At 63.0% G+C, this 57,460-nt stretch carries 52 protein-coding genes and 1 pseudogene (1 of these 53 cut by a window edge); 23 read left to right on the forward strand and 30 right to left on the reverse strand.

Annotation, left to right across the window (positions count from 1 at the left end):
- Positions 1–70: 70 nt before the first annotated feature.
- The 5 genes from EI28_RS00800 to EI28_RS00820 form a co-directional block, all read right to left on the reverse strand.
- Positions 71–1,267 (reverse strand): magnesium transporter, encoded by a 1,197-nt coding sequence (locus EI28_RS00800; protein WP_048111887.1) that lies wholly within the window; start codon positions 1,265–1,267, stop codon positions 71–73.
- Positions 1,268–1,288: 21 nt separating this feature from the next.
- Complete coding sequence (locus EI28_RS00805) at positions 1,289–2,242, reverse strand: ribonuclease Z (protein WP_082223038.1); 954 nt, start codon at positions 2,240–2,242, stop codon at positions 1,289–1,291.
- Positions 2,230–3,003, reverse strand: a complete 774-nt coding sequence (locus tag EI28_RS00810) for a sugar phosphate isomerase/epimerase family protein (protein ID WP_048111889.1) — start codon at positions 3,001–3,003, stop codon at positions 2,230–2,232. The genes EI28_RS00805 and EI28_RS00810 overlap by 13 nt, the downstream gene beginning before the upstream one ends.
- A complete protein-coding gene (locus tag EI28_RS00815; protein WP_048111890.1) occupies positions 3,000–3,551 on the reverse strand; it encodes a dephospho-CoA kinase in 552 nt (183 codons plus the stop codon). Before EI28_RS00815 ends, EI28_RS00810 begins: the two co-directional genes overlap by 4 nt.
- A gap of 145 nt (positions 3,552–3,696) precedes the next feature.
- Positions 3,697–4,395 (reverse strand): anaerobic ribonucleoside-triphosphate reductase activating protein, encoded by a 699-nt coding sequence (locus tag EI28_RS00820; protein ID WP_048111892.1) that lies wholly within the window; start codon positions 4,393–4,395, stop codon positions 3,697–3,699.
- Positions 4,396–4,570: 175 nt separating this feature from the next.
- Here EI28_RS00820 and thiC point away from each other — a divergent pair, with 175 nt between their 5' ends.
- The 8 genes from thiC (at position 4,571) to EI28_RS00860 (ending at position 12,840) form a co-directional block, all read left to right on the forward strand.
- Positions 4,571–5,845 carry a phosphomethylpyrimidine synthase ThiC gene (thiC, locus tag EI28_RS00825; RefSeq protein WP_048111895.1) on the forward strand — a complete coding sequence of 425 codons (1,275 nt, stop codon included), beginning with the start codon at positions 4,571–4,573 and terminating at the stop codon, positions 5,843–5,845.
- Between the two features lie 463 nt (positions 5,846–6,308).
- The gene (locus EI28_RS00830; protein WP_048111897.1) at positions 6,309–6,725 is read left to right on the forward strand and encodes a carboxymuconolactone decarboxylase family protein; all 417 of its coding nucleotides are present in this window, start codon (positions 6,309–6,311) and stop codon (positions 6,723–6,725) included.
- Positions 6,726–6,784: 59 nt separating this feature from the next.
- Positions 6,785–7,360: a 5-formyltetrahydrofolate cyclo-ligase gene (locus tag EI28_RS00835; protein WP_048111899.1), complete on the forward strand. Its 576-nt coding sequence runs from the start codon at positions 6,785–6,787 to the stop codon at positions 7,358–7,360.
- Between the two features lie 63 nt (positions 7,361–7,423).
- Entirely contained in the window at positions 7,424–9,850 is a 2,427-nt protein-coding gene (locus tag EI28_RS00840; protein WP_048111901.1) for a CDC48 family AAA ATPase, read from the forward strand.
- An 82-nt stretch (positions 9,851–9,932) separates the two neighbouring features.
- Complete coding sequence (locus EI28_RS00845; RefSeq protein ID WP_048112033.1) at positions 9,933–10,385, forward strand: Hsp20/alpha crystallin family protein; 453 nt, start codon at positions 9,933–9,935, stop codon at positions 10,383–10,385.
- Between the two features lie 448 nt (positions 10,386–10,833).
- Positions 10,834–11,931, forward strand: a complete 1,098-nt coding sequence (gene fbp / locus EI28_RS00850; RefSeq protein WP_048111902.1) for a fructose-1,6-bisphosphate aldolase/phosphatase — start codon at positions 10,834–10,836, stop codon at positions 11,929–11,931.
- A gap of 325 nt (positions 11,932–12,256) precedes the next feature.
- A complete protein-coding gene (locus EI28_RS00855) occupies positions 12,257–12,493 on the forward strand; it encodes an LSM domain-containing protein (RefSeq protein WP_048111904.1) in 237 nt (78 codons plus the stop codon).
- 5 nt (positions 12,494–12,498) lie between these two features.
- Entirely contained in the window at positions 12,499–12,840 is a 342-nt protein-coding gene (locus EI28_RS00860; protein ID WP_048111906.1) for an AsnC family transcriptional regulator, read from the forward strand.
- Between the two features lie 87 nt (positions 12,841–12,927).
- On the opposite strand, the gene EI28_RS00865 is transcribed toward EI28_RS00860, so the two are convergent.
- The 4 genes and pseudogenes from EI28_RS00865 to EI28_RS00880 all read right to left on the reverse strand — a co-directional run bounded on the left by EI28_RS00865 (position 12,928) and on the right by EI28_RS00880 (position 16,156).
- A complete protein-coding gene (locus tag EI28_RS00865; protein ID WP_231476509.1) occupies positions 12,928–13,347 on the reverse strand; it encodes a hypothetical protein in 420 nt (139 codons plus the stop codon).
- Positions 13,337–13,960 (reverse strand): ArsR family transcriptional regulator, encoded by a 624-nt coding sequence (locus tag EI28_RS00870; RefSeq protein ID WP_048111908.1) that lies wholly within the window; start codon positions 13,958–13,960, stop codon positions 13,337–13,339. Before EI28_RS00870 ends, EI28_RS00865 begins: the two co-directional genes overlap by 11 nt.
- Positions 13,961–13,997: 37 nt before the next feature.
- Positions 13,998–15,463, reverse strand: a pseudogene (guaB, locus tag EI28_RS00875) (IMP dehydrogenase).
- A 3-nt stretch (positions 15,464–15,466) separates the two neighbouring features.
- On the reverse strand, positions 15,467–16,156 hold the full coding sequence (locus EI28_RS00880) for a (5-formylfuran-3-yl)methyl phosphate synthase (protein ID WP_048111910.1): 690 nt from the start codon (positions 16,154–16,156) through the stop codon (positions 15,467–15,469).
- Positions 16,157–16,200: 44 nt separating this feature from the next.
- Here EI28_RS00880 and EI28_RS00885 point away from each other — a divergent pair, with 44 nt between their 5' ends.
- Positions 16,201–16,881: a HisA/HisF-related TIM barrel protein gene (locus EI28_RS00885; RefSeq protein WP_048111911.1), complete on the forward strand. Its 681-nt coding sequence runs from the start codon at positions 16,201–16,203 to the stop codon at positions 16,879–16,881.
- Positions 16,875–17,492, forward strand: coding sequence for a dTMP kinase (tmk, locus tag EI28_RS00890; protein ID WP_048111913.1), 618 nt, complete (start codon positions 16,875–16,877; stop codon positions 17,490–17,492). The genes EI28_RS00885 and tmk overlap by 7 nt, the downstream gene beginning before the upstream one ends.
- On the opposite strand, the gene EI28_RS00895 is transcribed toward tmk, so the two are convergent.
- On the reverse strand, positions 17,449–20,040 hold the full coding sequence (locus EI28_RS00895) for a valine--tRNA ligase (RefSeq protein ID WP_048111915.1): 2,592 nt from the start codon (positions 20,038–20,040) through the stop codon (positions 17,449–17,451). The two genes, tmk and EI28_RS00895, sit on opposite strands and share 44 nt — an antisense overlap.
- 193 nt (positions 20,041–20,233) lie before the next feature.
- Here EI28_RS00895 and EI28_RS00900 point away from each other — a divergent pair, with 193 nt between their 5' ends.
- Positions 20,234–21,430 carry a DUF92 domain-containing protein gene (locus EI28_RS00900; protein WP_048111917.1) on the forward strand — a complete coding sequence of 399 codons (1,197 nt, stop codon included), beginning with the start codon at positions 20,234–20,236 and terminating at the stop codon, positions 21,428–21,430.
- A gap of 722 nt (positions 21,431–22,152) precedes the next feature.
- On the opposite strand, the gene EI28_RS00905 is transcribed toward EI28_RS00900, so the two are convergent.
- Entirely contained in the window at positions 22,153–22,977 is an 825-nt protein-coding gene (locus EI28_RS00905) for a hypothetical protein (RefSeq protein WP_048111920.1), read from the reverse strand.
- Positions 22,978–22,979: 2 nt separating this feature from the next.
- The gene (locus EI28_RS00910; RefSeq protein WP_048111922.1) at positions 22,980–23,570 is read right to left on the reverse strand and encodes a pyruvate kinase alpha/beta domain-containing protein; all 591 of its coding nucleotides are present in this window, start codon (positions 23,568–23,570) and stop codon (positions 22,980–22,982) included.
- A gap of 152 nt (positions 23,571–23,722) precedes the next feature.
- Here EI28_RS00910 and EI28_RS00915 point away from each other — a divergent pair, with 152 nt between their 5' ends.
- Both EI28_RS00915 and EI28_RS00920 read left to right on the forward strand, forming a co-directional pair.
- Positions 23,723–24,892, forward strand: a complete 1,170-nt coding sequence (locus tag EI28_RS00915; protein ID WP_048111923.1) for a redox-regulated ATPase YchF — start codon at positions 23,723–23,725, stop codon at positions 24,890–24,892.
- A gap of 120 nt (positions 24,893–25,012) precedes the next feature.
- On the forward strand, positions 25,013–25,333 hold the full coding sequence (locus EI28_RS00920) for a hypothetical protein (RefSeq protein ID WP_011844418.1): 321 nt from the start codon (positions 25,013–25,015) through the stop codon (positions 25,331–25,333).
- A 317-nt stretch (positions 25,334–25,650) separates the two neighbouring features.
- On the opposite strand, the gene rbcL is transcribed toward EI28_RS00920, so the two are convergent.
- Positions 25,651–26,973, reverse strand: a complete 1,323-nt coding sequence (gene rbcL / locus EI28_RS00925) for a type III ribulose-bisphosphate carboxylase (protein ID WP_231476510.1) — start codon at positions 26,971–26,973, stop codon at positions 25,651–25,653.
- Positions 26,974–27,113: 140 nt separating this feature from the next.
- On the opposite strand from rbcL, the gene EI28_RS00930 reads away from it, so the two are divergent.
- Entirely contained in the window at positions 27,114–27,950 is an 837-nt protein-coding gene (locus EI28_RS00930) for an alpha/beta hydrolase (protein ID WP_048111924.1), read from the forward strand.
- Positions 27,951–28,128: 178 nt separating this feature from the next.
- Here EI28_RS00930 and EI28_RS00935 read toward each other — a convergent pair whose 3' ends face one another.
- The 3 genes from EI28_RS00935 to EI28_RS00945 form a co-directional block, all read right to left on the reverse strand.
- Positions 28,129–28,470, reverse strand: a complete 342-nt coding sequence (locus EI28_RS00935; RefSeq protein ID WP_048111926.1) for a hypothetical protein — start codon at positions 28,468–28,470, stop codon at positions 28,129–28,131.
- A complete protein-coding gene (locus EI28_RS00940; RefSeq protein WP_048111928.1) occupies positions 28,457–28,780 on the reverse strand; it encodes a winged helix-turn-helix domain-containing protein in 324 nt (107 codons plus the stop codon). Before EI28_RS00940 ends, EI28_RS00935 begins: the two co-directional genes overlap by 14 nt.
- A gap of 633 nt (positions 28,781–29,413) precedes the next feature.
- Complete coding sequence (locus tag EI28_RS00945) at positions 29,414–30,121, reverse strand: PIN domain-containing protein (RefSeq protein ID WP_048111930.1); 708 nt, start codon at positions 30,119–30,121, stop codon at positions 29,414–29,416.
- A 207-nt stretch (positions 30,122–30,328) separates the two neighbouring features.
- On the opposite strand from EI28_RS00945, the gene EI28_RS00950 reads away from it, so the two are divergent.
- The gene (locus tag EI28_RS00950; protein ID WP_231476511.1) at positions 30,329–33,244 is read left to right on the forward strand and encodes a PAS domain S-box protein; all 2,916 of its coding nucleotides are present in this window, start codon (positions 30,329–30,331) and stop codon (positions 33,242–33,244) included.
- Here EI28_RS00950 and EI28_RS00955 read toward each other — a convergent pair.
- Genes EI28_RS00955 through EI28_RS00965 form a run of 3 tightly spaced genes read right to left on the reverse strand, consistent with a single transcriptional unit; the run spans position 33,160 to position 36,587 of the window.
- The gene (locus EI28_RS00955; RefSeq protein ID WP_048111932.1) at positions 33,160–34,578 is read right to left on the reverse strand and encodes an NEW3 domain-containing protein; all 1,419 of its coding nucleotides are present in this window, start codon (positions 34,576–34,578) and stop codon (positions 33,160–33,162) included. The two genes, EI28_RS00950 and EI28_RS00955, sit on opposite strands and share 85 nt — an antisense overlap.
- A gap of 4 nt (positions 34,579–34,582) precedes the next feature.
- On the reverse strand, positions 34,583–35,677 hold the full coding sequence (locus EI28_RS00960) for an ABC transporter permease (protein ID WP_048111933.1): 1,095 nt from the start codon (positions 35,675–35,677) through the stop codon (positions 34,583–34,585).
- 4 nt (positions 35,678–35,681) lie between these two features.
- On the reverse strand, positions 35,682–36,587 hold the full coding sequence (locus tag EI28_RS00965; protein ID WP_048111934.1) for an ABC transporter ATP-binding protein: 906 nt from the start codon (positions 36,585–36,587) through the stop codon (positions 35,682–35,684).
- Between the two features lie 482 nt (positions 36,588–37,069).
- Here EI28_RS00965 and EI28_RS00970 point away from each other — a divergent pair, with 482 nt between their 5' ends.
- Both EI28_RS00970 and EI28_RS00975 read left to right on the forward strand, forming a co-directional pair.
- Positions 37,070–38,059 carry a PGF-CTERM sorting domain-containing protein gene (locus EI28_RS00970; protein WP_048111935.1) on the forward strand — a complete coding sequence of 330 codons (990 nt, stop codon included), beginning with the start codon at positions 37,070–37,072 and terminating at the stop codon, positions 38,057–38,059.
- 2 nt (positions 38,060–38,061) lie between these two features.
- The gene (locus EI28_RS00975) at positions 38,062–38,307 is read left to right on the forward strand and encodes a DUF5671 domain-containing protein (RefSeq protein WP_048111936.1); all 246 of its coding nucleotides are present in this window, start codon (positions 38,062–38,064) and stop codon (positions 38,305–38,307) included.
- 7 nt (positions 38,308–38,314) lie between these two features.
- Here EI28_RS00975 and EI28_RS00980 read toward each other — a convergent pair whose 3' ends face one another.
- The 6 genes from EI28_RS00980 to EI28_RS01000 form a co-directional block, all read right to left on the reverse strand.
- Complete coding sequence (locus EI28_RS00980) at positions 38,315–38,668, reverse strand: hypothetical protein (RefSeq protein ID WP_048111937.1); 354 nt, start codon at positions 38,666–38,668, stop codon at positions 38,315–38,317.
- A complete protein-coding gene (locus EI28_RS00985; protein ID WP_048111939.1) occupies positions 38,665–39,024 on the reverse strand; it encodes a hypothetical protein in 360 nt (119 codons plus the stop codon). Before EI28_RS00985 ends, EI28_RS00980 begins: the two co-directional genes overlap by 4 nt.
- A 71-nt stretch (positions 39,025–39,095) precedes the next feature.
- Positions 39,096–39,551 (reverse strand): hypothetical protein, encoded by a 456-nt coding sequence (locus EI28_RS00990; protein ID WP_048111940.1) that lies wholly within the window; start codon positions 39,549–39,551, stop codon positions 39,096–39,098.
- A 108-nt stretch (positions 39,552–39,659) separates the two neighbouring features.
- On the reverse strand, positions 39,660–40,586 hold the full coding sequence (locus EI28_RS14615) for a HAMP domain-containing sensor histidine kinase (RefSeq protein ID WP_231476522.1): 927 nt from the start codon (positions 40,584–40,586) through the stop codon (positions 39,660–39,662).
- The gene (locus tag EI28_RS14620; protein ID WP_231476512.1) at positions 40,472–41,668 is read right to left on the reverse strand and encodes an MASE3 domain-containing protein; all 1,197 of its coding nucleotides are present in this window, start codon (positions 41,666–41,668) and stop codon (positions 40,472–40,474) included. Before EI28_RS14620 ends, EI28_RS14615 begins: the two co-directional genes overlap by 115 nt.
- A gap of 156 nt (positions 41,669–41,824) precedes the next feature.
- A complete protein-coding gene (locus EI28_RS01000; protein WP_082223040.1) occupies positions 41,825–44,677 on the reverse strand; it encodes a PAS domain S-box protein in 2,853 nt (950 codons plus the stop codon).
- 269 nt (positions 44,678–44,946) lie between these two features.
- Between EI28_RS01000 and EI28_RS01005 the strand changes: the two genes are divergently transcribed.
- Entirely contained in the window at positions 44,947–46,881 is a 1,935-nt protein-coding gene (locus tag EI28_RS01005) for a cation-translocating P-type ATPase (RefSeq protein ID WP_231476513.1), read from the forward strand.
- Between the two features lie 29 nt (positions 46,882–46,910).
- Here EI28_RS01005 and EI28_RS01010 read toward each other — a convergent pair whose 3' ends face one another.
- Together EI28_RS01010 and EI28_RS01015 are read right to left on the reverse strand one after the other, a co-directional pair.
- Positions 46,911–47,774 carry a cupin domain-containing protein gene (locus tag EI28_RS01010; protein WP_048111941.1) on the reverse strand — a complete coding sequence of 288 codons (864 nt, stop codon included), beginning with the start codon at positions 47,772–47,774 and terminating at the stop codon, positions 46,911–46,913.
- 64 nt (positions 47,775–47,838) lie between these two features.
- Positions 47,839–50,229, reverse strand: a complete 2,391-nt coding sequence (locus EI28_RS01015; protein WP_048111942.1) for a PAS domain S-box protein — start codon at positions 50,227–50,229, stop codon at positions 47,839–47,841.
- Positions 50,230–50,596: 367 nt separating this feature from the next.
- On the opposite strand from EI28_RS01015, the gene EI28_RS14625 reads away from it, so the two are divergent.
- The 4 genes from EI28_RS14625 to EI28_RS01030 all read left to right on the forward strand — a co-directional run bounded on the left by EI28_RS14625 (position 50,597) and on the right by EI28_RS01030 (position 54,024).
- Positions 50,597–51,031, forward strand: a complete 435-nt coding sequence (locus EI28_RS14625) for a hypothetical protein (protein ID WP_231476514.1) — start codon at positions 50,597–50,599, stop codon at positions 51,029–51,031.
- Positions 51,031–52,632 carry a heavy metal translocating P-type ATPase gene (locus EI28_RS01020; protein ID WP_231476523.1) on the forward strand — a complete coding sequence of 534 codons (1,602 nt, stop codon included), beginning with the start codon at positions 51,031–51,033 and terminating at the stop codon, positions 52,630–52,632. The genes EI28_RS14625 and EI28_RS01020 overlap by 1 nt, the downstream gene beginning before the upstream one ends.
- Positions 52,633–52,730: 98 nt before the next feature.
- On the forward strand, positions 52,731–53,573 hold the full coding sequence (locus tag EI28_RS01025; RefSeq protein WP_231476515.1) for a PKD domain-containing protein: 843 nt from the start codon (positions 52,731–52,733) through the stop codon (positions 53,571–53,573).
- 94 nt (positions 53,574–53,667) lie between these two features.
- Positions 53,668–54,024, forward strand: a complete 357-nt coding sequence (locus EI28_RS01030) for a type II toxin-antitoxin system PemK/MazF family toxin (protein WP_231476516.1) — start codon at positions 53,668–53,670, stop codon at positions 54,022–54,024.
- A gap of 508 nt (positions 54,025–54,532) precedes the next feature.
- Here EI28_RS01030 and EI28_RS01035 read toward each other — a convergent pair.
- Positions 54,533–55,513 (reverse strand): hypothetical protein, encoded by a 981-nt coding sequence (locus tag EI28_RS01035; protein ID WP_048111945.1) that lies wholly within the window; start codon positions 55,511–55,513, stop codon positions 54,533–54,535.
- A 135-nt stretch (positions 55,514–55,648) separates the two neighbouring features.
- On the reverse strand, positions 55,649–56,281 hold the full coding sequence (locus EI28_RS01040) for a hypothetical protein (protein WP_048111946.1): 633 nt from the start codon (positions 56,279–56,281) through the stop codon (positions 55,649–55,651).
- A 222-nt stretch (positions 56,282–56,503) separates the two neighbouring features.
- Between EI28_RS01040 and EI28_RS01045 the strand changes: the two genes are divergently transcribed.
- A complete protein-coding gene (locus EI28_RS01045) occupies positions 56,504–56,917 on the forward strand; it encodes a hypothetical protein (protein WP_048111947.1) in 414 nt (137 codons plus the stop codon).
- Between the two features lie 21 nt (positions 56,918–56,938).
- Here EI28_RS01045 and EI28_RS01050 read toward each other — a convergent pair whose 3' ends face one another.
- A protein-coding gene (locus EI28_RS01050) for a DNA-directed DNA polymerase (protein WP_048112042.1) crosses the window boundary here: on the reverse strand, positions 56,939–57,460 show its end. The gene runs 1,917 nt beyond the window's last position; 522 of the gene's 2,439 nt are visible here — the last part of the coding sequence; the start codon falls outside the window, past its right edge; its stop codon occupies positions 56,939–56,941.

Genomic DNA, 57,460 nt, shown 5'->3' on the forward strand with positions numbered 1-57,460 from the left:
ATCTTTGAAGCTGATCGGCTGATATTCATGTTCCATCATGGTTTGTTAACCGTCGTTCTCCATTCTTTCACTACAACAGCAGGCCTATCGCCGTCACGAGCGCGGCTGCACCAATCAGGTCGATCAGGCTTGTGATGACAGGGATTCCGAAGTTATCGGGATCGAGACCATACCGGAATGAAAGGCTTGCGGTGGCGTATGCCACGCCGTTCACCAGTGTCATGACGACCAGACCCGCCGCAAGGCTGATGATGACCAGCATCCCGAGACCCGGGCTGTTCAACCCCATGAGCACCGCCGCACCATGCGCGATGAGCGCCAGCAGTGGAAGCAGTATCAACGTATAGAGATAGGAAATAATAAAATGATGCACGACGCCGCGCTCGGGGAGGAACGAGGGGTTGAGCTCGCCGGTGTGCATCCCCGTCGAGAGGCGCGACCCGATGATGCCGCCGATCGACCCGAGACCGCCCGTGAACGGCGGTATCAGGATGAGAAAGGCAGCGATCGTAACCAGGGCGTCGAGGTTGAAGGAGTAGGTCAGGCCGGCCAGCGTGCCGAGGACGCTGAGCGGGATGAGCAGGAAGAGGTTCTCCCGGACGATCGGCGCGATTCCTTCCGGCCGGTGCAGGGTGTAGATGACGGCGGCGACCGCGACCGCGACCGCGATGCCCCCGAGAATCAGGCGCATCGCAGGAGAGAGGAGCATGACGAACGTCGCCGAGAGCACGAGGATAGGGAGCGTTACGATATCTCCGGAGGTGGTGACGGTCGGTGCGCCGATCATGTCGAGGTCGAGGCCGTAGCGGTAGCTTGCAAGGGCGATGAGCAGGGTGATCCCCGTCACCACGGCCCCCGCGACGATGCCGGTGACGACCGAGATCAGCACGAGATCGGTGATGCTGATTACGGGATACTCGAAGATGCGGCTCGCCGCGTAGGAGAAGATACCGATGACGAGCGCAATGAGAATGGTTATCACGAACGACGCGCGGATGTTGTCGCCGAGAACGCTTCCTTCCTCGAAGTCGATGGAGAACTCCCCGAGGTGCATCGCCGAGGAGAGGCGGCAGGCAAAGACACCGGCTATGCTCCCCCGGATGTGGATGATCGACGGCAGGAGCACCATCAGGCCGGGGATCAGCGCGAGGACTTCACGTACGGAACCAAGATAGATCCCCGCAATGCTCGAGATGACGGCACTGACGAGCAGGGCGCCGAGACCGGTAAGTATCAGGCGGCTCCGGCTGGATATGCCCTGTTCCATCGCAATCACCGTCCATCTCGATCAACTCCGATACGGGATCTCCAGCACGGCCAGATCGGCCGGCAGAATCACGTCTCCCTCATACTGTCGCTTTGCATCGCGTATATGGTTTGCTGTGCTTGCATAACGGGAACTTATGTGCATCAGGGCGAGCATACGGGCGCCCAGGGCCGTTGCCGCCTCCCCTGCCTCCCCGGCGGTCGAGTGCAGGACGTCGCGGGCGCGATCGCCCTCCTGGTCGTCGAAGGTGGCGTCGTGGATCAGGAGATCCGCATCGCGGATCATCGCCGCGATGCCGGGCTGGTCCTGGAGCGGGCGGGTGTCGCCGGTATAGGCGATCTTCCTGCCCGGGCGCGGCTCTCCCATCACGTCGGCGGGCCGGACCGCGGTCTCGACGCCGTCGCGAACGACACGGACCGTCTCCCCGCGCTGCAGCCGCCCGAATAGCGGACCCGGCGGGACGCCGAGTTCGATCGCCCGCTCGCGGTTGAACCTTCCCGGCCGCTCGTCCTCCTCCAGCACGTAGCCGAGCCCGGGAATACCGTGGAGCGTCGAAAACGCCCGGACGGTGTAGCCGTTGAACGGCACGACCGAACCGTGCTCGAGGGTGTGGGCGGTGACGGAAAATCCCCTGGTGTGACGGTTGATCTTCTGCACGAGGTCGACGAACTCCCCGACCCAGCGCGGGCCGTAGATCGGGAGCGGATCGGTTCGACCCATGAACGCGAGCGTCTCGACGAGCCCGAAGACGCCGAGGAAGTGGTCGGCGTGCCAGTGGGTGATGAAGACGGCGTTCACGGTAAACCCGGTCCGGGCGCGCATCATCTGCTGCTGGGCGCCCTCCCCGCAGTCGAAGAGCAGGGTGTCGGAACCCCGCCGGATCAGGAGACAGGAGGGGTTCCTCTGCGGGGAGGGGAGCGCCCCTGCTGTCCCGAGGAAGTGAACGTGGAGAGTCTCGCCGGCTATACGAACCACTTCCTGAATGCTGCGAGGCTCCGCCTGGCCTCTTCAAGGTTCCGCCCCTCAATGACGGCCGGGCCGGAGTAGTCGCGGGCGATGACCCGCCCGACCTTCTCCCAGGGAATGGTGCCGTCGCCGAGCGCAAGGTGCTCGTCCGACTGCCCGTGGTTGTCGTGGATGTGCAGGTGATCGACCTCGGTGACGTGTGCAAGGAAGGCATCCACAAGACCGTTGGTGTTTGCGTGCCCGACATCCAGCGTGATCCCGATCCCCGCGATCCCTTCGGTGAGTCCGAGGATCTCCTCGGGATAGCGGCAGAGGAAGTCCTTGATGCTGATCATGTTCTCGACGCACGCGAGGACGCCGTGATCCTCCGCGCACTTCCCGATCTCGACGAGCGCGGTCTTCTGCATCTCCCAGACCTTCTCGGGAACGAGTCTTCCCACGGGGGAGACGAAACCCGGGTGAACGGTCACCCGGTCGGTCAGTTCGGCCGCGTGCTGGATGCAGCAGCAGGTCTGGCGGATCGACTCGCGCCAGATCGGGTAGTTCAACGATGCGAGGTTTAAGTCGCTGTAGGGCGCGTGCACGGTCGCGAGAAGACCGGTGCTCTCGAGGTTCTCCCGGACGGCAGCGAAGTTCTCGGGGTTGTCCAGGCGATACTTCCCGTCGGCGACGATCTCCCATCCGGTATACCCGATCTCTTCGAGCCCGTAGACCCAGTCGCGTGACTCCCAGACTTTCGACGAGGCTGAAAAATACGGGACAAGACTCATTCTTCTCTACCTCCCAGCCGGCAGAGCAGGGTGCGGACCTCTGCGGCGAACTCTTCAAGCGATCCTTCGTTCGTGACCCGGCAGTCTGCCTGTTCCAGGGCACGGCCGAGGCCCCACCCGAGTTCCCGCTCGTCGCGGGCCCGCAGTTCTTCGGGGGTGAGGGAGTCGTCGGACCGGCCCCGGTTCGTGAGCCGCCGGTAGCGCGTCGTAAACGACGAATCGATCCCGATGAGCGTGAAGTCGGGGAAATGGTCCCGAAACGTCGCCACCTCGTAATCTCCCCGGATGCCGTCCACGAGCGCCACCGGGGCGCCCGTCGCCTCGATGAGGGGGACGGTGATCCGGGCGATGGCGTCCATGCCGAGGTCCGCGCGCAACTTCCCGGCGATTTCGCCGAAGTTCGCGTCGGTCGGGGGAAGCCCGGCTTCCTTCACCCGTTCCCGTATCGCGTCCCCCATGACCACGACCGGGATCCCGAGGTCCCGGGCTATCCGTGACACCTCTCCCTTCCCGCTTGCCGGCATACCAACGATTCCAATGACCTTCATCCGGTTCCTCCTATATCCAGAACAGCGGGCCGTGCCGGCGAGAGACCGGCTGCAGAGTCACGGCGGTGCAGGTTGCGGCGGCCGCCGCAAATGTCTTCATAAACGTGCGTTCTCGACGATATTATGCTTAACGTCACCGGAACAGTTACTGCTCCGGGTCGTAGACGACCTCGCCGTCCTCCCGGGTCCGTATACGAACCCTGCGGCCGAGCGGTGCCGCTGCCGCCTCGAGTTCCTGCCGGGTCAGGGGAACGAAGCCCGCGGCCACGCCCTGCTGGAGCACGAGGTCGAGCCCGCGGGTATCCTGTGCGATGGCCGGAAGGTCCTCCTCGCGGCCCCGGAAGAGGGTGACCACAGCCTGGAAGGTCTCGAGGCTGCCGTCGGCTTTCGCCCGTTTGCAGGCGGCGAGCGACCGCTTCACCGCGTCGGCGGCGGTGAGTTCAAGGAGCTCGTCGTAGCGCTCCCAGGTCGTCTTGATGTCGAGCGAGATCATATCCACCAGATGCTCCTCAAGGAGTTTCTCGATCACCCGGGGAAAGATGCCGTTCGTGTGCAGGCCCACAGAGAACCCCATGTTTCGGGCGGCGGCGGCGAGGTGGGCGAGTGCCGGCCCCTGCAGGGTCGGCTCCCCGCCGGAGAAGACCACGGCGCCCGCAACCGTGCGGGATTCCCGGATCATCGCGATGATCTCGTCTGCATCGCGCAGGTCCTCGCCGTCCTGGATGGCGACGTTGTGGCAGTAGAAACAGCGCGCGGGGCACCCCCGGAGAAAGACGGTGCAGGCCGCCCTTCCCCGCCAGTCGACGGTGCTGATCGGGACAAAACCTCCGAAATTGACGTACAAATAATCACCAGGCGTTAAAGAGATGCTCTGTTATTTCTTGTAAGCCTTGGCTTTCCGGCTATGAAAAAAGATCTGAATAAGGTAAAGTCAAGTTTACTTGTTGAGAGAACAAGCCCGATTTAGCCCTAATCCCAAAAACAAGCCTTTATCAACTCTTTTCCTCAAATATAGGGCCATGAGTCTCATAGAAGACGCCCGGCGCGGTGTCGTCACTGAAGAGATGCGGATCGTCGCAGCAGCAGAGGGGGTTACCGAAGATTTCGTCCGGCGCGGTGTGGCAGAGGGTCACATCGTCATTCCGGTCTCCCCCTACCGGAAGGTGAAGATCTGCGGCATCGGCGAAGGGCTCCGCACGAAGGTCAACGCGAGCATCGGAACGTCCTCAGACATCGTCGACGTCGATATGGAGATCGAGAAGGCCCGGCAGGCCGAACTCGCCGGTGCCGATACGCTGATGGAACTCTCCACCGGCGGCGACTTTTTGGAGATCCGGCGCCGGGTCGTCGAGGCGACCACCCTCTCGGTCGGGTCGGTCCCGCTCTACCAGGCGTTCATCGAGGCCGCCCGGAAGCGTGGGGCGGTCGTCCACATGGAGCCGGACGACCTCTTCCGGATCACAGCGGAGCAGGCGAAGATCGGCACCAACTTCATGGCGATCCACACCGGGATCAACTACGAGACGATGAAGCGCCTGAAGAACCAGGGGCGGCACGGCGGGCTCGTCTCCCGGGGCGGGGCCTTCATGACCGCGTGGATGCTCCACAACGAGAAGGAGAACCCGCTTTACTCGGAGTTCGACTACCTGCTCGAGATCCTCAAGGAGCACGAGGTCACCCTCTCGTTCGGCAACGGGATGCGGGCGGGAGCGGTTCACGACGCAACCGACCGCGCCCAGGTCCAGGAGCTGCTTATCAACGCGGAACTCGCCGATAAGGCGCATGAACAGGGCGTACAGACGATCATCGAGGGGCCGGGGCACATCCCGGTCGACGAGATCCAGACCAACGTTGTCCTGCAGAAGCGCGTCACGAACCGGAGACCGTTCTACATGCTCGGGCCGCTCGTCACCGATATCGCGCCCGGCTACGACGACCGGGTGGCCGCCATCGGGGCCGCGCTCTCCTCCTCCTACGGCGCCGACTTCATCTGCTACGTGACGCCGGCCGAGCACCTGGCGCTTCCCACACCCGAGGAGGTCTACGAGGGCGTCATGAGTTCAAGGATCGCCGCCCACGTCGGTGATATGATCAAACTCAAGAAGCGCGACGACGATCTCGAGATGGGCCACGCCCGCAGGGATCTCGACTGGGATCGGCAGTTTGCGGTCGCGATGAACCCCGAGCGCGCCCGGCAGATCCGTGACGAGCGGATGCCGGCCGACGCCGATGCCTGCACGATGTGCGGGGACTACTGTGCGCTGAAGATTGTCGGACGGCATTTTAATTTCTGAGAGGGATGGGGGCGCTCCCCCGGGATCTCTTTTTTAGATGTTTTTTCCTGGTAGCGGTGGGTGTTCATGCCTGCAAGCGTATCAGACCCGATATTCCCCAGACAAACCCACGGCATCAAACGGCCTCTGTAACCCCGTCTATCCCACAGTCACTAACCCCTTCAACGGCTTTCGTGGTGGTATCGCCCCTGGGGGAGGGGCTGACGGGGAGTGCGAGCGAAGCGAGTTTGAGCACCGATAGGTGCGAGGTGCGAACAGAGTGAGCATGAGAAGACCAAAGGTCTTCGAGGGGGGATTCTCCCCCCTCCCCTGTCTCTACCCCGTAAGGCTCTACCTGTAACCCCCACTCGAAGACCTTCGGTCTTCTCGAACTCCGGACATCCCGTCCGTCGCACCCCACCCGCATCAAAAACCACACCATTATCCCCCCGTCCCGCCAAAATTTCCATAAGAGGACAGCCCAATGAAACCCGAGAACGAAAAACTCATAGACGACTTCCTCGCCCACGCAGACGACCTCGGCGACGACATCATGGCAGACATAGGGGAGATGCTCGGCGTCATGCCGTTCATCTTCTCCATCCTCCGGAACCGGCCCGACACCTTCGCGCTCTCCACCCTCGCCGATTACCGGTTCTCCCGGCCCGACTCCCTCGATGCAAAGACTGCGGAGCTGGTCACCATGGCAGCGGCAGCCGGGGCCGGGGCAGACGACTGCCTGAAGGTCCACATGAAAGCCGCGCTGAAGGAAGGCGCGTCCCGCGACGAGATCCTCGACGTCCTCCAGATCGCTGCCATGATCGGCAAGACCCGCGTCCTTGCATCCTCTCTCCGCCGGTTCCGCGAGGTCTGCGGCGACGGCCGGGAGGCGGGGGAGTAGGCCGCCCCTGCCTTTCGGCATGCATGCTTTATGGTCTGAATGAGCCAAACTCTCATGCAATGAGCGGGACAAAGGCAGCCCTTCGCCTGCGGGCAAAGGAGGCCCGGGCACTCCTCTCTCCAGAGGAGATCGTCACGTACAGTGCAAGCATCGAAGAAAAACTCCTCGGCCTCCTCAACGGCTTTACGACCGTCATGGTCTACGCTGCAAAAGCCCCGGAAGCCGAGACCAAAGGCCTGATCGCTGCCCTGAACCGCCGGGGGGTGCGGGTCGTCGTGCCTATCATCGAACGGGAGACCTGCAGCCTCCGCCTATCCTACCTCCCCGACCCCTCGGCCCTCGTCCCGAGCACGTTTAACGTCCCCGAACCAATCGGCCACGAACTCCCGGCCCGGCCCGGGGACGTCGAGGCCGTCGTCATACCGATGCTCGCCTTCGACGCCGAAGGGAACCGGCTCGGCTACGGAGCGGGGTACTACGACCGCTTCCTCTGCCGGTACCCCCACCCGAAGAAGATCGGCATCGCGTTCTCCTGCCAGCAGGCAGACTGCATCCCTGCCGATGAAAACGACGTGAAGATGGATTACATCGTTACGGAAAAGGGGATTATCCGGCATAACGGAAGGGCGGGTTAGGGAAAAATATATATAGTGGACAGCACTTACCTATGGTAAACCCTACAGGAGGAGATTGTTCACATGGCCAATACCGAATCCATTGAGGTAACCATCAAGGAGGCGGCTCACGAAGACGCCGGCCGGGGAATTGCCAGACTGAGCATCGACACCATGAAGGCGCTTGGCCTCGTCAGCGGCGACGTCGTCGAGATCGAGGGGCGCCACAAGGCGGCGACGCTCGTCTGGCCCGGCTTTCCACAGGACACCGGCAAGGCGATCCTGCGCATCGACGGCAACACCCGGAGCAACGTCGGATCGGGGATCGACGACAACGTCCGGATCAGAAAGACCGAAGCAGGATACGCGAAGAAGGTAACCATCCAGCCGACCCAGCCCATCCGCCTGGTCGGCGGCGAGCAGTACCTGGGGAGGATCCTCCGCGGCAGGCCCGTCACCGAGGGGCAGTTCATCCGGGTCAACATCCTCGGCAACCCGCTTACGTTCGCGGTAGCCAGGGTTGCGCCGAAGGGCATCGCCATCGTCACCGACAGCACCGAGATCGAGCTGAAAGAAACCCCCTACGAGCCCAAGGAGGGCCGGCGGGAGATAACGGCGGCCGACGTCCACTACGAGGACATCGGCGGGCTCGACCGCGAGCTGCAGCTCGTCCGGGAGATGATCGAACTCCCGCTCCGGCACCCCGAGCTCTTCGAACGCCTGGGCGTCGAGCCCCCGAAGGGCGTCCTGCTCTACGGCCCGCCCGGAACGGGGAAGACCCTGATCGCAAAAGCGGTGGCGAACGAGGTGGATGCGCACTTCATCACGCTCTCGGGCCCCGAGATCATGAGCAAGTACTACGGCGAGTCCGAGGAGCGCCTCCGGGAGGTCTTTGAGGAAGCGCAGGAGAACGCGCCCTCGATCATCTTCATCGACGAGATCGACTCGATCGCGCCCAAGCGCGAGGAGGTGAAAGGCGAGGTCGAGCGCCGGATCGTCGCCCAGTTGCTCGCCCTGATGGACGGGTTGAAGACCCGGGGGCAGGTCATGGTGATCGCCGCGACGAACCTCCCGGACATGATCGACCCTGCTCTGCGGCGCGGCGGCCGGTTCGACCGCGAGATCGAGATCGGCATCCCCGACACCAAGGGGAGACAGCAGATCTTCCAGATCCACACGCGCGGCATGCCGCTTGCCGAGGACGTGAGACTCGACGATTACGCCCGTTCCACGCACGGCTTCGTCGGCGCCGACATCGCGCTGCTCGCAAAGGAGGCGGCGATGCACGCACTCCGCCGGATCATACCGCATATCAAGATCGAAGAGGAGATCCCCGCCGAGATCATCGACCAACTCCGCGTCACGAACGAGGACTTCATCGAAGCGCACAAGCACGTCGAGCCGAGCGCGATGCGTGAGGTGCTCGTAGAGATCCCGGATGTCAAATGGGACGACGTCGGCGGACTCGAAGACGTAAAGGGAGAACTCGCGGAAGCCGTTGAGTGGCCGCTCAAATATCCGGAGATATTCGCGTCGCTCGACACCGAACCCCCCCGCGGCATCCTGCTATTCGGCCCCCCCGGAACGGGCAAGACTCTCCTTGCAAAGGCGGTCGCAAACGAGAGCGAAAGCAATTTCATCTCCGTAAAAGGCCCGGAACTCCTCTCGAAATGGGTCGGGGAATCGGAACGCGGAGTTCGTCAGGTATTCCGGAAAGCAAGGCAAGCAGCACCGTCGATTATCTTTTTCGACGAGATTGATGCGCTTATGCCTAAACGTGGATCTTATATAGGATCATCGCACGTAACTGAAAGTGTGGTAAGCCAGATCCTGACAGAGCTCGACGGCCTCGAAGAACTCAACAATGTCGTGGTTCTCGGCGCTACCAACCGCCCGGACATGTTGGACGAGGCGCTGCTTCGCCCCGGCAGATTTGACCGGATCATCTACGTCCCGCCGCCCGACCGGGAAGGCAGGAAGAAGATCTTCGAGGTGTACCTGAAAAACAGGGAGATCCTTGCAAACGACGTGGACATCGAGGAACTGGTCGACAGAACCGAGGGCTACGTCGGCGCCGACATCGAGGCGCTGGTCCGCGAGGCAAAGACTTCCGCCATGCGCGAGTTCATCGCCGCAATGGGAGGGAAGACCGAAGAGGAACGGCGCCAGGCAATCGGCAACGTGAGGATCACGAAGAAGCACTTCGACGACGCCCTCACCCGCGTGAGAGGCACGCTCGATATCGACCGGCTGGAGGAGAACGAACGCCACTCCTGGCAGATCCTCTACAACCAGGAGCAGCGGTCGGCACTCGAGGACGCCGTCTCGACGATCAACCGTGCCGGGATGCGGGAGACCGGGAAGGTCGATCAGGGAGTCAAAGATCTCACGCAGGCCCTCAAAGATGCGGTCTATCGAAGAAAGAAAGACTTCGGTGAGATCAAGCGCCTCACAAAGGAATTGAAGGCCAAAATAGAACGCCCGCTGCCCCAGATGGGTACGGCGTTCTGACGGGAGCGCCCCCCTGCCCGTAAGGCGCTCCCTTCGGGGGCCTCCGACCCCCGCTAACAGGGATAGAAACAACGTGATGCACATGAGTGACAGCCCAGCAGACATCTTCGAGCAACTCAATGAACTGATGAAACGCCTCATGGAGCAGGGGCTCAAAGAGCAGGGAGATCAGAGCAAGCCGTTTGCCTACGGATTCAAGATCGTCCTTCACGACACCGGAATGGCTGAGACCCCGGCAACGGAAGCGACTCCCGTAGCAGAGCCGAATGAACCCCCCTCCGAGGGCACCATCGAGCCGATAGCAGAGATGTATACGACCGATGACGACGTGACGGTGGCAATCGATCTCCCGGGTGCCGAGATGGAGAATATTCACCTGTCACTCATCAACGGGACGCTGACGATCATTGCCGGCGGCAATCAGCTGACTTCGGTGGAGGTGCCGGCCGTGGACGCCGACTCCATGCAGTCGAGGTACAAGCACGGCGTCCTGGAAGTCAAATTCTCGCGGGGCAAGTCGATCAGGATCGACTGAGACGTCGGAGCGCCTGCCGGACCGGCTCCCCGGCAGCGCCGCAATACTTTTCGCCGGGAGCGGCATCCCCCGTGAAAGAGCCGGCAGGTCGCCCTCCACGATCCGTAGTCATCCCGCTTTACCCCATCTCACGGCGTCGTTCCGTCAATCTCTTCCTGAGATGACGCGCGAGCGCCACCGGGGCCGTCATGCGCAATTTCCAGAAATTCCGTCAACCATGGCAGCCCGATACCTATAATACCCCCTAAAAAGGGCATAAAGAGCAAACGGGAGCATAATATCACTGCCGTCTCCTTCGGGCGCATCTGCCGAGAAGGATCGCCGGGAAGGACGAACCAGCAGACCGATTGCCGCAGCCAACCTTTTTTCAAGGCAACAACACCTACATATACAGTAATACCTATCTACTAGTCGTAAGGGCTACGCCCGTCCAGGTAGTGGTGATTATATGGTTAAGACCACCGTGTCCGTAATTAAAGCAGATATAGGCAGTTTCCCGGGGCACTCCCGAACCCACCCGAAGATTCTTGAGGTGGCCGCCCGGAGACTCAAGGAAGCGGAAGGAAGCATCCTCATCGACTCGTACGTCACCCACTGCGGTGACGACCTCGAGTTGATCATGACGCACACTAAAGGGGAGGACAATGAAGAGATCCACAAGCTGGCGTGGGATATCTTCATGGAATGCGCCGGACTCGCCAAGGAGATGAAACTCTACGGCGCCGGGCAGGACCTGCTCGGAGATGCGTTCAGCGGCAACGTCAAGGGGATGGGCCCCGGTGTCGCCGAGATGGAGTTCGAAGAGCGGGGTTCCGACCCGATCCTGATCTTCATGGCCGACAAGACCGAGCCGGGAGCGTGGAACTACTTCCTCTACAAGATATTCGCCGACCCCTTCAGCACGTCCGGCCTCGTCATCGACCCGTCGCTGCACGAAGGATTCACCTTCGAGGTCCACGACGTCATAAAGAAGCGCAAGATCCTCTTCAACACACCCGAAGAGTCCTACAGCCTTCTTGCCTATATCGGAGCGCCGAGCCGCTACGTCATCAAGTACGTCTGGAAGAGGGACGGCGTCATCGGAGCGTCCACCAGCACCCAGCGGCTGAACCTGATGGCCAGGCGGTACGTCGGGAAAGACGACCCGGTCATGGTCGTCCGGGCGCAGAGCGGATTCCCGGCGGTGGGCGAGGTCATCGACCCCTTCAGGACGCCCATCCTCGTGGCCGGCTGGATGCGCGGCTCGCACCACGGGCCGTTCATGCCCGTCGGCGTCTGCGACGCAAACTGCACGCAGTTCGACGGACCGCCCCGGGTCATCTGTCTCGGGTTCCAGGTCTGCAACGGAAAACTGATCGGGCCTGCGGACATGTTCGACGACCCGGCGTTCAACCGCGTCCGCGACCAGTGCTGCGAGCTCTCCAGCGTGCTCCGGGCTCACGGGCCGTTCGAACCGCACCGCCTCTCGCTCGAGGAGATGGAGTACACCACCCTCCCGGGCGTCGAGAAGCAGTTCAAGGACCGCTGGGAAGACCTTCCCGAGTAATTTTTTTTTATTGCCGGCGGTTGCCCGCGGCGCTTTATCCATTTCAATCGTTTGTGAATAGCCCCGGCCGCACCGCACGGTGCCTTCCGGAACTAAACGGCCCACCGGCAGCAGCACCTAACGGGGCCGCACCTCCCACCGACCGCCGAAGGCGGGCGCTAGTCGGCAGCGCCACCAGGCAATGACGCACCTCCCACCGACCGCCGGAGGCGGTCGGTAGTCGGCAGCAGCACCTAACGGGGCCGCACCTCCCACCGACCGCCGGAGGCGGTCGGTAGTCGGTAATAGGAAAACTTAATGCATGAACATAACCATATAAGAACAGATGGTTAATGGTATCGTACTCCCTGTGAAGAAGGTTTTTTCGCTCGTAGACTCTAAAATCACCGTCGAGATCAAGGATGACGGCAGGAAACTCCAGGGACGGCTCGTTGCGGTGGATGAACACCTGAACCTGCATATGGACGAGACCACCGAGTTTACCGGGGAACAGCGGGGCCGCACCCTCGGAACCGTCGTCATCCGCGGCAACAATATCCTGACCATTGCGCCCCTGCTCTGATAGCCATGTCCGACCAGGAGGAAGAAGCACTCAAGGTTATCCAGTCCCATCGTCAGGGAGTTCTCCAGAGCGAACTCTGGAAACTTCTCGATATCGACAGCAGGAAGTGCTCGAGGATCGTGAAGCGGCTGCTTGATGCCGGGTTGATCGAACGCATCGAGTTTCGCAGCGACGGCATCAAGACCTACCTGTTACGCGCGAAGAAACGCGCGATCGATCCCTGCATCATCCTTGCGGGAGGAGAGGTTCTCCCGTGCATCGGCTGTGATCAGGAGTGCACCCCGGAAGAGTGCGCACTCCTTCTCGACTGGATGTACCAGCTTGCTCTTGAAGAGTATCAGGAGTAAAACTTCTCTTTTTCAGACATCTCCAAGCGGTTTCAGCCGGAAGGCTACTCCGAAGGACCAGAACCCGCCGCAAAAGAGTGGTATGGTTCAGGACCGGGCGACCTCGCCCGGCGCGCTCTTCTTCCGGCAGACGGCATCGATCACGCCGTGCTGCACATTGTAGAAACTATGCAGTATGTCGATCTCGCAGTCGAGATCGATGACCGTCTCCTCGTCACCCCCGGTGCAGAGGGTCACGGACTCTTCCTGAAACGTGACGTACGGGGCACCGTCTGCCCGGGCATCCGCCACCGCGGTGATGTAGATGCAGTCGTCCCCTTCGACCACCTCGACATCGGACTCCCCCTCCTCATCTTCGGCGAAATCGGGGTAGGGAGCCCCCTCGGGCAGTCCGCCGATGATGGTGAACCCGATAATCTTCGGGTCGTAAGGAGGCATCTCGCTTAAGATCTTCTCCATCAGCCGCGCGATGTTTCGAAACATTTCGTCGTATGGGTTATTCGCCATGTGTACCACGTATCCGGTATCGGTCGTTGATTCGCTCGACAACCCCCGTGTGCATAAGGTTGCCCAATCTCTGTTTCAGCTCATCCGTGGACAGGCTGCTCACTTCCTCGAGTTCCGCGAGGCGCAGGTCGGCGTGTGAGAGGGTGAGAATGATCTCCAGGTCCCCGTCGTCGGTGACGAAACCCCCCCGCATGCGCATGACCTCGGCGAACCTCGATTCGATCTCCCGCTCCAGTTGTTCGAGGTTATCCAGGAGCTCGTCGCGAGCCCGAACCATCCTCCTGAATGCCTCGAGGTTTCTTGCAAATCGTGTTCTCTGGTTCTCTTCAACGGAGGGAAATGTAACCCCATCCTGCTTCTGCAGGTTTACGATGACATTGATGTCATGCGAGAGATAGTAATACTTTCGCCTGCGTTCGTCCTGGAAGGATATGAGGAGCTGCTCGCGCTCCATCAACTGCAGGTGTTCTATCACCGCTTTCGGACTGAGTACCAGGCGCTCGGAGATCTCGGTCACAAAACACGGTTTCTGCCTCAGCAGTTGTATTATTCGCCGCCTGTTCCGGTTTCCCAGGATATCGAGGAGACGGGAAACATCACTGCCCTCGAGCATATTTACTAAATGTTAGTGATTTCGGCATAAAAAGGTATCACTCGAAGAGGCGGTAGTTCGGTGCCTCGTCGGTGATCATGATGTTGTGCGGGTGGCTCTCGCCATACCCCGCAGGCGTGATCCTGAGGAATCTGCCGTTCCTCTTCAGATCCGCTATCGTCTTTGAACCCGTGTAGCCCATCGCGGACTTCAGGCCGCCGACAAGCTGGTAGATGACGTCCGATACATGGCCAACGTAGGGCGTGACCCCCTCGACGCCTTCGGGAACGAACTTGGTTCTCCCGAACTCCTTCTTCTGGAAGTAGCGGTCGCTCGACTCGCCGCTGCTCATGACGCCGAGCGATCCCATCCCGCGATACTGCTTGTAGCGTCGGCCCTTGATCGTCGTGACCCTCCCCGGCGCCTCGTCGGTGCCGGCAAAGAGGCTGCCCGCCATGATACAGTCCGCGCCCGCGGCAATCGCCTTCGCGATGTCCCCGGAGTACCTGATGCCGCCGTCGGCGACCACCGGCACGTCGGCTCCGTGCGCCACCTCAGCGACGTTTGCGATCGCAGAGACCTGCGGCACGCCCACGCCCGCGACGATCCGGGTCGTACAGATGGAGCCCGGCCCGATGCCGACCTTCAGCCCGTCGACGGTCCCGGCGAGGGTCGAGGCCGCCTGCTTCGTCGCGATGTTCCCGGCAACCACATCGACGGCGACGCTCGCCTTGATATCCCCGACCGCCTTGACGACGTTCATATTGTGGCCGTGAGCGCAGTCCACCACCAGGCGTCGGCGCCCGCCTCGACGAGCATCATCGCCCGGTTGAAGTCGAAGGGGCCCACCGCGGCGGCGACCCGGAGTTTCCCGTTTGCATCACGGTTCGCGCGGGGATACTGCCTCTTCTCGAGGATATCGCGCATCGTGATGATGCCGACCAGGCACCCCTCGGCGTCCACGACAGGGAGACGCTCGACTTTGTTCGCGTACATCGTCTCGAGCGCGTTCTCCGCCGTGATGTCCTCGGAGGCTGTGATCAGCTTCTTCGTCATGTAGGCGGTGATCTTCGCCTCGCCGCGTTTCGGGAGGATCGCCCTGATGTCCCTGCGGCTGACGATGCCGATCACCTTATCGTTCTCGATGACGGGCACGCCCCCGATACCGTACTGCCGCATGACCCGCTCCACGTCGGTGACCGTGGCCTCGGGACCGACCGCAACGACCTCACGCTCGATCAGGTCCTCGGCCTGCTTGACGACCCTGACCTCGGCGACCTCGCGATCCGCAGGCATGTTCCGGTGGATGACGCCGATGCCGCCTTCCCGCGCCATGGTTATCGCCATCACCGACTCGGTCACCGTATCCATCGCGGCGCTCACGAGGGGGATGGTCAGGGGAATGTTGCGCGAGAACCGCGACCTGACATCGGCCTCGTCGGGCTCGACCCATGATTCGGCGGGCTCAAGGAGCACGTCGTCGAACGTAAACGTCGTTTCCATCTGCATCTTCTCGATGTACATACATCACCTGAGCATCATCATTGCTTTCTCCACCAGTTCCGCCCTGACCACTGTCGACCGATCGCCCCCGCAGACCATCCCCCGGACACCGATGATCTCGGGGTTGATCCGCTTTAAGGCATCGAGATCCTCGAACTTCAGCGACCCGGCAAGAGCCGTCTGCAACCCGAGATCCTGGTTCTGCCCGACAAACCGGATCAATGTCTCCTCGTCCATGAACTCAAAGAGACTCTTCCCATCTTTAATACCGGTGTCGATCATAGCGACATCGGCACCGGCCTTTGCAACCAGCGGGCTGATCGCAAGCGGTGAGATCGTACCTATTCTCTTAAAATCGGCATATGCAGCAATGACGACGTGCTTCTCGGGAAACTCCTGTTTCACCGCCGTGGTCACCGCCTCGATGACCTCGCGGGCACGGTCTTCCCCGTCGAACATCAGGCCCACCTTGATGTAATCGGCACCTGCATGCGCGGCACCGTATGCAGCAAGAGCTGCGGTTCCCGGTTTATACTCATTGTCCCCGATTGCAGCGCTGACAGGCTTCTTGCCGGCGATCTCCTTTATCCCGCGGACGATCCAGGGGAAATTCGCGCCAAGAGACCCCTCCGAGGGTTTTTTTACGTCGATGATGTCGGCGGAAAGCGAGCTTTTTGCCTCCTCAATGCTGCTTGGACTGACGAGTAATTGCATAGAAATTAATGATCCTTCACCCTAATAGTGATTACGTTGAGGACATGGAACTGATTCTTGCAGTCGATCTGGCAGGCGGGCTTGTGGTGCACGGGAAGTCCGGAGACCGCGCGGGTTACCGGCCGCTGACCTGGGGGATCGCGCCCTCGGCCGAACCGGAAGCCTACCTCTCCGCTCTCGCGCCCCGGTATCTCTACATCGCCGACCTCGAGGCTCTCGAGGGCAGGACACCGCAGGACGACCTCGTCCGGCGGTGCGCCGCGATGGTCGAGCGGTGCTACCTCGACCGGGGCTGCAGGTCGCCCGCCGAATGCGCCGCGGTCGAGGGAGTGACGCCGATTGTCGGCACCGAGACGGCGGCGAGAGCGATCGAGGACCTTGCGGCATACCGGAGCGGATACCTCAGCATCGACGTCAAAGGCGGCCGAGTGCTCCCCTGGGGCATTCCGCCGGCGGAGATGCTCCGCCGTGCGGCGGCACTCTCGTTTGAAGGGTGCATCCTCCTCAATATCGGCGCCGTGGGAACGGAACGGGGGCTCGTCCGGGAGGAACTCGAAGAGATGCGGGCGTGCTACCCCGGCCGTCTCCTCTACGGGGGCGGGGTCGCCGGGACCGGCGACATCCGTCTCCTCGCCGACGCCGGGTTCGACGGGGCGATCATAGCGACGGCCGTTCACCGCGGCACGGTACCGCTCGAATGGCTCCGGAGGGGACACCCGTGCTGATCACCATCGAAGGGATCGACGGGAGCGGGAAGAGCACGCTTCTTGCCCGTCTCCGCGAACTGCTCGCCGACCTCGACCCGCTCTTCACCCGCGAGCCCGGCGCCACCTGGGTCGGCGAGCCGGTAAGGCGGGCGATTGCCGAACGGATGGACCCGATCACCGAGGCGCTCCTCTTCTGCGCCGACCACGCCGCGCATATCGATACGGTGATCCGGCCCGCCCTCGACGAGGGAAGGCTCGTCGTCTCCGACCGCTACGCCGACTCGCGGTTCGCCTACCAGCCGGTCGTCCTCGACGGCGTCCTCCCCGACCCGCTCTCCTGGCTTCGCCGGATCCACGAAGGATGGTCGATCCGGCCCGACCGGACGTTTCTCCTGGTCCTGCCGGTCGAAGACGCCGTCTCACGACTTGGCCCTGAGAAAAAGAGAGAATACTTCGAGAACGCCGCGATCCTCGAGCAGGTGCAGGAGAACTACCTGAACCTCGCGGCATCCGACCCGGCACGGTTCGTCGTCGTCGATGCGCTGCTCCCAAAAGAAGAAGTTGCCCGGTTCATCGCGGGCGAAATCAGGGCTGGTGCCCGATCGTCACGACGACGTCCCCGAGCGTGAGGACGTCCACCTCTTCTCCCGCCACCCGGTAGGCGACCTTCGGCGTGAAGGAATCGGGGGGCACCGGGATCTCCTCGCCTGCGACCGTCACGGTCGCAGGCGGGTTCTTGAGCAGTTCCGGCGGGAGCGCCTCCACTGCCTGCATGAACCCGCGGGCCTGCTTCCTGAGCGCCGGGCCGATGACCGCCATATTGAAGTCCACGCCGCTCACGACCTCCTCGAGCCGGGGCGTGCCGGTGCTCCAGCGCGCATCGGCATTGAGGGCGCGCCCGGCGTCGCCGGCGTCGTCGACCGGCTCCGGCGCGTAGATCATGACGTGGCCGAGCGGGGCGTTCAGCGCCATGCCCTTATCATGCTTGTAGCGCCGGAGTTCGGCGACCGTCTTCACGAGGAGATCGCCGTGGCGCCGCGCTTCGTCGTCGGCGTATGAAAAGTCCGGCCAGGCTTCTTTGTGCACGCTCTCGCCGGCGAGGTTATGGTAGCACTCTTCCGCGAAGTGCGGGATGATCGGGGCAAGCAGGCGGCAGAGGACGTCCATCGTCGTCCGGAGCGCGCTGCAGGCGCTGGCCCTGCTGCCGTCGTCCGTATAGAGGCGCCCCTTGGCAACCTCGATGTAGTCGTCGGCGAGCGTGTTCCAGGCAAACTCCCGGATCGCCCTGAGCGCCCGGTCGAACTGGTAGCCCTCCATTGCGGCGGTGACCTCGGCGACGGTCTCGGAGAGCCGGACGAGCAGCCACCGGTCGGTGAGTTCCGTCACCGGCGCCGCGGGATCGGCCCCCTTCTCCAGGTGCCCCATGACAAACCGGAAGATGTTCCAGAGTTTGGTCTGGAACCGGGACGCGGCGACGACGTCGTTCCAGTTGAACATGATGTCCGAACCGGTCGCCGCGCCTCCCGCGCCCCACTGCCGGAGCGCGTCCGCGCCGTACTGCCCGACGATCTCTTCAGGAGAGATGATGTTGCTCCTGCTCTTGCTCATCTTGAACCCGTCTTCCCCGAGCACCATGCCGTTCACCAGGATCTCGTCCCAGGGGTGGCCGCCGACCAGCGCCTTCGCCCGGAGGATGGTGTAGAACGCCCACGTCCGTATGATATCGTGTCCCTGGGGGCGGATCTGCGCCGGGAAGAACGGAGGTTTGCCGGTTCCGTCCCACCCGGTGACGTGGAGCACCGATACTGAAGAGTCCATCCAGGTGTCGAGCACGTCCGTCTCGCCGGTGAAGTCCGATCCCCCGCACTTCGGGCAGGGGGTTTTCGGCTTATCGACCGTCGGGTCGATCGGGAGGTCTTCCTCGGCCGGGATGACCATCTCGCCGCAGGCAGTGCAGAACCAGACGGGGATAGGGGTCGCGAAGATCCGCTGCCGGGAGATGCACCAGTCCCATTCCATGGAGTTCGCCCAGTTCTCCATCCGGGCGAACATATGCTCCGGCGTCCAGGAGACCCTCCGCGCCGAATCCAGGATCTCGTCCTGGTGAACCCGGACGAACCACTGCCGCTCCGAGAGGATCTCGATCGGGGTCTTGCACCGCCAGCAGGTCCCCACCCGCTGCTCGAGTTCCTCCTGCCGCTTCAGGATCCCGGCCTTCTCCATGTCGGCGAGGATCGCTTCCCTGCAGACCTCCGATGACATCCCCGTATAGGGGGCTGCGGTCGCGGTCATGATTCCCTGGCGGTCGATAGCCTTGCGGAGATCCAGGTCGTGCTGCTTCCACCAGTAAACGTCCGTCTTGTCGCCGAACGTACAGATCATCACCGCACCGCTGCCGAACTCCGGGTCGACCGCGACGTCCTCGATGACCGGAACATCGTGGCCGAAGATCGGGACGGTGAGCCTCTTCCCCCTCATCCCGCGGTACCGGTCATCCTCGGGATGGACTGCCACGGCAACGCAGGCCGCGAGCAGCTCGGGCCGGGTGGTGGCGATCTCGACGCCGTCGAAGTCGAAGTAGTTGAGTTTGGTGGTGCGGGGGGCGTAGTTGACCTCGGCGAACGCGATGGCCGTCTCGCACCGGGTGCAGAAGTTCACCGGATGCTCGCTCTGGTAGATGTCGCCGGCTTTGAGCATCTGCAAAAACGACGCCTGGGTCTTCCTGTAGTAGTCCGGGAGCATGGTGATGTACTCGTGGCTCCAGTCGGTCGAGAACCCGAGCCGCCGCATGGTCGCCCGCATCTTCTCGATGTTGCCGAGCGTGAGGTCGCGGCACATCTCCCGGAACTTCTCCCGCGGTACGTCGTTTTTGGTGATCCCGTAGGTCTCCTCGACCTTCACCTCGGTCGGGAGGCCGTGGCAGTCCCACCCCTGCGGGAACATGACGTTGTAACCGCGCATGCGTTTGTACCGCGCGATGAAGTCGATATAGCACCAGTTTAACGCGTTCCCGATATGGAAGTTTCCGGTGGGATAGGGCGGCGGCGTATCGATGATGAACCGTGGTTTTGACGAAGCGGGGTCGAAATAGTTGTCCTCATCCCGCCAGGTATCCTGCCAGCGCGTCTCCACTTCTTCGATATCGTAGTTTTTGGGTAGTTGATGTGACGGCGACATTTTCAGCGTATAATCTCTCTCTTCCCAGTGAAATATAATGTTCGACGGGGCTTTCCGTATCGGAGTATCCCGCGCAGCGCACGGGTTCGCCGTCCCCGGCCCGGGCGTCCCGGAACGTTCGCCGCGAAAAATCGCGGAGACGGCAGGGGTTCGACCCTAAAGGCTTTGTCCCTCCACTCCCAATCCTATATGAATGACAAAGCCGCCGGGGTTGGTTCTGGCATCGGTGCTCACCCTCGTCTTCATAGGCCTTGCCCCCCTGCTCCAGCCGGCGTGGCTGCTCACGCTCTTTCTCGTTCCGTTCTCACTCGTTCTCTTCCTCATCAAAGAGACACGCTACGTATCGCTCTCGATCGTCGCGCTTGCCGTGCTCTACGGGCTCGGCTGGCTCTCGACGTTCGTCTTCACCTGCACGCTCGGCATCGTCGTGATCGGGGAGGTGGTGTTTCGGCTTACCGGGGATCGGCATGCGGCGTATCTCCATCACCTGGTTGCCGCAATCGCCGTATCGGTTGCGGTGATGCTCTACCTGCAGTACGCCGCGCCGCTCGTCGCCGTGATGGGCGTGGTCGTCGCGGTGCTCCTCCGGGCGGCCCTCCGGGGCCGGGACGATGCTTTGATGATCGAGGCGCTCGGCGTCGCGATGACCATGTTCCTCTTCGAGGAACTCAATTTCGAGGTCGACCTGACCCTTCTCGTCGCCGCGGCCGTGATAGCGTTCGGGTTCGGCTACACCTCCTACCGCGTCCGGGTGGCCGACATCAGCGGCCTCTTCTCGGGCGCCATGATCGGGATCATCCTCATCGTCTTCGCGGACGTCCGGTGGTTCCTGATCATGCTCACCTTCTTCATCATCGGTGCCGGGGCTACCCGCTACCGCTACGGCGATAAGGAGCAACTCGGCGTCGCCCAGGAGCACGGGGGCGTGCGCGGCTACTTTAACGTCTTCGCGAACGGTCTGGTGGCGACCGCCGCCGCCATCCTCTACGGCCTGACCGGCCAGCCGGCTTTTGCGGCGCTTTTCATGGGCAGCGTCGCTTCGGCCGCCGCCGATACCGCCGCAAGCGAGATCGGGGTCACGGGAAAGGTGCCGTACCTGATCACGACGCTCAAGCCGGTGCCGCGGGGGATGAACGGCGGGGTGACCCTGCGGGGCGAGGCCGCGGCCGTCATCGCATCCGTCCTCGTCGCCGTCGTCGCATGGGCAATGGGCGTCGCCGACCCCTGGATGGCCGCCGTCACGATCGCCGCCGGGTTCATCGGCACCAATGTCGACAGCCTGGTGGGCGCGACGCTCGAGAACAGCGGCAGGATCGGGAACTCGGGCACGAACCTGGTCGCTACGTTCTCCGGCGGCGTCTCGGGGATGCTGATCTATATGCTCGGGTGATGGGGCGCGGGGGTTCCGGTGCGGTTTTTAAAGGGTATAGTCCGCTGACTGTAAGTATCCGGGCGGATCGTGGAGCAAAATGCCATGTCTCGCAAAGTACTGTCCTTTGAGACATCGTTCAACCCCTTGCACGGATTACCATCGGCTTCGCACCTTCGATACTCTAGCTCCGTTTCTCCGAACCATCGCTTATCGCCACGCACTGCCCCCGCCCCTCGCGGGCGGGGTGCGACGCTCCGCTAGGAACGACCGCCGCAGGACGGGAGTTTGAGAAGCCATCAGGCTTCGAGGAGCAGAGTTTGAGCACCGAAGGTGCGAGTGAGGAGCGCGAAGCACGGGCGGGGTGCGACGGACAGACCGTCCGGAGCTTGAGAAGACCGGAGGTATTCGAGTGGGGGTTACAGGTGTCCTTTTGTGCGGTAGAGACAGGGGAGGGGGGATGCTCCCCCCTCAAAGGCCTTCGGCCTTCTCGTGCTCCGTTCCTGTCGGAACATCGCACTCCCCGTCAGCCCCACCCCCAACGGCGATATCTCCTCGAAAGCCGTGCATGGGTGTACTATCAGATACACAGGACGGAACCTGCAGGTAGAGGGTCAGAACGAAGAATGTGCGGGAAACAATGAGGAGCCGTTTCAGATGATGCGGCAGGAAAAATCTAGAAGATATTAGATATCAAAAACCCAGCACTGGAGAAAAGGAAGTATAATTCCCGTCCAGCCACGTCAGTACTTATACCAGCGCCCCTTCTCGTCGTACTCCCCCTGTTCTGCCTGCACAGCACCGGCGTGGTTTTTGAAGAAACTCGCCTTGTAGGCGTAGAGAAAGACCGAGAAGAGCACGATCACGACCGCATAGACGATTGCGGTGATCCATATCCCCTCCGTCCCGATGAGCGCGAGGATATCTTCCGGCATCACCGCCTGGAGTTCCTCGGGGCTCATGCTGACGAGCGGCTCGAGTTTTTCCAGGAGGAGAGCAGTCCAGGCAAAGGAGCCGGCGAACCAGAGTACCAGGAAGGTAACGATGTTCACCAGGTAGAAGACCAGAACCCTGCCGAGATTGTTCATGACGAACTCGACACTCCGCCGGATCGACTCGAAGACGCCCGTCTCCTCAAAGACCGCCACGGTGTCGTAGAAGAACGTGAAGAAGGCGATGGAAAGGATGACCCCGAAGAGGAGCGCTGCCATGTTTGCGGCGGCTCCGGCGCCGAGGAGCGCGAGCGGTATCGAGAGCAGGAAGAGTGTCAGGATGACCGCGAAGAAGATAACCAGCGCCGGCAGGAGTATCCGGAAGTAGTAGGTCTTGCCCGACTGTACGAACTCCCCGACGGAGAATGCCTCACCCTTAACCATGCCGTAGACGCCGCCGGCCAGGAAGGGCAGTGCGAGCCCCAACAGCAGCAGCAGGGGTTCCATATAAAACGTCTCGCCTGAGATCATGATGATGGCGGTTGCAAAGAAGAAACCGCCTATGGCAAGCCCTATCGACCATATGAGAGGTTGCCGGAGGAGTCCGGCGGCATTGCCGACCGATTCGAGCGTCATGCTCACCGGTTCCTCGGCATTGCGACGATCTCGCGCACCTGCAGATCGAAGAACGACGCGGTATGCGCGGGACGGATGACGCAGACGGTGTCGGCCCCGGTTGCGGTGCCCCCGACCGCGATCACCTCTTCATCGACGCCGACCGCGCCCTGGTCCGCCGCGATGAGGACGCACTCCACCGCGACCTTCAGGCCGACCGCGACGATTCGCCGCAGGGCCTCGGCGATTGCTTCCGTGCGGGAACTCCCGCCGAGTTTCGGTGAGCGGGATATCGCGCGTTCGAGCCCGGAGAGCGCGTGCGTCCCGGTGACGATCTTCGCGCCCCCAGCCCGGAGGGTCTCGGCCGCTTCCGGCGAGAACTGCCACTCGCCGGGCTTTGAGAACCCGACCACGTAGGTGACGACGATCAGCTCAAGGTCCGTTCCTGCCATAGCGTCCCGGAAGGCAAGCGCCGTCCGGCCGCTGCTGCTCGCGACAACGACCTTTTTGACGCCGAGTTCCCGTGCCCGCTCGACGGCGAACCGGGCGGCGTCATGGGTATTCTCTCTACCCGGCGCATCGAAGTAATAGGTATTCCGGGTTACGAAGCTCATGCAGTCATGTTGTCGTTGCTCCTAATTGAATCTCCCGTACCGATGATTGGGGCTGCAACGGCACGGCCAGGGTCGCTATGGCGGGGAAAGAAGGTGATAAATGGTGGATGGCCCAACACTACTCTCAACCGAACGGTGCGGTAGGAGTTCTCATGATCACACTGGCCATTGCAGGAAAACCAAACTGTGGGAAATCAACGTTTTTCAGGGCGGCGACCCTCGCCCAGGCAGAGATTGCCAATTACCCGTTCACGACCATCGACGCAAACCACGGCGTCGCGTACGTCCGGACAGCCTGCCCATGCCAGGAGATGCATGTCCCATGCGAGAACTGCCGGGACGGGGTCAGGTTCATCCCGGTCGGGCTGATCGACGTGGCGGGCCTCGTCCCCGAGGCGCACCTCGGGCGGGGGCTCGGCAACCAGTTCCTCGACAACCTCCGGCAGGCGGACGCCATCCTCCAGATCGTCGATGCCAGCGGGGCGACGGACGCTGAAGGGAACCCGGTCGATATCGGCTCGCGCGACCCGGTGAAGGATATCGAGTTCCTCCAGTACGAGATGTCGATGTGGATGTACGGCATCCTCTCGCGGAACTGGGCGAAACTCGTGCGGCAGGCCCAGTCGAGGGACTTCTCTCTTGCGGCGGCGATCGCCGAGGTCTTTGCCGGCCTCGGGATCACCTACGAGCACGTCCGCGACGCCACCGAGGCAGTCGGAGTCGAGCTCCGGACCGCCGGGGAGGAGGACCTGATCCGGTTCTGCCGGGAGCTGATGACGATCAGCAAGCCGATGCTGATCGTCGGGAACAAGGCCGACCAGGCACCGGAGGAGTGCCTTGAGCGGCTCGCGAATCACGACGTCGTCTTTGCAAGCGCCGCAGGCGAACTTGCGATCCGGATGGCCGCAGAGGGGAAGTTCGTCCGCTACCTCCCCGGCGACAGGAACTTCACCGAGAACCCCGGGGCGAACCTCAACGCCGCGCAGCGTGCCGGGCTCTCAAAGGTCGCGGAGTTCATGCAGACGTTCGACGGCACCGGGGTTCAGAAGGCGCTGGACGCCGCGGTCTTCAACCTCCTTGATCGGATCGTCGTATTCCCGGTCGAGGACGAGCACAAACTCACCGACGGCAAGGGCAGGGTTCTCCCCGACGCGTTCCTCATGAAGCGCGGCTCGACCCCTCGCGACCTCGCCTACCAGGTTCACACCGATATCGGCGAGGGGTTCCTGTATGCCATCGACGCGAAGACCGGGATGCGGATCAAGGACACACAGGAACTGAAGAACGGCGACATTATCAAGATCGTCAGCGTCCGGAAGTGATCTGCGGGCACGGAGAAACCTACCTCAACTCCTCCGTGCCCCGGCGGGCGAACCGGCATCTCCGGAGCGCCGGTATAAACCGGCAGACATTTATATGGATTTGAGAAATATTCGATCATCATGAGCGGCGAGGTCTACCAGGCGCAGGTCCTCCGGAACTTCTTCGACACCATCACCGGAACGGACAGGAACCTGACCCGGATCTACATGTGCGTGATGAGCCTCGCCAAGCTCCGCATGGAGTCACCCGAGAGGATGACGTTCCTCGTGGACCAGCTCCGCAAGTCCAAACAGAAGCGGGAACTCTCGGTCGATATCATCGATTATATGTGCGACGTGGCGCGTGATCTCGAACTCGTCACCATCCAGACCGCGTTCGGCGTGAAAGACATCAACGCGGTCTCCGACGAGTTCAGCGGGATCAGCCTCGACTCGCTCTGATTTTTTTGCCCTGAATGAGGCACGGTTTTTCCAAGGAGTTGTTACTCTCTTTCGTTGGCCTCCGGTGCGTTGCGTTTTGGGCGATTGCCGGAACGGGTATGAACGTGGCAAGATTCTGTACAGTGGACTGTGGGGATATCGCCACGGAGGGGGGTGGGGACAGGGGAGGGGGGAATACTCCCCCCTCCCCGTCAGCCCCTCCCCCAAGGGCGATAGCCACCACGGTCCACTGCACCGGGCTTTCCCCTCGCTTCAGTCGCCCTGTTCGTCGTGGCTAACTCACAACTTCAGGCGTATAATCCAGGGTATTTGCAGTCTCACTCACTCGAAATAGTATCCAAACCCCCCTCACTTCGGCTTATACCGCCCCCACTTCTCCAGCGCCTCCCGAAGCGCCGTGGCCTTCTTCGCCTTATCCTCGAGCGTTTCGCCGTCCTTCCAGGCCTCGACCGCCTGCATGGTGGCCTCGGCGCCCGCCCGCGTGCCTTCGGGTGGCCGTGGATGCCGCCGCTGACGAGGAGAACGAGTTCGGTGCCGTAGATATCGAGCACGTCCGGCACGAGCCCGGGGTGGAGACCGCCCGAAGATGCCGGGAAGGCGCTCTTGATGTTGCCCCAGTCCTGGTCGAGGGCCATGTGGTCGACGGCGTCCATGTGGTTCTCCCGGAGCATATCCGCAAGCACCGTGACCTCCGCCCGGGTGCCGACCAGTTTGCCCACAGCGGTTCCGGTGTGGATCTGCGAAACACCGATGAGCCGCATCATCTTCGCCAGGAACTGCATCGTGATCCCGTGCCTCTCGTCCCGGTCGAAGGCCGCGTGCATCGCCCGGTGGGCGTGGATCGCGAGCCCGAGGTCGGAGCAGTAGTCCCGGAGGGTCGCGACGGCCGCCGTTCCGGCCACCACGACGTCGATCATCGCGTAGTTCCAGCCGTAGTCCGCAAGCATCTTCGCCCGCTTCTCCATCGTCTCGGTATCGGCCGTGATGTTGATGAACGCGGACTTTTTCTCGCCGGTCTCCTGCTCGGCCCTATCCCGCATCTTCGTCATCGCCCGGACGCGGTCTTCGAACCGGTTGAACGGGTGGGACGTCAGGTTCTCGTCGTCCTTGACGAAGTCGAACCCGCCCATCCAGGTCTCGTAACCGATCTCTGCGTGCTCTTCGGCGGTGAACCCCACCTTCGGCTTCGCCACCGCGCCCGTGAGCGGCCGCCCCCGAACACTCATCATATCGCGTATGCCTTCAATGCCGAAGTGTGGACCCTTGAAGTGCCGGAGGTATTCGGCGGGGAACGAGGCATCGATCAGCCGGAGGCGGTCGAGCGCCTTCATCCCGAAGACGTTCCCGGCGATCCCGCTCAGGAGCTGGGCCGCGTTCCCCTCCTCCCAGAGGGCGAGGGGGTAGGCGATCTTCACGTAATTCCCCTCGATCTCGAACGCCTTCGCCTGGAGGTCCCGCATCCGGGGCGGCAGGGTAAAGAGCGTGGTCCAGGTTCCGGTCGAGCTCTCCGACGCGATGCGCCCGACTGCCTCCTCCCTGCTGATCCCCTCCGCCGGCTCGAAGTAGTAGAGGGCTACGAGTTCGTCCGGGCCGGGAGTGTGGTTTAAATCAACAAACTCTTCGTACCAGTCAATCGCCATAAAATCACCTTTTGAAGTGAAGGGGTTCCGGGGTGAAAAACCTTCCATTCGGAGCAGGGTAAAGAACGCTGCAATCACTTTCTCCCCGCAGGCGCCAGGTTTATCTGCCGGCGGGTCGAGAGGAAAGCAGAAGGAGTCTTATGGAACGAACCGCCGATAATTTGCGCCCGCTCTTCGATTACGATGCAGAGAGACCGCCCGCGATTGAGATTGCCGGCACCGACGTCTCGGTCAGCGACCTGACCTACCAGTCCGCCCCGGATCGGGGGGTTCGGGCCTACCTGGTGGCCCCGGCAGAAGTTGACCGGTCGAAACGCTCCGCTGCCATTCTCTTCCTCCACCCGGGACTTGGTTCCCGCGCCACGTTCCTCGCCGAGGCCGTGGCCCTTGCCGGGATGGGTGCGGCCTCCCTGCTCGTCGACGCTCCCTGGGCCGCCGATACGGCAGCAGCCTGGGGTCAGGCAGTCACGGATCCCGAGGAGGCCGTGCGGGAGCATAACCGGACGGTGATCGACCTTCGCCGGGGGATAGATCTCCTCGTAGCGCAGCCGGGCGTCGATCCGGACCGGATCGGGTTCGTGGGCCACAGTGTCGGGGCGCTTTTCGGGGCGGTGCTCGCCGGCGTCGATCGGCGTCTTGCGGCCGCCGTCCTGATGGCGGGCACCGGAAGGTTTGCCGACGTCGCCGCGGTGAACCTGCCCGATTTGCGGGGCGAGAGGCTCGAGCATTACCGCCGGACGCTCGCGGAACTCGATCCTGCCGTCTGGGTCGGCCGTGCCGCACCCACCCCGCTCTTCTTCCAGGCCGCTCTTCGCGACGAGTTCTTCACGGAGGAGCAGGCCCGGGAGTTCTTCGAGCAGGCGAGCGAACCGAAGTCGCTCGAGTGGTACGACGCGGGCCATTTCCTTGACGAAGCGGCCCGCCGCGACCGTATCGCGTGGCTGGCCGGGGTGCTCTCGCTGGAGCGTTCCCGGTAGCGGGAAAGAAGGGGCAATTGCTACGAATGCAATTTTTTGTTATAAAGGGTAAACATTTTTATGTGGTGAGTTCTTACCCATACGTGGCCAGGCGACGACGGAACCTGCCTGCGCCTCGTCCACCCACCCTGCAGCGCGCTACTGCATGTCCTTCATACACCCCGATCACTTTTTAGCGTCACTCGGAGATCCCGTCGAGAACCTTCTCGATCCGGTCCACCTTTGCCTCGATCCGGTCCATCGACTGCCGCAACATCTGGAGTTCCCCGCCGGCCGCACCGCTCTTCTGTCCCGCCGCACTCGCAATCTGGTCTTCGATCCACTCCTTGAGCCTTACGACGATGATGAAAAGCAGCGTCAGAACACCAAGATTAATGATAACGTAGACGGAACCGGCAAGCACGGTGTTCAAAGAGTTCGAATCGCCAAACAAGCCGTTGATAAGGCAGATGATCACGAGCAATGCAATAACGGCGCCCCACAGCGCCTTCAGGTAGAGTTTCCACCTATCCTGTCTCATCCTTTGACCTCTCTAATGACACAATCAAATCCAGGTTCAGCACCACCTCAAACGGCACCGCCCGGTAGCACCTCCGGAGATACGGGGGTTCGTCCGACGTCCTGCTGTTCCCTTCCGCAAAACCGAGTTTCTCGAGCTGCCGGAGATAAATGGCGGCCAGCGGGCGCGATATGCCGAGCTCTTCGGCGACCTCGCGGGCATACTTCTCTTCGGCCGCGATTGCCCCGAGTACGGCAAGTCGCTGCTCGTTCCCGAGCAGGGAGAGCAGCCGCGCCAGTTCGGGAAGGGTGCTGAAAGACAATGTCAACATGTGTTAATTATTTTTTACACATATGAGTGTTGCGATACCGCATCCTGTACGCCGCCGGGATCTCTATCGTCTCGCCACGCAGAGCGAAGGTAGTATGACCGAACGTATCGGGGAACCAGACGTTACGTGGAGGTCGGGTTCGGGGAGAACTTCCGGGAGGCATATGCCGCCCCGGAATCGTCCGGTGGATCAGGATAGGTGGGTGTAGGAGATCCACGTTACGCGTTCTCCCCGCCGGCATCGGATCCGGCCTTATGCGGTTGATGGCATCTGCATGGGCATCGGCCGGACCCGGGGTATTCGGGGCAATCACAGTACATGCCTGCGTGGTTTCGGCCGTGGATCTTCTCCGGTTCGCCGCACATGCCGGAAGCACGGTGACTGCCGGGAAGAACCGCTTCCGGCCCGATAAACACGTTGCCCCTGCGGTGGGAATAGTTCCGCACCGGCATACAGGAGTCGCGTCGGACGATGATATATTGCTACGGCGGCCGCGGTAGGATCGTTGAACCGCGCGGTTCAATGCTTTCGAGCGCCGCCTGTCGCCGGTGGCGTTTTGGTTCCCGGCCGGCAAGTAACTCCCGATCAATACACAGGCGATGTACCGTCCGGATTTAACGATTTGACGGACCCTCACCCTGAGTCCTTTGCACCCCCACCCTCGAACCCGACCAGCGCCGGCGACGGCGGCCTCCCGACGAGCGCCAGGGCATCGGATATCCTATCGGTGATCGTAAGAGCGCCGCCGGTCCTCTCCCGGTACTCCCGCACAAGGTAAGCGGTGTGGTTGCGGTAGGTCCGGTCCCGGGTGATGAAGATCAGGTCTTCCTCGATACTGGCAAGCAGCGTCTCCCATATGAGCTCGTCGCCGATGGTATCCGTGCCCGCGCTTTTTGGGGGGTTGCCGAGGAGCTTGCGGCGGTGAGCCCGTGTGACGAGTTCGTCGGTCCGGCGAACGACCCGCACGGCAGGGTTGCCGGAGAGGGCGTTGAACGCCCGGGCAACCGGATCGGCGGCGGGATTTGCGATCATGCCCTCGATGTCGCCGCAGAGGGCACCGATAGCCCTGTCGTAACCCTCAGCAGCGCGCTGCAGCATAGCAGCATCCGGGTAGCCACGGATGATGGAGGGGAGGCGAAGCTCACCTGCCTCCCGTCTCCGCACGTCGTCCGCGATCCGTTCGAGGACGCGCGACCGGTTGCGGAGGAACTCGTCGACGATGATGTCGGGAAAAACAAGGTGTTCCGCCAGCGCACCGACATCCGCAACAATCTCTTCCGGATCCTCGTCGGACTCGTAGAGTTCGAGGAAGAGATTCGTATCGATACATACGGCTGTCATACCATCGGCGGATGATGCCGCGCGGCGAGATAATGATTTCCGGAACCGCCGGAACCGGTGCCCCCGAAGAGTTGGGCGACACCCCAAAAACATGGCGCCGACCGGAAATATGGAATATTCTCCTTCAATTTTACGGAATACCTGAATCAATGCCGAATCAAAATGCTTAAGGTTTATATTGACCATCACTCCATAAGTGGGTGGTGCATGTATCGCATTCTCGTCGTCGATGATGAACCGGTGCTTCTCGAACTGAACCGGGCCTACCTGGAGATGTCCGGCGACATGCAGGTCGAAACGACGACGTCGTCGCTGCATGCTCTCGATATGCTCTCGAAAGCCCCGTACGACGCCATCATCGCCGACTACGAAATGCCGGAGATGGACGGCATCACGCTCTTAAAGGAGGTCCGCAGCAGGGGCCTTTCGATACCGTTCATCGTCTTCTCCGGCCGCGGCCGCGAGGAAGTCATCATCGAGGCGCTCAACAACGGGGCGGACTTCTACCTCCAGAAAGGCGGCAACCCCTCCGCCCAGTTTGCCGAACTCCAGAACATGATCCTCCAGGCAGTCCGGAGGAAAAAGGCCGAGGAGGAGGTGCAGTGCGCCGGTGACCTGTACCGGAGCGTCTTCGAGCATACCGGCTCCGCCACCATCATCATCGAGGGCGACATGACGATCTCCCTCGCAAACAACGAATTCGAACACCTTACCGGCTATTCCCGTGAGGAGATAGAATCAAAGGTTCCCTGGACGGTGTTCGTCGCCGCAGAAGACGTTGAACGGCTCAGAAACTATCACCGGGAACGGCGGACAGACCCCGGTTCGGCGCCGAGAACCTACGAGTTCCGGCTGGTCGACCGGCACGGCAGCCAGAAAGACCTCCACATGACGATAGGGATCATCCCCGGGACGGATCGCTCCGTTGCGTCGATGATCGATGTCACCGACCGGAAACGGTTCGAGGAAGAGTTGGGCGCAGCGCACGAGGAGATGATCGCGGCGTTCGAGGAGACGAAAGCGAGCCAGGAGGCGCTTGAAGCGCAGTGCCGCGAGATGGAAAATTACCAGGCAAACCTCCGGGGCATCATAGATTTTCTTCCCGACCCGACGTTCGTGCTCGACCGCATGGGGAAGGTCATCATCTGGAACCGGGCAATCGAAGAGTTGACCGGGGTCGTGAAAAGCCGGATCATCGGATCGGGGCCGGAAGCCGTCTGCAAGACGATGCCGGGACTGCAGTCCCCGCTGGTGGCGGAGACCGTCCTCTCCCGGGGCGGCGGCGAGAGCGTCGCACGGGAAGTCCATATCACTTCGCCCCGCACGGGCAAGGGGGTCTGCCTCTGGGCGAAAACATCGCCGCTCTACGACGCGCAGGGCCGGCTCTCCGGAGCAATCGAGTCGCTCCGGGACATCACCGAGTCGAAACGGATGGAGGCGCAGATCCGGCACCGGATAGACCTCGAACAGGTGGTGAGTTCGATCTCCACGAAGTTCATCGGCCTCGACCCGGCGGACCTCGAAGACGCCCTCGAAGAGATGCTCCAGGCGCTCGGATCGTTCCTTGATGTCGACCGGAGTTACATCTTCCGCTTCTCCGCCGACCTCGCCCGCGTGGAGGATACCCACGAGTGGTGTGCGGAGGGGGTCGAGGCGCAGATCGATGTGCTGCAGGATCTGCCCGTCGACGTAATCTCCTGGGGAATGACGCAGATCGGGACACAAAAGTCGATCTGCATCCCCGATATCGCCGATCTTCCACAGGAGGCAGCAGCGGTGCGCGACTTCCTCCAGGGGTACGGGGTCCGGTCGCTCATCCTGGTGCCGATCGCGACCGCCGACGAGTTCCTCGGGGCAATCGGGTTTGAGACTACCCGGAAGATACGAACCTGGTCGGACGAGGACGTCACGCTGCTTGAGATCGTCGGCAACCTCTTTGCCGATCTTCTCTCCCGGATTCGTGTGCAGGAACGACTCCGCACGAGCGAGGAACGGTTCAGAAGCCTCGTGGAGCGGTCGCACGACTGCTACATCCGTGCAACCACGGCGCCGCAGGCGATCGAGTACATCAGCCCCTCGTGCGAGAGCCTGATCGGGTACACCCGGGAGGAGATCCTGGGCAATCCGGATTTCATCAGGCGGTTGATCCACCCCGACGACCGGGAGACGTTCTTCGCCCTGCTCCAGGAACGGGACGCGACGGCCCGCCAGCCGTATGTCTTCCGGGTGCGCCGGAAAGACGGGCGTTACATCTGGGTTGAGGCCTGCACGATCCCCGTCTACGGAAACGACGGACGCGCGGTTGCCATAGATTACGCGATCCACGACATCGACGCCTGGAAACAGACCGAGGCGGCGCTCATCCAGGCCAACAAGAAACTCACCCTGATGAACAGCATCGTGCGGCACGACATCGTAAACCAGGTCACGGTGGTGCTCGGGCACATCGCTCTTCTCCGGGAACAGCCGCTCGATCCGACCGTCGCCGACACCCTCGAGAAGCAGCAGGCCGCCGTCGAGATAATACAGTCGCAGATCGAGTTCACGCGCGATTACCAGGATCTCGGCGTCCGGGCTCCCCGCTGGTTCCCCGTCGAACCCCTGGTCACGGGCGCCTCAAAAGCCCTTCGGCCGATCGGTATCCGGATCTCCACCGATCTCGACGGGCTCTCCGTCTACGCCGACCCGCTCCTCTCTTCCGTCTTTTTCAACCTCCTGGAGAACGCCGTCCGGCACGGGAAGACCGTGACCGAGATCCGGGTCACGGTCGTGCCGGACGGCGGCGGAGCCCGGATTGTCTGGGAGGACAACGGCGTCGGCGTCCCCAGAGAGCACAAGGAGAGGATATTCGAGCGGGGCTTCGGGAGCCACACGGGGCTCGGCCTCTTCCTGGTGAAGGAAGTCCTCTCGATCACCGGGATCGTCATCCGGGAGACCGGTGAGCCCGGGAAAGGAGCCCGGTTCGAGATTGCGGTCCCGGAGGCAACGTCCGGTACGGGTGACTACCTGTCAAAAAAGACGAGCGGCAGGTGGTGTTCCTACCGCCGCCCGTACTTCCTGAACATATACCAGAGCCCCGCACCGATCCCGGCCATCACCAGGATGCCGAGCACCGCAACGTAGGACTGCTCTTTCACCACGACCCGGTACTCGTCTTCTTCTTCGTCCTGGTCACATTTTGCCAGCGCGACGACCTTGTATTCGCCGGCGACGATATCGGCCGGCGGGACAACCGTCACCTGCACCGTCGCCCGTTCGCCGGCTTCAAGGCTCGCGACCGATGCCGGGTCGACGGTCACCCGCCACCCTTCCGGTGCGCTCATGTTGATCCCGATGTTCGTCAGCGCTCCTCCGACGCCGGCGTTCGTAACGGTCATGTCGAACGTGAGGGTGTCGCCGCGGTTGATCTCGTGGCGGTAGCTCTTCGTGTAGGTCCGCAGATCGTACGACCCCCGGAGCCGGAGCGTCAGGTTCTCCTCGTACTCCCGGGCGGAGGACCCGATCACCGCCGTGAGGTTGTACTCGCCGACGTCCACCGAGTAGGGCGGGATGAGATCGAGGTAGAGGGTCTTTTCCTCGCCGGACGGGACGTAGATCTCCGAGACCTCTTCGGTGGCGGTGCTGCTCTCCTTAAACCGGGCGTACCACTGCTCGGGAAGGCCCTGGACGGAGAGGGTGTAGGTATCGTCGTTTCTGCCCGCGTTTTTCAGGGTCATCTCGTACTGCGGGTTGGTGCCGATTGCCGCCATCCGGGACGGGGACTTCACCCGAACCTCGGCAAAGAAGTTCTCTTTCTCGAGCGGCACGATCCCGAGGTCGACCGTCCGGCCAATCCGGATCTCGACGTCTTTCTTCTCCCACGGCCGGTAGCCGGGCCGGGTGACCTTTACGGTGTAGGTGCCCATCGGGGCGCCGACGGAGACCTTACCCTCGGCGGTCGCAAGCATCCCCTCGATGCGGGTGTCACGGTTATAAAGGCCGACGTCGGCGCCTTTCACCACGTTACCCTCCTTATCCACCACGGTGGCTTCGAGCGTTCCCGCTTCGCCGCTGTGCGTCTTCGTGATCTTGACGTAGACCCAGACCGTACCTTCGCCGATACCCACCCGGATGGGGTATTCCCCCACAGCGGCATGGCCGGAGGTCTCGGCCACCAGGCGGACGGTCTTCGTCTCGCCGGCCGGGATCAGCATCCGGTAGACCTCGCGGTCGTCGGCCTCGAACCGGATCTTCCAGTTGTCGGTACCCCTGTATGTCCAGTAGTTGAGGAGGCACGTCCCGGTATCTCCCCGGTTCGTGACCGCGAGATCGAAGACGGCGGTGTCGCCCGCCTCGATCACCTCACCGGGGAAGTCGCACCGGATCTCTGTGGGCATCGTCCCGCCCCCGGCTGCCGACGCCGCCGGGGCGATCAGCGCGGCAAGGAGGAGGATGAGAAAAATTCTTCTGCCGGTCATCGTCTCACCTGATATCCATCCGCATGAACTTCACGTAGGTCGCTGCGAAGAAGGCCGACGGGAAGACGATGAGCGCGGCGATGTTCATCCAGACCTTGCCAAGGGCACCGGCAAGGCCGGGCTTCTCCTCGGGTGCTGTATCGTAAGGCGACTGCATCATCGAGAAGATCTGCGGTTGCGTCACCGCTATCGCAATGGTCTGGTAGTTACTCTGTGGCGAGAGGAGGCTCGAGATGTCGCTGATGAGTCTCCGTTTCTCGATATAGGTCTTCATCTCCTCTTCATAAGCCTTCCACTCCGGGTCTTCGTTCCCGCCGTATACCACGCTCTGCGAGACGCTGGTGGTGGAATACCCCCCGCTGCTCGCGGTTCGCACGATCTCCTGAGGCATGCGAGGCATCTGGGGCGGCTCGGGGGGGTCACCCGCGAAAGCGTTTGCAGCCATCGCCCCGAACATGGGGAGGAGCGAGGAGACGGCGAAGAATATTACCAGGGTGTAGATCAGCGCGTTCCCGCTCTCTTTTGCTACCGTCGACATCATGAGCGCGATGGCGAAGTAGGCGAGCAGGAACCCGAGCGAGACCGCCCCGAAGACCAGGACGGCGGCAAACTCATCCAGTGTCGGGACGATCGAGAAGAGGAGGAGCATGGCAAGGGCGATGGCAAGCGCGAGCGCCATGGCGAACCCGAGCGCGCCGACACCCCCGAGTGCCTTGCCGTTGATGATCTCGTCGCGGTAGACCGGGTGGGAGAGGAGCGACTTGAGCGACCGGGTCTCTTTTTCCTTTGAGACCAGGTCGAACCCGATGGCGATGGCAAGGATGCCGCCGAGCATCGTCATGTAACTCATCATGGAGCTGAAGACGAGCATGATCGAGGGTTTTTCAGGCATCCAGCCCGCGTAAGGGCCTTCGAGGTCCTGCATGTGCTGGAGTTGCAGGCTGTAGGACTCGAGCATGGTGTTGTAGTTCTCGATGCCCGAGTGCATGCCGATCGCCGATATCACGAGGAACAGGCCGAGGATGATGATGAACCGCCTGCTGGTGATGTGGTCGGAGAACTCCTTTCGTGCTACGTTGAACAGTCGATCGAGCGCCATTCTGTCACCGCCGGTAGGCCGCCATGAAGACGTCCTCGATCTCGGGCTCCTCAAGACGCATCTCCCGGACGTGCAGCCCCTGCTCGAAGAGGGCCGCGGAAAGACGGTCCCGGATATCGGCCTTCGCCCGGACGACCGCACGGTTTCCGTTCCTCTCGATATCGATGACCGCGGGGTCTTCGATCGCCGGCAGGTGCTCCCGGGTCTCGACGACGATCCGGACGGCATCGCCGTCTGCAGGTGCCAGCGCCCGGGCGACCTCTTCGAGCGTCCCCTGCGCGGCAAGTTTTCCTTTCGCAAGGAGCCCGACGGTCCGGCAGACCACCCTGACCTCGGAGAGGATGTGGGAGGAGACGAAGACCGTCTTTCCTTCGCCGGCGAGGTGCTCGACGAGTTCGCGGTACTCCCGGACGCCCTCGGGATCGAGGTTTGCCGTCGGTTCGTCGAGGAAGAGCACCTTCGGATCGTTGATCAGCGCCTGGGCAAGCCCGAGCCGCTGCTTCATCCCGCGGGAGTACTCTCCTGCCTTCTGGGCGACGCCGTCGAGGTGGACGAGTTCGAGCAGTTCGGCGATCCGCTCCTTTCTCGCTTTCGCATCCATCCCGTAGAACCGTGCGAAATAATCCAGGTTCTGCTCGCCGGTCATGTTCCCGTAGAACCCGACGTCTTCGGGGAGGTAACCGATGATCTTCTTCACGCTCAGCGGGTCGTTTGCGACCTCGATCCCGTCGACGAAGCACCGGCCGCCGGTGGGCTCGATCATACCGGTGAGCATCAGGATCGTCGTGCTCTTTCCCGCTCCGTTCGGGCCGAGGAAGCCGAATATCTCGCCTTCCCCGACCTCGAGGTCCAGGCCGTCGACGGCCGCCTTTCCATTATATACCTTCGTGAGGTTCTCCGTTCGTATCATTTTACATTCCCGCCAGAGCCGTTTTGGCGGCGTTCTACTGCAGACTATGACATCCTCTTATTAACGTTTTCTGTGACAATCGTCTACACTTCGGGGAGTGATCACGATTCCAGTCTCTATGGTTTTACGATTATCCCGACAGAGTCCTGAGATGTACCGTGAATCAGGCGCTGGACTGCGTATCGGTCCTCGCGCGGCACCAATCATACGTCCTCTAGCGATGTCCCCCGAGGATACGGGTCATGCTCAAACCTCGTTTCGGCGTTTGGCGACAGAATATAGGGAAGATTGGGTGATAAAGCGATGGTAAACTACGAAAAAAATCGAACCTACCCGGGGCAGGCGTTCGGAAACCGGCAAGGCAGCGGTTTGTATAACGAGCGTCCACGCCTTCCAACCGACCTTCTTCCTTAAGACCCACTGGAGAGGGTCGTAATGCAAAAACCTTTTCTCTCACGGGCCTGAAGGTTCTCCTGATTGCTATGAGAAGGTTATTCGGTGCGGCCGTGGTGCTCCTCTTCCTGGTGCTCGCGGCCGGATGCATGTCGTCCCAGCCTCCGGCGGGCTACGTGACGATCCGGAGCGTCGATATCAGCATCCCGGACGGCCAGCCGCCGTCGAATGTCACCCGGGTCACGGCGGTTCCCTACCTCGACGCGGTCTACGCGGATGTAGACGGCGTCGACCTGCAGGTCAGCGCAAAAGAGGCCGGGACGGATATCGTCGTCGAGGAGACGGTTCGCTCCATCGGCACCCTGGCGTCGGGGAGGACGGCGAAGGAGGAGATCACGCTCACGCTCGAGAACGGCCGGGGTTACGATGTCTGGGTGACGATATGGCAGGACGGGCGCATGCGAGAGTCTGGTTCGGTGAACGTCTTCCTTCCGGACAGGACGGTCGCTACGCAACAACTGGCCTACTCGCTCCTCACAGTCTCCGCGATCGACGTCATGACTCCGGATCTCGGCGCCGACCCGATCACGCTCGACATCATCACCGGGATCGCAAACAGCGGCGGTTCTTCCGGGGACCTCGTGATGGAGATACGGGCAGTCAACCTCCAGACCGGGATCACCGCCGTCCGCGAGTCCCGGCCGCTCGGGACGATCCCCGGTGACCTGGGCGTCGAAAAAAGGGTGAGCATCACGGTGCCGAACGGTTACGATTACGAGATCCGCCTCCGGCTCGTCGAGGACGGCGCGGCCTTTGCGACCAGCACCGGCCGGATCACCCTGGCACCGCCGCCGCAGGTGATCCTCGCCGACGGTGCGGTCTTCAGCCCCGCGAAGAGCACATCGCCGGTCGCTCTCTCGACACCGGCTCCCACCCCTGGAAAGCCGTCCTCCGCGCAGGTCGGGCAGTTCAGGGTGCAGAGCAGCGGTGCGCCGACACCGACGTACTCACCCGGGTTTACCGTCGGGCTCGCCGCCGCCGGGCTCATCGGCGCCGGGTTTTTGAGACGGAGGAAATAGGCGTGGTGCCTGAGGGTCTCACGGCGTGGAAGGCCTACCTCTACGCCGTCTCGTTCATCGCACTCATCGTCGCGATCCTGGGTGGCGTGAGCCTCCTTGCTATCGCAGTCGAGGTCTTCGTCTACCCGGCCCCCCAGCCCTACCCGGTGCCGCACTACTACCCCGAACTTCCCGGGAGCGTGGCGCAGGTCGTGGTGGGGCTCATTGTCTGGGGGTATCACTGGATGCTGCTCAAAAAAGAGCACTGAAAGGGATTTACCGTTGCCGGAGGGATCTCGCGGCAACCAGCAGTCCCGCAATCGCCCCCGCCGCACCGAATCCGGGGAGCGGGGTGGGCGATGTCTCCGCCGGGAGGGAGGAGGCATAGGGTGCCGGCTGCACCCACATGCAGACGTGAACCGTCCCTCCCGGCGGCGGCAGGGGCGGGAACTGGTGCCGCGACATCGTCCCTCTCTCCTTATCTCTGAAGACGAACTCTTCCGGAGGCGGGAGCGTGGTGTTCACCGCGACCCGGAGGGTGCCCCCCTCGACGACGCCCGCAAACGCGTTGTCGATGTAGACATCCTCCCCGTCAGCGCCGTAGATCAGGTACCAGCCGGTCTCGTTCACCTCCGCGCCCGGGACGGGCCGTTCGACCTGACAGAACTGCGGGAAGAGGTCGATCGTCTCCCCGGCGGCCGGGCCCGTTCGATGAACCCGGTATACATCAGGCGCTCTCCATCACGGATGGTATACTCCCGTGCAGGCGGGGCCGCCGGGTCCACCGCCACGACAAGTTCGGTATCGGCGATCGTTCCCTTATACTCGCCATCGAAGGAGACCTCCGCACCGTCGCCGTTGAACCAGTGGACGACGTACCGCCCGGAATCGTCCTCCCCAACCGCTGCCGCCGGGAGAGCCGCGGCGAGGAGAAGGATGCACGCGAGGCAGACGGGTCTCGTCGCACCTCCGGCTGAATGGTACATGAAAGAAGAGGGGAGAAGGCACTATATATCGTTTCTGTGCCGTCCATCTACCGATCGGGTGCCCCCTGTCATCATAAACTCTGCGCCACGCCGTAGACGGTTCCGTTCCACTCGCAGAGAGCATACTTCGCGAGGATCCGCCGCATCTCCTCCGTAGATATGCGGAGCGAACTGTACTTCGCGTGATCCTTTCCTGCCGGGCAGTACGCGGAACGGGGATCGAGCCAGAGGAGTGCGTCGAACAGGGGGCCTTTCGAGACCAGGACAGGTTTCTCATCGAGAATCAGCGCGCCGAGCGCCGGGTGATCCCGAAAGTCGGCTTTTGTGAGGGGCGTCACGGAAGCGGCGTCCACGGTGCCTCCCCGGGGAGACGCGCCAAGGCTTGTCTCGTCAATCAGGTTGATCCAGTGGAAGGACCCGAGACCGATGACGCACAGGATGACGAGGACGACAAGCGCCCCGAAGAACAGACCTCTCCCCCATTCCAGGTCTTCCGCCGTTTTACCCGGTTGTCCGTTTCCTTCCATCCTACACCACCGCCCGCGGCCCTAAGACCGCTGCTGCCGTTTTCCGTGGAAGAGACTGGGCCGCCGGGGTATATGAGGATTACGCGGCCGAAGGGAAGGGCCGGGGCCCTATTCCCTCTCACCCTCAAACCGCCACCCCCCATTCGGCACGGTGATCTCGAACCGTGCCCCCTTGCCAAAGACCCCCGTCTCCCGGATCGTCATCCCGGTGATCCCGAGGATCCCCGCGACCAGGAACAGCCCGTGGCCGTACCGCCGCTTATAGGTCTCGCGGAAGATCGCCTCCTTCTCGCCGTCCGGGATGCCGGTGCCGTCGTCCTCGCAGAGGATCAGCAGGTCCTGCCCGGCCCTCGCGCACGAGAACCGGATCTCCGTCACGCTTTCGCCGTGGCGGACGGCGTTGTCGATGAGATTATAGAAGACCTTCTTCACCATCGGGTCCGCGTAGATCTCAAGGGCCGGGAAGTCGGCATGGACGTCGATCCCTGTCGGGAGGGCGAGATAGGAGACGCTCTCCGCGATGAGGTCCTGCGGCCTCTGCCAGACAGGCACCTTCACTCCCACGTCGTGGTAGTCCCGGCTGAACTCGATCTGCTTCTGGATCTCGTCGACAGCGGCATGGGCACGCTCCAGGCAGGTCTGAACCCCGGGATTCTCGCCGTCCTCTCCGGCAAACTCGATGTAAGCGCGCGCGACGGTGATCTGGTTGAGGATGTCGTGACGGGTGATCCCCGCGAGAAGGTTTAGTTTCGTGTTCGCCCGGCCAAGCGCCTCCTCGGCGTGCTGCTGCTCGGTGATATCCTCCCCCGAACTCAGGATCCCGCAGACGGCGCCGTCCTCGTCACGGAGCACGGTGTTGCGCCACGCGATGATCCGTTCACTGCCATCTGTAGCGACGACCGGCATCTTCACGCGCTCGTTCACCCCGATCTCGCCCTGCGTGAGCCCCGTAAAGAGCGCACGGCAACGCTCCCGTTCCGCCGGGGAAACGAACCGCTCGGCCCAGGCTCGCCCACGGCCGCATCCGCCGGGCAGCCGAGAACCTCGGACGCCCGGCGGTTGATGAGAGCGACCCCCCCGTCTCTATCGAGGACGACGAAGAGGGTGCCCGCAATATCCAGGTACTGCGCGAGCCGGTCTTTCTCCCGCATGAGCCGCTCTTCACTTGATTTCAGGCCGGTAAAGACCAGCGCGTAGGGCTGCCGGATCCCGGTCTCAACGAACGCGACGTAGATGAGCCCGAACGAGAGCACCATCAGGAGGTGGCCGATCATGTTCGAAAGCCCGTAGACGCTGATATAGAGCGTAAAGGCAAGTTCCGAGGCGATCATCACGAGGACGGCCGCGATCAGGTGGGCCGCCACCCGGGGCGAGAAGGCGTCCCGCACCCGGTAGACGGCGACCGCCCCAAGGGCGAGCAGCACCGCTATGACGTACTCGCTCCAGACTTTGAACGCCGTCAGTCCCGAACCCTCGATGTAACAGTCGGGAAAGACCGGGACGGCAAAGATCGAGAGGAGGAAGAGCACGGCAACCGCCGAAAACGCGGCAAACACCCGCCGGGAACCGGGGTTTTTCCGGAGCAGGAGAGGCGCGGCAAGTAGTGTCCCGGCGAGGAGGTAGCGCGAGGCGATCCAGAGCTGCGTCGGAAGGTTTGCATCGTAGCCGACGAAGATTCCCATGCCGTCATACGCGAGGGTGTGGACCAGTTCGATACCGGCCACGAAGAGCAGCCCGGTGCCGGCGACCAGCAGGTAGCCGTTCTCCCGCATCGCCCGGGCATTCCACGCCACGATGAAGACGGCGATTGCAATCGCGATGGCGACGAATTCGGCGATCGTGTGGAAGAGGAGGTAGCTGTACAGGCTTGTCGCCGCGAGGGCGGCCAGAAGCACCGTCAGGACGGTGAACGAACGCCAGATGCCGGATTCCACGGCCTCCTGTCCGGTATGGCCCCACCGGCTCTCCGCTCCGCTCCGCGCTGTACGCGCCGAACGATCTGTCCGCATAAGGTTGTTCTGCATGGCTTCCGGCTCCGGGGCGGGGAACGCCGGGCCGGTTCCCGGACATCCCACCCGAACCCTGCCCCGGTGGTGCGGCGCCAGGGCCCGGACCATCCGCCCAACTATTATCTCACCAATAATATATTTGACTCGACATCAATATGTCGGATAAAATAAGCACCATCTACAGGATAATTCAGATAAAACGAGCATTCTATTCTGGCAACCAGGAGAATGCCTCCCACGAGGATCGAGATCCCGGAGAGATCGCTATACCAGTTCATTCCTCCGCAGGAACTCCCTGATATCGCGGGACTCGACCCAGCCCTCGTCAAGCTGCTTGACGATCGCGTTGATCCGCTCAACCTGCTCCCGGATCTTTGCCGACATCGCCTCCTCGTCGGCCAGATCGGCCATACCGAGGATCACCTGCAGGGGCAGCCGGATATGGTCCGCGAGAACTGCAAACTGCTCGATATTCTGCTCGATCTGGTAGAACGCCTGCAGTCGCATATCCTCGTAGCGCACCCTGTCCGAGACGTCCCTGCCGACGATCTGTACGCCCACCACGCGACCGTCTTCCACGATCGGAGACTCGTTCAGTTCGAGGAACGCCACGGACCCGTCTTTTCGACGGAACTCGATCTCGAGCCCCTCGACCGGTTCGCCCCGGGCGATCTTCTTTCGTCCCTCCTCCCAGACGGGGAGGGACGAAGGGACGACGTAGTCGTGACACCCGCGGCCGATGAACTCGTCGGGAGTATAGCCGAGGATGCGGGTCACCGCCGGGGAGATGTAGGTGATCCCGCGATCATGGTAGCAGGTGTAGATCATATCGAAACTCCGCTGGGCGATCTGGCGGAACCGCTCCTCGTTCTCCGCGAGAGCGTTCTGCATCTCCCGCCAGTCGGTGATGTCCTCCAGCATCGCGATGACCAGGCCTCCCTCCCCGGTGTCGTGAAGCAGCGACGTGGTCAGCCGTCCCCAGATAATCCTGCCGTCCTTCGTCAGGTAGCGTTTCTCCCGGCGGATGCCCTTCCCCAGGGCAGTCTGCCGGTGGAGAGAATCGGCCCCCTCCCGGTCGGGCGGGTAGATCAGGTCATACGATCGCATACCGTACAGTTCGTCTTCCCCGTAACCGAACATCCGTACGAGTGCCGGGTTCACCTCCATGATCCGTCCGTCCGAATCGATGAGCGCGATCCCGGTTCCTGCCTGCTCGAAGATCCCGCGGAACCTCTCTTCGCTCTCCCGCAACGCAAGTTCCGCTTTCTTCTGTTCCGTGATATCCTGCCCCGTGACGGCCAGCATCCCGGCCTGCGGCCGGTAGATCTGCAGATCGTACCACCGCCCGGTTCTCGGTTCCTGCAACCGCCGCTGAACCGGACGACCGGTCTCTGCGACCGCCCCGTAGAGAGCGCAGGCACCCTTCGCAATCGTCGGAAAGATATCGAAGAGCCGCTGCCCGATCAGTTCCTCCCGGCTGCGGCCGAATACCTCGGCCGCTTTTTCGTTCAGCTCGCTGATACGGTAATCGACAGGGTTCCCGGCGTCGTCCCGGACCACCTCGTAGAGGGTGTAACTCTCAAGCATCCGTTCAAAGAGAAGGCGGTACTTCTTTTCGCTCCTCCCGAGAGCCTTGTTCGCCCGCATCCGCTCGATGACCCGGCCGAGCCTCCCGGCGACGGCGTCGATCAGGCGGCGTTCACCGATGAGAAACGGCACACCGTCATCTTTGGGCCGCGGGCGGCGGTAGCAGATCTCCACCCTTCCGACTATCCGCCCCTGAACGATGATCGGGCTTTCCTGCCGCCAGGGGGTTTCGACAAATCCGGCCGACAGGTATTCCCGGCCGTCGACCACGATCCGGGCGGCGGCATCTTCCGGGTGGCGCCAGCCGGCGGGGAGGATGACGGTAACCTCCCGCAGGACATCTTCGACCGATACCCCGGGCCGCTCGATGACGCCGCTCACGGCGTAAAGCGTCGCAAGTTCCCTCACCCGGTTATCCAGGGCGATCTGCTGCTCCCGCAGCATCTCTTCGGCCCTGCGCCGTTCCGTGATGTCTTCTGCGATAACGACGAGCCGGTCGTACTGCGGCCGGTATGCCTTCAGTTCGTAGCAGGCGCCGGTCGCCGGACTTGAGACGTCGCGATGCACCGGCGTCCCGGTTCTCGCCACCCGGTAGAGGAGGTCGAATGCTGCAGGGGTGATCGAAGGAACGGCCGTGACGAGGTCTTCTCCGACAACCTCTTCCCGGCGGCGCCCGAGGCTTTCGGCGGTTTTGCGGTTGATCCAGACGACCCGGAAGCCGGCAGGGTCCCCTGAGGCGTCGCGGAGTATCTCAAGAAGGAGGGCGGCGTCCGGCATCTGATCGAAGAGGAGGCGGTACTGGTGCCCGGACGACGCAGCCCCGGCGGGTGCCGGCGCGACGGCCGCCCCGAGCATCATGGCGACGGCACGGACAAGGGCATGCTCCTGCGGCAGGAACGGATCGTCTCCTCCCTGCGGAACCCTCCCATACTCTACCACGATCTGCCCGGCTGAACGTTCTCCCGTATCAATCCCGGCAACAATCCTTCCGGGTCTGGAAACGGCGGTTCCGGGCTCTATCCGCACCGACACCGCTCCCGGGTGGCGGAACCCGCGGGCCAGAAGGGCGGCCGTCTCCCGGAAGATCTCGCCGGCATCGGCGCCGCCTTCGATCGCACGGGCGACCGCGGAGAGGGTGCAGAGTTCCCTCGTCTGCCAGCAGGATTCATCCCGGCCGGTGACGTCGAGGTCGACCCCCGCCCAGAGGACGATCCTGCCCGCGGCGTCCCTGACCGGGATGCCCCTGCTCGCGATGGTTCGATACCTTCCGTCGGCACCCCGGATTCGGTAGTTGCACCTCCACGAAAGGCCGGTATCGTTGCGGCGTTCCCACTGAGCGAGCATCGTCTCGGCGTCCCCGGGGTGGAGGTTGCCCGCCCACACGGGATCACAGCGCTCTTCGCGCGTCGTCTCCCGGAGAGCAGGCGCCACTCCGTCGGGCCCACTGATCCAGATCCTGCAGGGGACTGCCTCGTCGGCAGGCAGGTCCTGTTTATCCGGAGCAGTCGCGGTGAAGTCTGGTGGCGGCATGTTTTAATACTGCTGGGAAGTCAGGAGGGGTGACGGGCGTTGACGGCAGGCCGTCACCCGGGCATGCTGTGGAGTGGGTGATCGTTCCGATCATTTGGGGCGATCTCTTCATAATGCTTCTGCTCGGTGAAAGGGCGACCCGTCTTTTGAGCGATCGCGCCGGCGACAGATCGGGATATGCGCCCGGACACCCTTTAAGTGAGACGCAGTTAAGGTTGCAGGGTTATGATAGAGACCTGCGCCCGAACGACTCCGGCCGGAGGCGGGCCGTGACGGAGCGTGAGGAGTGCCCGTCCTGCCCCCGATGCCGGGCCGGGATCTGCAAGATTCACAGGCCGGTCGTCGGGCGCCGGGAGATCGCGGTCTTCGGGGTCTCGGGTATCCTCCTCCTTTCGGGGATACTCGTGAACTACCTCACCCCGTATCCCCTCGCCGGCACGGCCCTGCTGCTCGCTGCCGCGGCTATATCCGGCTACGACGTCCTGAGAGCCGGATTCTTTGCTCTCATCCGGCTCCGGTTCAGCATCGCCGTGCTCATCACGATCGCGGCGGCAGGGGCGTTCCTGACCGGAAACCCGGCCGAAGGGGCGACCGTGCTCTACCTCTACGCCGTCGCCGAGTTCATGGAGGAGTACGCGGCCGGGAGGGCCGAGCGCTCGATAGCCTCGCTCCTCGATATCGCGCCGCAGACGGCCCGGGTCCGGCGGGACGATGGGGAGGTGACCGTCCCGGTCGATGACGTCGGCGTCGGGGAGACTGTGATCGCGAGACCGGGCGACACCATCCCGCTCGACGGCGTCGTCGCTGCCGGCGGATCATCGGTCGATCAGGCGGCGATCACCGGTGAGAGCGTCCCGGTGGCAAAGGAGGTCGGGGACGGCGTCTACGCCGGGACGCGGAACGTCGACGGGTACCTCGAAGTCCGGGTGACGAAACCGGAACGAGAGAGCACGATAGCCCGGGTCGCCGCCCTGGTCGCGGAGGCCCAGGCCCACACCTCTCCCACCGAGGCGTTCATCGAACGGTTTTCGCGCTACTACACGCCGGCGGTCATTCTCGGCGCCGCCCTCCTCGTCGTGGTCCCGCCGCTCGCCTTCGGCGTCCCGTTCCTCGAGGCGTTCTACCGGGCGCTGGTCCTGCTCGTCATCGCCTGTCCCTGTGCGCTCGCGATCTCCACCCCGGTCTCGATGGTCTCGGGGATCACGACCGCGGCGCATAACGGCGTGCTGATCAAGGGCAGGGACTCGCTCGAGGCCGTGGGGCTCGCCCGGGTGGTCGTCTTCGACAAGACCGGGACGCTCACGGCCGGGAGGCTCGAGGTGGACAACGTGATCGGGTTCGGGATCCCGGAGGCGGAGGTGCTCGCCGTCGCCGTGTCGCTCGAGTCCCGTTCGGGTCACCCGATCGCGGAGGCGATCCGGCGGCGGGCGGAGGAGGAGGGCGCCGTCCTGCAGGACGTCGAGGAGTTCGTCTCGATTGCAGGAAGAGGCGTCCGGGGACAGATCGGCGGTGCGGCCTACGTGCTCGGGAACGTTGCGCTCTTTGCCGACGGAGATACTCCGGCATGGCGGGCGGATTACGACCGTCTGGAGAGCGAAGGGAAGACCGTCGTCCTCGCCGGCACCGCCTCAGGGGTGCTTGGGCTTATCGCCCTCTCGGACGTGGTAAAGAAGGATGCAAAAAAGACGGTTGCCGCTCTCCGGGCGCGAGGAATCCGGACGGTGATGCTCACCGGGGACAACGAGCGCGTCGGGGGGGCGGTGGCCCGCCGCATCGGGATCGACGAGTGCCATGCCGGGCTCCTGCCGGAGGATAAGGTGACGATGGTCGAGCGGCTGATGGACCGCTACGGGCTCGTGGTGATGGTCGGCGACGGCGTGAACGACGCGCCGGCGCTTGCGCGGGCGAACGTCGGGGTCGCGATGGGGGCGATAGGCTCAGACGTCGCGATCGAGGCCGCCGACATCGTCGTGATGGAGGACGACATCTCGCGGGTCGCCTACCTCGTCGCCCTCTCGGAGAAGACGGTCTCGGTCGTCCGGCAGAACGTCATAGCGGCGCTCGTGGTGAAACTCGGCATCGCCGGGCTCGCCGTCCTCGGGCTGGTCACGCTCTGGATGGCGGTGGCGTTCGGGGACATGGGGCTCTCGCTTGCGGTCATCGCAAACGCTCTCAGGATAGGCCGGCCGGATTCCGGGAGTTAGGCACCTGGAAAAAGAGGAGGAGAGAGGCTTCACTCAAAGAGAACGGTCTTCTCCGGCGTCCATGCCGGGTCGATGAACGAGAGAATCCTCGTGGTCGAGTCCGCGGCGTTCCGGGTCTCTTTCACCTGGTCTGGCCGGACGTAGGCGGCACTCCCGGACGGGACCCGTATCAATTCTCCGTCCGGTGTGGAAACCTCTATCTCACCCTCGATCACGTAGAGGAGGTCGGAAGAGCCGTTGATACCGTCGTAGCCGAGATACCCGCCCGGGAGGAGTTCGGCGTACGCGAGGCTGTAGTCGACCGGGATCGTCGTCTCGTTCATCAGCACCGGATTTAAGAGGGTGTAGACCGCCACGCCGGATTCGAGGCTCCACTCGATCCCCTCCCGGGGATCGGCGACGACGAGCGGCGCACTGTCCGTTTTTGCGCCGATCGCGTCAGGCCCGTCCCCCGCGATCTCGATTGCGGGCGTGAAGGGCGGCTGGACCACGGTGAGGTAACGGAGCCCGGTATCCCCGGCCGAGGCTATCGACTGCAGCACGCCTTCCGGCAGGAGCACTGCCTCTCCCTCGCGAGCGGTTACCGTCTCGTTGCCGCAGCGGATCTCCGCCGCACCGCCGAGCACGTAGACGAGTTCCGTCGTCCCGATCAGGCGGTGCGGCGGCGTCGCGTTGCCCGGTGCGATGTCAACGCAGCCCATGCTGTAATTCGTCCGGATCTGCGGCGTCTCCTCGCCGATGATCCCGGAGTAGGTTGCCCGGCCGTCGAAGATGGGCACCGGGTCAACCGGGGCGATCAGGCTGACACCCGCCCCTGCCGGAGGCTCGTCTGCGGCGAGGCATCCGGCGGAGAGGAGGATACAGACAAAGAGAAGAGGAGCAATCCTGTGCATGGGAAAATATCTGCGACGGGAGGAATAAAGCAGATCGTCTGCAGGCGGCATGCGCCGCGGGCCTTCAGGCGGGGGCGCCCCCCCCGCGTCCGGCTTTCCTGAGGGAGAACCGGAACGCCGCGCCCTCCCCCGGGCGGCCCGGAACGCGATCCTCGACCCAGATCCTGCCGCCGTAGCGGGCAGCAAGCATCCGGCAGATCGAGAGCCCAAGCCCCTGGCTCCCCCGCCTGCCGCCCTCCCGCTCGAACCGGAAGAAGATCGCCTCCTTCGCCTCGTCCGGAACACCCGGGCCGGTGTCGGCAACGGTGACGACGACGCCCTCCTCGTCCAGATCGTCGACCGCCACCGTGACCTCGACACCCGGGCCGCCGTGCTTTGCGGCGTTGCCGATAAGGTTCGTGAAGACCTCGGGAAGCAGATCGTCGGCAAAGACCTCTACGGGCTGCCCGCAGTACCGGATGCAGAGGTCGGGGAAGTGGGCGATCTCCTCCCGGATCACGTCGTGGAGGTTTTGGCGTGCAAGCCCGTTCCGGACTTCCTGGATCTTTCGGAGGGTGGCGACGTTTGCGGTGATCTCGATGCTCTTCCTGATCCCGTCCTTCAACTTCCGGGCATGTCGCGCCGGCTCGCCCTCGAGCTCGTCGATGAGGAGGTCGGCATAGATGTTTGCGACGTTGTCTGCGTTCCGGATATCGTGAGTGAGGATGTCGAGATAGAGGTTCGCCTCGCGGTTCGCCACCTCAAGCCTCCGGTAGAGCATTCCCCGCACGATGCCGGCGCCGATCTCACGTCCGACCGCTTCAAGGAGCGCGCGCTCATCGTGAGAGAAGAATCCCCGCTCCCTGCTCCCGATGAGGAGCGCCCCGACGACGTCGGACTCGACGACGAGCGGGATGCAGGCGAGTGCGGCAAACCCGAGCTCCCGGAGAAGGCGGGATCCCGAGGTGTTCGGACCCCGATCCTGTTCAAGATAGCAGGGAAGGCCGGTGGCGAGGGTATCGGCGAACGATACCCCGAAAACGGTTTCTGCCAGTTCCAGGCACGCATCAGGCATGTTTCGCCGGCACTGGAGAGCGGCCTCCCCCCGCCCGGAATCAAGGCGGTAAATAGCGCCGCCGTCGTAGCCGAGGAGGTCGAGCGTCTGGTTGAGCGCCTTCACCAGCAGTTCTCCCGGCAGATGCGTCGATGCGGATGTGCCGATGATCCGGTTGAGCAGCAGAAGATGCCGGTTCCTCGCCTGCAGTTGCTCTTCCGCCTGTTTCCGGTGGCTGACGTCCCGCATAACGACCTGAACCGCGGGCCGCCCCTCAAAAACCGTTCGGGTGCCCCTCCCCTCGATGGGGACCGTCGTCCCGTCAAGCCTGACAACCAGCAGCTCGATGAGCGGCGTCTCCTCTCCCTGGAGATCCCGCGCGGAGAAGGCCTCGACAATCTCCCGGGCGTCCGGGTGGACGATATCAAGGATAGCCTTCCCGAGGACTTCTTCCGGGCGTGAAGCGCCGAGGAGCCTCATGCCGGCGGGATTGGTGAATATGATCTTCCCGTCGCGGTGAATCAGGGTCGCTTCAGCGGAGAGTTCAACGAGCAATCGATACTTCTCCTCGCTCTCCCGGAGTTTTGCCTCCATCTGCTTTAAGGCGGTGATATCCTGAATCCCGGCAAGGAATCCTCTGCAGGCGCCGTCGGCGTCGACGATCGGGGTGGTTGCCATCAGCGTATGTACGCGACCACCGTCTTTACGGATCAGATCGATCTCAAAGACCTCGCGCATGTTCAGGTCCAGGTTCTGCAGGTACTCCACCAGGCACCCGGCATCCACCTCGTCGACGAAGAGAGAAACCGGCTCTCCAATGATTTCGGCGACCGGGTAGCCGATGGTTTCGGCCAATTTCTGGTTAGCAAAGACCGCAACGCCCTCCCTGTTGATCACCCCGATGGCCTCGTTGAGGTTCTCGACGAGGAACCGGTACCGGTCCTCGCTCTCCCGCAGGATCTCTTCCATCCGCCTCCGTTTAGCAGCATCCACACCCGAATCGCGGTCCTTGCCCGGGGCGATCCCGTCGCCGGAAGGTTCGGGAGAAAAGCGGACGAGCCGACTGCCGCGAAGCCGGCCTTCATGCACGGCCCGGCATGAGCAGCAAAACAGCCCTTCGCCGCCGCCGGGCAACCGCATCGCACACGGGAAATCGGCAGCCGGGGCACGGCCGGAGAGGAATGCAGCGATCTCGGTTCTGCCCGACTCCTCGCAGATACGGGATACCAGGGCCCGGCGGACGAAGCGATCCACATCGGTTCCGGCGGGCACGTCACGGGTGATGCCGAGGAGGTGCCGCAGGTGCCTGTTGATGCAGGCCACCCGGTTGTCGGGACCGACAACAAGCAGCCCCTCGTCGAACGCATCCAGGATGCCGGAGAGGACGAGGGTATCGCCATGTGCGGGTGTGCATTCATGCATCGGCCGGGATCACCTTCCTTTATTCTCGGAGAAGTTTCATCCCCATGGGGTGATAAAATATTCCCGCATGCCTCTAACGGATCCAGCCAAAATTCAGAAGAATTTTGACGGTTCCATCGGTCATGCGGGCAGGTTCATCCGAGCACAGGCATTATGCTATTTCCCTGAAGTTATAAATCTGTTCATTTCCACCGGCAGGCGACCGTCACCCGCGAGACGGCAGACACGTGCCCCGACGCTCTCAGGCTGCGCGCGGCCGGTATATTTACATCCCGCGAGAACGGCATCACCCCCATGAACGGCTACGCACGCGGCCTGAGCATGCACGACGGGACCGCAGAAGAGAAGCAGACGGGGAGGGCATGACGTGGGCCACGATCACGGTGAGAGCGGACGGCACTACGAGACGCATCCAGAAGAGGCCGCCGGACAGAAGCCGCCGGAGACCCGCCGGCCCGGCCACGGCACGCACCGCCACGCCCTCGAGGACTTCCGGCGGCGTTTTGTCGTCTCGACGATACTGACGATTCCGATTCTCCTCCTCTCGGAGCCGGTCCAGGAACTTCTCGGGATCGTCATCCGGTTCCCGGGCTCGGACTACCTGCTCCTCGCTCTTGCGACCGCGGTCTACCTCTACGGCGGCCGGCCGTTTCTTACCGGCATCGTAAGCGAACTGCGGGCGCGGATGCCCGGGATGATGACGCTCATCGCCGTCGCGATCACCGTCGCTACGTATACAGTTCGGCGGTCGTTCTCGGCCTCGTCGGGGGAGAGGGGTTCTTCTGGGAACTCGCCACCCTGATCGACATCATGCTCCTCGGGCACTGGGTGGAGATGCGCTCGGTTCTCGGGGCGTCGCGGGCGCTCGAGGAACTGGTCAGGGTCATGCCCTCGGAGGCGCACCTTCTCCGGGACGCCGGCACGGACGACGTGCCCGTCGACCGGCTCGAACCGGGTGACCGGGTTCTCGTCCGGCCCGGAGAGAAGGTGCCGGTGGACGGCACGGTGATCGAGGGGGCGACGAGCGTCAACGAGGCGATGCTCACCGGGGAGTCGCGCCCGGTGGAGAAGCGCCCGGGTGACGAGGTCATCGGCGGGGCGGTCAACGGCGAGGGCTCGATCGTCGTGGAGGTCCGGCGGACGGGTGCGGAGACCTACCTTGCGCAGGTGATCGACCTTGTACGGAAGGCGCAGGAGAGCAGGTCGCGGACGCAGGACCTCGCGGACCGGGCGGCGTTCCTCCTGGTGGTGATCGCCCTCTCGGTCGGTGCGGTGACGTTCGCGGGATGGTTCGCCCTCGGGGAGGGGACCGGATTTGCGGTGGAGCGGGCCGCGACCGTGATGGTCATCACCTGCCCCCACGCGCTCGGCCTCGCCGTCCCGCTCGTGATCGCGGTCTCGACGGCGCTTGCCGCAAAGTCGGGGTTCCTGATCCGGGACCGGAGCGCGTTCGAGCGGGCAAAAGACCTCACTGCGGTCGTCTTCGACAAGACCGGGACCCTGACGGAGGGGCGGTTCGGGGTCACGGACGTCCTCGCCTTCGGCGGCGCTACGGACGACAACGTGGTCGGGACGACGGCATCGGTTGAGGCGCACTCCGGGCACCCGATCGCCCGGGGCATCGTCCGGAGCGCGGAGGAGCGGGGAATCGCTCCGCTCCCGGTAGAAGGGTTCCGGGCGATCCCGGGGGTCGGCGTCGAGGGGACGGTCGGCGGCCGGAGCGTCCGGGTGGTCGGTCCGGGTTACCTCGCGGAGCGCGGCATCGATGCCGGGGACGGGCGGATTCGGGCGCTCCAGCGGCAGGGCAAGACCGTCGTCTTCCTGCTCGAGGGCGACCGGCTCACGGGAGCGCTCGCGCTCGCCGACATCATCAGGCCGGAGTCGGGGGAGGCGATACGCCGGCTCAAAGAGATGGGCGTCCGGTGCATGATGCTGACCGGGGACAACCGCGACGTCGCCGCGTGGGTGGCGGGGGAACTTGGTCTCGACGAGTTCTTCGCCGGGGTCCTGCCCCATGAGAAGGCGGAGAAGATCCGGGAGGTGCAACGGCGCTACCGGGTGGCGATGGTGGGCGACGGGATCAACGACGCACCCGCGCTCGTCGAGGCCGATCTCGGGGTCGCCATCGGGGCCGGGACCGATGTGGCCGTGGAGAGCGCCGATATCGTTCTGGTGAGGAGCGACCCGCGGGACGCGGCGGCGGTCATCGACCTTGCAAAGAAGACCTACCGGAAGATGTTCGAGAACCTTCTCTGGGCAACGGGCTACAACGCCGTCGCCATCCCGCTCGCCGCCGGGGTTCTGATCGGCGCCGGGATCCTTCTCACGCCGGCGGCAGGAGCGGTGCTGATGAGCGCAAGTACGGTGATCGTCGCGATCAATGCCCGACTGCTCCGGATATAGGCGATCGTGTACCACCGTCCGGCTAATAGGTTGAACCGGGAAGCTCAATGCGGTCAAATAGGGGGGCAGGGCCAGTATCTACCGGAGATGAGTTACTCATGAAACGAGACACTACAATCCGAATCTTCTCCCTCTTCATCGCCCTTGCCGTGGTGGTTCCTGCCGTGCAGGCCGCCCTCACGGTCGATGCAGGGGGCGACCGCACCGTGCTTGCCGGGGAGCCGGTTACCATCCTCGCTGCCTGCAACGACACGGACATCTTCGACGCGATGAACCTCTCGGCTTGCGTCAACTGGAGCACCGGGAGGACCGAGGCGGAGATCGTGCAGGACGACGAGCAGAACGGCACCGTCCGGGCAACCCATACCTACCTCGCCGCCGGCACCTACACGGTCACGGTAGAGGTCGCAAACAACGCGACGGGCGCCGTCGCCTGCGACACCCTGAACGTGACCGTCGCCCCGCAGACGGCGGAAGTGAAGGTCGCCCCGAAGACCCTGAACCAGAAGAGCAACGGTGTCATGACCGTCTTTATCAGCATCGCGGACTGGCTCGGGTTTACCGGAGCCGACAGCGCGAACACGACGGTATCGGACCCCTCGGAGTTCGCGATCGGGAACGCAACACCGGAGAAGGTCAACGTCTGCGCAAAGGACGGCGGCACGCTCATCCTGAAGTACCGGCGCCAGGACCTCGACCTCGCCGCCGGCGACGGCAACCTGACGGTGACCGGGGGCGCCGTGACGGATAACGGTTCCGTCCCGGTCGTCGGCACCGGGTCCGTCTCCGTGATCAACCCGGGCAACGGAAATGCGGCGAAGTTCGGCAGCGATGACGGGCATGCCCGGGCCGCGATGGTGAAGGAGAAGGTGAAGAACCAGAAAGAGTTCCGTGAAGAGCAGCAGAAGTCCAACGGAAAAGCAAAGGGGCAGGCGCCGTAACGGCGCACCGGGAGCGGGAACGCTCCCCTTTTCTCCTGTAATTATAAAGCCCGGATCAATTCTCTTATCGGTTTTCACGTCAACCTGTATGCATATGGGACGCTACGCCAGCGGCGACGTCGTTTTAGCCCCCGTTCGAATCGGGGGAGGGGGCGAGCGAAAGGTGCGCCCGGCTGTGGTCGTTTCTGCGGGAGAGAGCGGGAGCCTGCTGGTCTGCCCGGTATCGAGCAGCCCGTCCGCCGACGGGATCTCGATACCCCTCTCGCTCGACGACTTCGCCCGGGGCGGGCTCGACCTCTTCACCGAGAGCTACGCTCTGGCCGCACACGCCGCCACCATCCGGACGGCGGACGTCATCGGAAAGAAAGGCACCCTCCTGCCAGAGACGCTCGCCGCCGTCCGGGAGGCCATGCCGGGGGTGTACGACAGGAGGGGGCGGGGACGGCGGTGAATGGGTAAAGACTACAAGTCTTGACTGGTGAGCCTCGGGTATTGTATGCTTTTCACGTAAGCGAGAGATGAAGCGATCCGAGAGCGTGGAAAAATCCCAGTACAGTGGACCGTGGGAGTATCGCCATGGGGGAACGACGCTCCGCAGGAGCGGAGTTCGAGCACCGAAGGTGCGAGGCGCGAACGCAGTGAGCGTGAGCACCGTTAGGTGCGAGGAGGGGCTGACGGGGAGTGCGATGGTTCGTGGAACCGGAGCTCGACCACCGTCAGGTGAGGAAGGGGGCTTGCCCCCCTCGAAACTCTTCGAGTTTCTCATGCTCGCTGCGCTCGCACTCCCCTTTGTCCCCACCCCCCATGGCGATACCCCCTCGAAATCCGTAAATGGGGTATAGCAGGTAGCAAGTACCACCGGCGATTCCGCATGCCGATAACGTCCCCGGAAAAACCCTATGATATTAGCAAGGTTGCGGTGAATCTGCCGGACTGAGGCATTCGGCCAAAAAAAGATACTACGCCTCCCCCCCACCGGCACGGAACGGGCAGAAACTCCTGAACGCGTAGAGCAGCCCCCCGTAGCCGAGACTGACCGCGACGATCTGGACGATCGCCCCGAGCAGCGGGATGAAGAGGAGGATCTGCAGGATCACGAACCCCAGGACAAATATCCACGAACGCCCCGGGCTCCATCCCGCCCGGGAGGCGATGACGTCCCCGAGGGCGTATGCGACGAAGAGCGACGAGAGCATCAGGGCGACGATGAAGAGCATTCCTGCGACGAGCGCGATGGGGAGGCCGACGATCGTGATCGCGATGATGACGAGGATGATCGCCGACACGATGATCGCGACGAACCCGAGAACCGTCAGGAGAATCGGGCTCTTCTCGACCTGCCCGACCACCGCAGCGAACAGGTCGGGGAACGCCCGGATGATGAGAAGACCGAGGATCAGGAATCCAACGGCGAAGAGCACCGAGACAAGATCGGGCAGCAGCCCGGGCTCCGGCGGCTCTTCGAACGTCACGTTCCCGGCCGTGCCGGGATTGTTGAAGGTCTCGCCCGATACCGTCAGGTTGCGGAGAACCGATCCCGCGTTGGTGACCTCGCCCGCCGAGATGAACGCATCGCGCTCTATGACGGCATTCTCCCCGATCCTGACCGTGCCCCCGGTGATGAGGGCGTTCGTCGCGTTCCCGTTCAGTTCGATCTCGCCCCCGGCGGCAAGCACCTTCCCGCCGACATCGCCGTTGACGATCAGGGTGCCGCCCGCGGCGATGACGTCGCCGGCGACCGGCGCATCCACCGTCACCATGCCCCCGGCAACCGTCAGGCTGTCTACGGGGGCGTTGACGGTCACGGACCCGCCCGAGGCGACCACATCGTCGGGGATGGGGGTGTCGATAACCTGCTGATCCCCGCTGAGGAACGTGAGCGCCTGGGCTCCGGACGGGATGAGCAGCAGACCGAGAATCAGCACTGCCAGATACTTCATATATCAGGAATAGATCGCTCCCCTCAAAAATCTTCGTGCGAAAAGGGATGACGATACCGGAACAGCGGCGCTCACGGTCGATATAAAGGCCGAACCACCCGCCATCCGGAAGAACTCCGCTCCAGAGCGCTCCCGCTACACCAGATCATCGAGGCGGCGCTTGAGTTCGGCGATCGCCTTGTCCTTCCCGGAAACTTCCGACTCCTGGACGGAACGAATGTTCTCCTCAACCGACGTGACCACCCACTCCTTCGGGACGCCGGACGCCGCGAAGAGCTCCTGCCACTCGTTGGAGCCGAACGGGATGACCCTGACCAGTTTGCCGAGGATGTTCCAGTCGACGACCCGGTACTCTTCTCCGGTACCGGTATCCGCCACCTGTATCGACCGGTCGTCGTTGCACCTCATGACCCGGGCGTGGATGACGTAGACGCTCACCTCGTCTTTGTCGGTGAAGGTGACCTGGACGATGTCGTCCGGCTGCGGGCTCTCGGGAACCACGTATAGGACGATATCGCCCGGATACATCAGTTTCGGCTCGTATCGGTCGGCGATGCCGATGTAACCGGTATCGGAGACGTAGAGCCGGAGATACTCCTGGTAGAACTTGCGGACGATCCAGTAGACCGCTCCCGGGTGCGTCTCCGCCAGTTTCAGGAGGAGATTGTGGATGGCGCTCGGAATGCTCTCCGGCCGATCCAGCACCTGACGGGCCAGATTCTCGTACGCTTCCACAACCCCGGCCTCTGTTTGCGTTGCCTCTGCCATACTAACAAACCCCGGTGCATAATACCGGCGGTAGGATAAAAGTGTTCCTCCGTGTATTCCCGGCATGCCGCCCGGATAGACGTATGTTCCCGGCCCCATACCGGTCCCGGAGAAGGGAAACCGCCGGCCGCCGTCGCCGAGTACGCGAAGAGAAGCGGGAGGAGGAAAAACTATAACGCTTATATTCGACCGTGACCATACAGTAAAGCAGAGGATATTGATATGGGTGGCATAAAGGATTCTACGTATCTTGATGTCCAGAAGGCCCTCGCCCGGCGGTTCTCTCCCCAGGACGGGTGGCAGTTCTCATGGTCCCCCGCCGGCAGTGCGCAGCCGGAGGGTCTGCTCTCCCGCCGGGTCGCCGGCAGGACGGAGCGGGTGCTCGTGAACGTGAAGATGACTCCCAGTGTCCCGGCAGGTGCCGTTGAGGCACTCGAGGCTGCCGCAAGCGCCAGCAAAGCCGACAGGGCTGTTCTCGTCGTGCCCGGCGGGGCGGCCGTCCCGGAGGTTCCCGAGGGAGTCGACGTCCTGGAGATGGGCAACTGGCAGATCGTCGGCGGCCGCATCGCTTGGGCGAAGAACATCGAGCGGAGCGCGTTCCTCGAGGAGGAGCGTGCGCGAAGGGGTCTCGCGTAAAGCGGCCCCTCAAAACTTTTCTTACATCCCGAAATCAAAGAGCGTCGTCCGCGAGGGATCGACGTCGTGCCAGTCCCACCCGAGCGGCTCGATGATCCGCGAGAGTGGGCCTTTGAGCGTCTTCTCGAGCATCGTCTCCCAATCGACGACGAACTCCGGCGGCACCTGGTCGGCATACTCGAAGCAGACCACGTCCGTTCGCGGGTACTTCGCCGTGACGGCCTTGATGTAGACGCGTTTGGGTTTGCTGCCCCGCTTGAAGTCGGTCCCGAGATGCATGTTCGAGTACTTGGCGCCCCGGATGTGGGCGTCGTCGTTCTCGTAACTATCCAGGCTCTTCCCGATACCGCCCGGAATGCCGGCCTCGTCGAGGGAGTACTCCCCCCGGCGGTACTTTCGGATGACGTCGCGGAGATACGCCTGCACGTCGCTGAACGCGTCCCCGCGGAGGATCATCTCGATGACGGCGCGCTGCACCTCCCGCGTGATCTGCGGGGAGTCGCTGCGCCGGATCTCGAAGCCGACGACGTCCACCTCGTCGAC

Source organism: Methanoculleus sp. MH98A (assembly GCF_000691865.1).
Lineage (GTDB): Archaea > Halobacteriota > Methanomicrobia > Methanomicrobiales > Methanoculleaceae > Methanoculleus.

Bases quoted from the DNA above. Each gene is read 5' to 3' on its own strand.
- EI28_RS00815 (WP_048111890.1), bottom strand. From the start codon at position 3,551: ATGAAGGTCATTGGAATCGTTGGTATGCCGGCAAGCGGGAAGGGAGAG.
- EI28_RS00965 (WP_048111934.1), bottom strand. From the start codon at position 36,587: ATGATACGAACGGAGAACCTCACGAAGGTATATAATGGAAAGGCGGCC.
- EI28_RS01045 (WP_048111947.1), top strand. From the start codon at position 56,504: ATGGGTGGCATAAAGGATTCTACGTATCTTGATGTCCAGAAGGCCCTC.
- EI28_RS00960 (WP_048111933.1), bottom strand. From the start codon at position 35,677: ATGGCGCTCGATCGACTGTTCAACGTAGCACGAAAGGAGTTCTCCGAC.
- EI28_RS00880 (WP_048111910.1), bottom strand. From the start codon at position 16,156: ATGCAATTACTCGTCAGTCCAAGCAGCATTGAGGAGGCAAAAAGCTCG.
- EI28_RS00835 (WP_048111899.1), top strand. From the start codon at position 6,785: ATGAGCGGGACAAAGGCAGCCCTTCGCCTGCGGGCAAAGGAGGCCCGG.
- EI28_RS00950 (WP_231476511.1), top strand. From the start codon at position 30,329: ATGTATCGCATTCTCGTCGTCGATGATGAACCGGTGCTTCTCGAACTG.
- rbcL (WP_231476510.1), bottom strand. From the start codon at position 26,973: ATGGCGATTGACTGGTACGAAGAGTTTGTTGATTTAAACCACACTCCC.
- EI28_RS00800 (WP_048111887.1), bottom strand. From the start codon at position 1,267: ATGGAACAGGGCATATCCAGCCGGAGCCGCCTGATACTTACCGGTCTC.
- EI28_RS00935 (WP_048111926.1), bottom strand. From the start codon at position 28,470: ATGAGACAGGATAGGTGGAAACTCTACCTGAAGGCGCTGTGGGGCGCC.
- EI28_RS00955 (WP_048111932.1), bottom strand. From the start codon at position 34,578: ATGACCGGCAGAAGAATTTTTCTCATCCTCCTCCTTGCCGCGCTGATC.
- EI28_RS00920 (WP_011844418.1), top strand. From the start codon at position 25,013: ATGAGCGGCGAGGTCTACCAGGCGCAGGTCCTCCGGAACTTCTTCGAC.
- EI28_RS00945 (WP_048111930.1), bottom strand. From the start codon at position 30,121: ATGACAGCCGTATGTATCGATACGAATCTCTTCCTCGAACTCTACGAG.
- EI28_RS01000 (WP_082223040.1), bottom strand. From the start codon at position 44,677: ATGCCGCCACCAGACTTCACCGCGACTGCTCCGGATAAACAGGACCTG.
- EI28_RS00930 (WP_048111924.1), top strand. From the start codon at position 27,114: ATGGAACGAACCGCCGATAATTTGCGCCCGCTCTTCGATTACGATGCA.
- EI28_RS00810 (WP_048111889.1), bottom strand. From the start codon at position 3,003: ATGAGTCTTGTCCCGTATTTTTCAGCCTCGTCGAAAGTCTGGGAGTCA.
- EI28_RS01015 (WP_048111942.1), bottom strand. From the start codon at position 50,229: ATGCATGAATGCACACCCGCACATGGCGATACCCTCGTCCTCTCCGGC.
- EI28_RS00915 (WP_048111923.1), top strand. From the start codon at position 23,723: ATGATCACACTGGCCATTGCAGGAAAACCAAACTGTGGGAAATCAACG.
- EI28_RS00940 (WP_048111928.1), bottom strand. From the start codon at position 28,780: ATGTTGACATTGTCTTTCAGCACCCTTCCCGAACTGGCGCGGCTGCTC.
- EI28_RS00855 (WP_048111904.1), top strand. From the start codon at position 12,257: ATGGTTAATGGTATCGTACTCCCTGTGAAGAAGGTTTTTTCGCTCGTA.
- EI28_RS01035 (WP_048111945.1), bottom strand. From the start codon at position 55,513: ATGAAGTATCTGGCAGTGCTGATTCTCGGTCTGCTGCTCATCCCGTCC.
- EI28_RS00990 (WP_048111940.1), bottom strand. From the start codon at position 39,551: ATGGAAGGAAACGGACAACCGGGTAAAACGGCGGAAGACCTGGAATGG.
- EI28_RS00895 (WP_048111915.1), bottom strand. From the start codon at position 20,040: ATGTCGCCGTCACATCAACTACCCAAAAACTACGATATCGAAGAAGTG.
- EI28_RS00830 (WP_048111897.1), top strand. From the start codon at position 6,309: ATGAAACCCGAGAACGAAAAACTCATAGACGACTTCCTCGCCCACGCA.
- thiC (WP_048111895.1), top strand. From the start codon at position 4,571: ATGAGTCTCATAGAAGACGCCCGGCGCGGTGTCGTCACTGAAGAGATG.
- EI28_RS00905 (WP_048111920.1), bottom strand. From the start codon at position 22,977: ATGACGCTCGAATCGGTCGGCAATGCCGCCGGACTCCTCCGGCAACCT.
- EI28_RS00870 (WP_048111908.1), bottom strand. From the start codon at position 13,960: ATGCTCGAGGGCAGTGATGTTTCCCGTCTCCTCGATATCCTGGGAAAC.
- EI28_RS00985 (WP_048111939.1), bottom strand. From the start codon at position 39,024: ATGTACCATTCAGCCGGAGGTGCGACGAGACCCGTCTGCCTCGCGTGC.
- EI28_RS01040 (WP_048111946.1), bottom strand. From the start codon at position 56,281: ATGGCAGAGGCAACGCAAACAGAGGCCGGGGTTGTGGAAGCGTACGAG.
- fbp (WP_048111902.1), top strand. From the start codon at position 10,834: ATGGTTAAGACCACCGTGTCCGTAATTAAAGCAGATATAGGCAGTTTC.
- EI28_RS01025 (WP_231476515.1), top strand. From the start codon at position 52,731: ATGAAACGAGACACTACAATCCGAATCTTCTCCCTCTTCATCGCCCTT.
- EI28_RS01030 (WP_231476516.1), top strand. From the start codon at position 53,668: ATGGGACGCTACGCCAGCGGCGACGTCGTTTTAGCCCCCGTTCGAATC.
- EI28_RS00865 (WP_231476509.1), bottom strand. From the start codon at position 13,347: ATGGCGAATAACCCATACGACGAAATGTTTCGAAACATCGCGCGGCTG.
- EI28_RS00900 (WP_048111917.1), top strand. From the start codon at position 20,234: ATGACAAAGCCGCCGGGGTTGGTTCTGGCATCGGTGCTCACCCTCGTC.
- EI28_RS00885 (WP_048111911.1), top strand. From the start codon at position 16,201: ATGGAACTGATTCTTGCAGTCGATCTGGCAGGCGGGCTTGTGGTGCAC.
- EI28_RS00970 (WP_048111935.1), top strand. From the start codon at position 37,070: ATGAGAAGGTTATTCGGTGCGGCCGTGGTGCTCCTCTTCCTGGTGCTC.
- EI28_RS01010 (WP_048111941.1), bottom strand. From the start codon at position 47,774: ATGCACAGGATTGCTCCTCTTCTCTTTGTCTGTATCCTCCTCTCCGCC.
- EI28_RS00910 (WP_048111922.1), bottom strand. From the start codon at position 23,570: ATGAGCTTCGTAACCCGGAATACCTATTACTTCGATGCGCCGGGTAGA.
- EI28_RS00840 (WP_048111901.1), top strand. From the start codon at position 7,424: ATGGCCAATACCGAATCCATTGAGGTAACCATCAAGGAGGCGGCTCAC.
- EI28_RS00860 (WP_048111906.1), top strand. From the start codon at position 12,499: ATGTCCGACCAGGAGGAAGAAGCACTCAAGGTTATCCAGTCCCATCGT.
- EI28_RS14620 (WP_231476512.1), bottom strand. From the start codon at position 41,668: ATGGTCCGGGCCCTGGCGCCGCACCACCGGGGCAGGGTTCGGGTGGGA.
- EI28_RS00845 (WP_048112033.1), top strand. From the start codon at position 9,933: ATGAGTGACAGCCCAGCAGACATCTTCGAGCAACTCAATGAACTGATG.